Genomic DNA, 56736 nt, shown 5'->3' with positions numbered 1-56736 from the left:
TCAGGGAGTTACCAGTGCCCGTGTAGTCCATGTAGTGGGCCTCGTCACCGTCGACGAGACGGTAGTAAGCGGCGTTATCGATACCGCGGAAGTTCTGAGTCGGGCCCATGTGGTTGCCCTCGCTGGTGTGGTTGTAGACCACATCCAAAATCACCTCAATGCCCGCGTCATGATAGCTGCGCACCATCTGCTTGAACTCTGCGATGGCGCCTTCAGCGCTGGGGGAGGCAGCGTAGTCGCGGTGTGGAGCGAAAAAGCCCAGGGTGTTGTAACCCCAGTAGTTGCGTAGTCCCATATCGCGCAGACGATCGTCGTGGACGAACTGGTGCACCGGCATGAGCTCCACAGCAGTGACACCCAGATCCTTGAAGTACTCCACGATGGAGTGGTGACCCAGCCCGGCATAAGTGCCGCGCAAGTGTTCCGGGACATCCGGGTGCGTCATCGTCAGGCCCTTTACATGGGTTTCGTAGATGACAGTCTTGTGCATCTCAATATTCGGACGGCGGTCATGGTTCCAATCAAAGTATGGATTGATGACCACTGAACGCATTGCGTGCGGAGCGGAGTCTTCCTGGTTGCGCTTCTCCGGGTTATCCGGATCGTTGATGTCGTAGCTGAACAGCGAGGCATCGCCATCGAAAGCGCCATCGAAGGACTTGCCGTAGGGATCCATGAGAAGTTTCGATGGGTCACAGCGCAGCCCCTTGGCCGGATCCCACGGGCCGTCAACGCGGTAGCCATAGCGCTGACCGGGAACGATACCGGGGAGGTAGCAGTGCCAAATGTCTGCGTCGACCTCTTCCATCTTCACCCGGGTTTCCGCACCCTGGCTATCGAAAAGGCAGAGTTCGACGGATTCAGCTACCTCGGTGAATAGGGCAAAATTGGTGCCGTTGCCATCGAAGGTGGCGCCGAGTGGGTAGGGCTTTCCAGGCCAACCGACCAGAGGCTCACCGGGCGCACGCAATCCACTTTTATCTGACAGTCCGAAAGTCATGGGCACCATTCTAACGGCTAAAACCGCGGAGTATTGTTTCTACTCCTATCACTGCTTGTCGGTGCGCATCCTCCCGTGAAACCGCCTCTGATTCGGCCTTCCCCGTAGGCGACCCCAAGTTCTGTAGCACGTTCTGGCGTGCCTGAAGTTCTAAGGCAGAACCGAAGATAAAACGCAGCAGGAGCTTCGCTGCGTCTTCGGCGCTGGAGGGGGCGACATCGGACTGTAGAGCCTGTAGCTCAGCAGCGAGTTCTGAAGTGAGATCCCTTTCCAACGTGCCGCTGGCCACCGCTGCCAGTGTGATATCAGCCCCGTCGCGCAGGGAGGTGAGGGCGTCAAAAAGTAAAGAACAATACGTCGCCGCGCTTCCGGGGCAGGCAGGGACTTCCGCGAGGATTGATTCGGCGATACCTCCCAGAAGCGCTTGTTTATTGGGAAAATGCCAGTACAACGCACCCGGGGCGACATCGAGGGAACGAGCGAGTCGCCGCATCGTGAGATCGGCCAGGCCATACTGCTGCAGGATGTCGACGGCGGTACTCACGATTTTCTTGCGGTTTAGCTGCACGATGTACAAGGGTAGTGGACGCGATTGCCGTAGGGTGTGCCACATGAAGATTCGAAAGACATGCGTGGCTGCCTTGTGCGCGGTGAGCCTTCCCCTCGGTGTGACGGCCTGCGGATCCGACGGCGCAGAAGACGCAGAAGACAACGCGGGTAATAACGCGGACAACGCCGCGCCCCAGGACAATCAAGGCGAACAGGCCGGCGAAGGGGAAATCACGCAGGCTCCGGTGCAGGGGCCGGAGTACAAGACGGCCGCTAGCGAGGAAGATCAACAGCAGATCATTGACCTGCTGCACGGACTGTCCGACGGCGCGCGACCAATGGATGTGTACCTGAACTGGACCATCGACAACACCTGCCGCGCGGATATCGACCAGCAAGGGGGCGAAGAGGCTGCACGTCAGCAGGCTAAAGACTCCGCAGGTCAGGGCAACTTCGACGAACAGCCGGGTAGAACGCCGAATATCACCGACATCAAAGATGTCATGGCCGAGGGCGACAATGCGCACGCGATGGTCACCATCGTCGAGGGGGAGCGCAGTGACACCAATCGCATGTACTTCAAGCGCGAGGATGCGAAATGGAAGTTCTGCCACACCCTAGGAACGCAGGGGTCGCAGGGCTAGGACATTGAAGAAAGTAAAAAATGCACAACGGCACCAGCTGATTCCTCGGCCAATCGGGGAGGCAGCACTCGTCCTTTTCGTCACGCTGGTGGTGTTTATCCTGTTGGGATTGGTGTGGGGGCTCATCCACCCGACCACCCAACTGACCGTGGCAGCGGACGGTGGGGCGGATACCGTCCCGGGGACCGAGGATGCCTCGTTTAAAGCCCTGGCCTATTTTTTGGCCCTGACTGGACTTGGTGGCCTGGCAATTGGACTGTGGGCCTTTCGCACCCGCATGAGGAGCCTGCTGATGATGCTGTGGGTCGGCGTGGTCACGCTCTGGGGCTCGGTGACGTGCTGGACCGTTGGAACGTGGTTGGCAGAGAAACTGCATGCCGATCCATTGCCTACCGATCCGCACCCAGGGGATCTATTTCACCTGGTAGAGGCAACTAATCCCGGTTCGGGAATGCTCGTAGCCACGGCACTAGCGCTGGTGGTGTACTGGTTGGCTGCGACCTTCGTCGACCCAGAAGATTTCTAAACCTTTAGTGATCTGGGGCCGCGGGGGACTAACGTAGCAGGAATGCTAGACAAGATCTTAGAAAGCATCACCCGCGTAGACGGCCGGTGGGAAATGCCAGATACCATCACCACTGACGAGTGGGCCGCGGAGGTGCAGCGGCTGAAGAAGGAGCGGAACGCGCTGATTCTGGCTCACAACTATCAGCTGCCAGAGATCCAGGACATCGCCGACCACACGGGCGATTCCCTCGCACTATCCCGTATCGCCGCGGAAACAGACGCTGATGTGATCGTTTTCTGCGGAGTGCACTTTATGGCCGAGACTGCGAAGATCCTGTCACCGGAAAAGACGGTGCTTATTCCCGACGCCAATGCGGGGTGCTCCCTAGCCGACTCCCTTACAGCGGAGGAACTGCGTGAGTGGAAGGCCGAGCACCCAGAGGCTGTGGTCGTCAGCTACGTAAACACCACAGCTGATGTGAAGGCGTTGACGGATATCTGCTGCACCAGTTCCAATGCAGTAGACGTCGTGGCGAGCTTGCCAGAGGATCAGGAAGTGCTCTTCGGCCCAGATCAGTTCCTCGGCGCTCACGTACGCCGTAAGACCGGGAGGGACAATATTCACGTGTGGGCGGGCGAGTGCCATGTGCATGCGGGTATTTCTGGGAAGGACTTAAGCCAGCAGGCGCACGATAACCCGGAGGCCGACCTGTTTATCCACCCGGAGTGTGGTTGTGCCAATTCGGCGATTTACCTCGCAGGCGAGGGGATTGTGGAATCCGAGCGGGTGAAAATGCTATCCACTGGTGACATGATCTCGCAGGCGAAGTCCACCAGCCAGTCCACGGTTCTGGTTGCCACCGAGGTGGGCATGCTGCACCAATTGCGCCAGGCCGCCCCGGGCGTTGATTTCCGTGCCGTCAACGACCGCGCGTCCTGCACCTATATGAAGATGATCACCCCAGCCGCGCTACTGCGCTGCCTGGCTTTGGGGGAGGACGAAGTAACGGTGGACGAGCAGACCGCCGCCAAGGCCCGTCGCTCCGTGGAGCGGATGATCGCCATTGGTAACCCGGGAAGTGGGGAATAACGATGGAGACCACCCTTGAGCTGCCTTTCCCCGCCCAACTATCCGACCCCTCCCGCATTCGCGCAGCTTATCTCCGCATGGCAAAGGTCGCATTGGAAGAGGACTTTGGCGACGGTGCGGATGTCAGTACCCTAGCCACCGTCCCCGCCGATGCGACGGGCACGAAGGTGATGCGAGCACGCCAGTCTGGAGTGATCAGCGGACTCGAAGCCCTGACGATTGTCGCGGAGGTTGCCGCCGACCGGCATATCGACATCACCCCGCTAGTCGCCGATGGGGATCGGGTCGATGCCGACGCGGACATTGCACGAGTGGAGGGGACGATCCAGCACATCCTCATGCTGGAACGCACCCTTTTGAACATTCTGAGCCATGCTTCGGGCATTGCCACCCAAACACGCGCGTGGGTGGATGTCGTCGCAGCCACCGCTAGCAGCCCGGGCGGATGCTTGGTGCGTGACTCGCGGAAGACCCTGCCCGGAATGCGCATGCTGGAAAAGCGCGCGGTCGTTCACGGCGGCGGCTACCCGCACCGCTACAACCTGGGCGATCAGGTGATGGTAAAGGACAATCACGTGGAGCTCTCCAACGCCGCCGAAGCCTATGCGCGGGTAAGGGATTTTTTGGGTGATGACGCCACCACGTGGGTAGAGGTCGAAGTGGATACCCTGGAGCAACTTTCCGACCTGCTTGGTGCGGATCGTCCTCATCCGCCACAGGTGCTACTGGATAACTTCAGCGTGGAGGATACGAAGAAGGCTGTGGAGTTGCGCGATAATCGAGCCCCGGAGGTGCTTTTGGAATCCTCAGGCGGGTTAACTCTCGATGTAGTGGCTGACTATGCAGCCGCGGGCGTGGACTCCGTGGCGGTGGGTGGGCTGACCCACAGTGTGCGTGCCCTCGACATCGGGTTGGACTAACCCTCCCAGCGTTCCAACGCCGCTCGCCTGCGCTTGTCGAGTTCCCAGGCCACCTCTTCGTGGCCAAGCTCCCTGGCAGCCACAAGTGCCATGGTGTAGCCACCGATAGTGCGCTCGTCATCGGCGCTGAACTCGGACCATTCCGCCACCAGGCGGGCATTCGCCAAGGCCTCGTCGAAAAGCCCACAGTTCAAGGCAGCTTCGGCAAGGGCGTAGCGCAGGTTGAGGATCGTGGGGGACAGTGGGCACCCTTCTGCACCTTCCAAGGCAGAACTGGCAAGCTCCCAGGCCTCGCCCTCGCGTCCTTCGCCTAGCAGTGCCATTGCCGCCAAACCGGCATTGTGCAGGGCAATTACTCCGGCATCCAGCTTGCGCGCCAGGCGCACGCAGGCCTGCCAATGCTCAGCCACAGCAGCCAGCGAATCCGCGTCCTCGCCCTCCGCTGCCCGGAACATCTCGAAATGCGCCAGCATGTCATGAGCCTCGTACAGGGAAACCGTGCGCGCATCCGTGGTCGCGCCGTCTTCTTCCAACCTGTCGATCAGTGCCGTTACCCGCTCTAAAGCCTCCGTCCGCCGGCCGCGGAACCACGCTTCCTGCGCGAACCACAGCTGACGATCCGCCGCCGAAGGGGGCTTAGACCCGAACCTCCGTACAAGTTGAGCGAAGATGTTCGCAAAGTCGAAGCCTTCGGCGTCATCCTCAAAAGAACTAGGAAGATTCGTGGCCACCGCGAAGCCTGTCGTGGCCGCGGAAGTCAGGCGCGCGGCGATGGCAGGGGCAATGTCCCGGTGCGTCAGCGCGGGAGTTTCCGCGAGAGTGGGGGAATCCGGATCCGGGCGGAAGTCATCAAAACCCTGGGCCAATTGCGCCAGCATTTCCTGTGGTGAATGCAGTTCCGTCAGGGTGCCGGGGCGACCTTCCTGTGTTAGAGCCTGGTGAGTAAGCAGCGCCAAGGCCTCCAGAGCCAGCGCGTGGTCGTTGTTGCTGCGCGCCCACGTGCGCAGATCCTGCAAGGCGGCGATGGTCTCATCGGCGAAACCCAGGTGATCCGCCGCGCTGGCGCGCATGCTGTAAAACTCGCCCACCAGCTCTTGCGGCACCTCGTCCGGGGTGGCTAACCAGTACTGCCTGGCGAAGTCGCTGGCCAAGCGCCAGCTCGCCGCTGCAGACGCCCCCGAATGCGCGGCGCGACTGCTGTCCTGGAGCAGTGAAAGGAGTGTCTGGGCCATGGCGTAAACTTTAGCCCAGCATAAGAATGCTCCCAAGAATCACTCGGAAGGATGCGGCGTACACGATGACTAACGCTGAGCTGGACTTTAGCCGGATCGACCTGCGGGGACAGACCCCGACTACAGCTGAGCTGCGCCATCGTCTTCCCCGTGGTGGCACGGACGTGGATTCGGTGATTCCCACCGTCCAGCCGATCGTTACGCAGGTACGCGAGGGCGGGGCTCGCGCGGCTTTGGAGATCGGGCAGCGCTTTGACGGTGTAACCCCGGATTCAGTGCGGGTTCCGGCCGAGGTTATTGACGCCGCCGTGGGGACGTTGGATGACGACGTCATCGCAGCGCTGAAAGAAGCCATTAACCGGGTGCGTGCTTTCCACTCCGCCATCCGCCCAGACGATAAACAGGTGGAGGTCGCGCCGGGCGGCATCGTGACGGAGCGATTCATTCCCGTACAGCGCGTGGGCTTGTACGCGCCGGGCGGCAACGCGGTGTACCCGTCGAGCGTGATTATGAACGTTGTGCCTGCTCAGGAAGCTGGGGTGGAATCTCTCGTAGTGGCCTCCCCGCCGCAGGAGGGCGGCTGGCCGCACCCGACCGTGCTGGCGGCTTGTCAGCTGCTGGGCGTGGATGAGGTCTGGGCAGTTGGTGGCGCGCAGGCCGTGGCTTTGTTGGCTTATGGTTCGACAGCCGCAGGTGGTGAGGAGCTGGAGCCGGTGGATATGGTCACCGGTCCGGGCAATATTTTCGTTACCGCAGCCAAGCGACTGTGTCGTTCGGTGGTGGGCATTGACTCCGAGGCAGGCCCCACGGAGATTGCCGTTTTGGCCGATGACACTGCCAATGCGGTGGAGATTGCCTACGACTTGATTAGCCAAGCGGAGCACGACACGATGGCGGCCTCTGTACTCATTACCGACAGTGAAAAGTTGGCCGATGAAGTAGTGGCGGAAATGAATAAGCGCTACCACATCACGCAGAACTCCGCGCGTGTCGCCGAAGCCCTGGAAGGCCAGCAGTCCGGTGTGGTGCTGGTTGACGATATCGCTGCGGGCATCCGCGCTGCCAACGCATATGGGGCGGAGCACTTGGAGATTCACTGCGCGGATTCTCACGCAGTGGCCGCGCAAATCACCAATGCCGGCGCGATCTTCATTGGGCGTTTTAGCCCGGTTCCGCTGGGCGATTACGCTGCGGGCTCCAATCACGTACTGCCGACCTCCGGCACGGCACGTCACTCTTCGGGGCTGTCTACCCTGACGTTCCTGAAGTCCGTGCACGTCATCGACTACAACGAGGAAGGGCTGCGCGGCGTGGCGGATACTGTCATCACGCTGTCCAAGTCCGAGGGACTTCCAGCCCACGGCGAGGCCATCAGCGCTCGCACAGGCGGCACTGAGAGGTAGTGAGGAATCATGGCTGAGAACAACAACGCAGCAAATACCAATAAACAGAACATTTCGCTGGCTGACCTGCCGCTGCGCGAGGAGCTGCGCGGTAAGTCCGCCTATGGTGCACCGCAGCTGACTGTGGCGAACCAACTCAACACCAATGAAAATCCCTACCCACCGTCGCCGGAGATTGTCGAAGGCATCGCTCGGCGCGTGGCAGAGCTCGGCACCAAACTGAACCGCTATCCCGACCGGGACGCAGTGGGATTGCGTAAGGCCCTTGCGGCTTATGTGAGCCAACAGACGGGTGTGGGCGTCACTAAAGAACAGGTCTGGGCGGCCAACGGTTCCAACGAGGTGCTGCAGCAACTTCTGCAGGCATTCGGTGGGCCCGGGCGCAGCGCGATGGGGTTCGTGCCGAGCTACTCGATGCACCCGATCCTGGCTGCGGGCACACAGACCGAGTTCGTGACCGTTGAGCGAAAGGCCGAGAATCGCTTCGACATTGATGTTGACGAGGCCCTCACTGCCATCGCCGAACAGCAACCCAATGTGGTCTTTATTACGACGCCGAATAACCCCACTGGCAATAGCACTCCACTCACCGACATTGAGCGCATTGTGCAGGCTGCCCCTGGCATCGTCATCGTGGATGAGGCCTACGCGGAATTCTCCGATGAGCCGAGTGCAGTGGGACTAGTGGAGCAGTATCCGACGAAGTTGGTCGTCTCCCGCACGATGTCCAAGGCCTTCGACTTTGCGGGCGGGCGCCTGGGCTACTTCGTTGCTCACCCGGCGTTTATCGAAGCCGTGATGCTGGTGCGCCTGCCGTACCACCTGGCAACGTTGTCACAGGCGGCAGCGGAGGTGGCGCTCGAGCATTCCGACGCCACGCTGCAGACGGTGGCGAAGCTGCGTGCAGAACGCGACCGAGTGGTTGCTGGTTTGCGCGAACTGGGCTACGACGTCATCGATTCGCACTCGAACTTCGTATTCTTCGGCAACTTCGACAAGCTGGGGGACGCGCACACGGTGTGGCAGCGTTTCCTGGACCAAGAGGTGCTGATCCGCGACGTTGGCGTGCCCGGCTGGCTGCGCGCAACTGTCGGCCTGCCGGAAGAGAATGATGCTCTTCTTGCCGCGGCTGCGCAGATGATGGACGATTAGACGGACGCTTCAAGAACTTTCAAGAGAACAAGACCAGAGAGGCAGGTGCAAAGCTACTGTGGCAACGAATCCCGCTCCGCGCATCGGGAAGGCCCAGCGAGCCACCAAAGAATCCGATATTAAGGTCGAGTGGAACCTAGACGGAACCGGCAAGACCGATATTGATACCGGCGTGCCGTTTTTCGATCACATGCTGACCGCCCTCGGCGCACACGGCTGCTTTGATCTCACCGTGCATGCCCGTGGCGACGTGGAGATCGACGCACACCACACCGTGGAAGACACAGCCATTGTGATGGGCCAGGCGCTCGCACAGGCATTGGGAGATAAGGCAGGAATCCGCCGCTTCGGCGATGCTTTCATCCCGATGGACGAGACACTGGCACACGCGGCGGTGGACGTATCGGGACGTCCGTACTACGTGGGCGTGGGGGAGCCAGAGCAGATGCTCAGCGCGGTGATCGGCGGGCACTACGCCACCGTCATTAACCAGCACTTCTTTGAGACCCTGGCGCTGAACTCGCGTATTGCGCTGCATGTGCGCTGCCTCTATGGTCGCGATCCGCACCACATCACGGAGGCGGAGTTCAAGGCAGTGGCCCGTGCACTGCGGGCCGCCGTGGAGAACGACCCGCGCGTGGGCGGAGTCCCGTCGACTAAGGGAACGCTGTAGTGGCGCGCCCACAGGCGCTGACCATTGAAGAGCTAGAAAAGATCGATTCCGTGTGGCAGGCTCCCGGCCTGAAAGCCACACTGGTCTCGGTCTTCTGTGCGTTTGGCGGTTGGGCGCTGCTACTGCCGGTCATCCCCCTGGCCGTGATCGATGGGGGCGGAACGGACGGTATCGCCGGTCTATCCACCGGTGTATTTATGGCTGCGACGGTTCTGACGCAGGCTTTCACCCCGCGTCTGCTGCGTGCGGTTGGATATTCGCCCGTCATGCTTGTTGCCGGTTTGCTGTTGGGCTTCCCGGCGCTGGTGTACATCGCCGATATGTCCGCAGTGACGGTGCTGGCCATCGCGGCTGTGCGTGGTGTGGGCTTCGGCGCGGTAACCGTGACGGAAGCCGCGCTGATCGCGGAGCTCGTTCCACCAAGACTGGTGGGGCGTTCCTCCGGTGTGTTCGGCGCGACGGTGGGTGTGACCCAGCTAATCAGCTTCCCCCTGGGAATGTGGCTATATGGCAGCTTTGGCCTGGTGAGCGTGTGCTTGGCTGCGGCGGCCTACTCTGCCGTTGGAGCTTTGGCCGCTTTGCAACTGCCGAAGGTTGAGCGCGAAAACTCTCCCGGTGTGGCTGCGGATATTCCGGATAACGCGACCGCGCAGTCGGATTACACCCCGGCTGCGCCGCGTGCAGCGACGTGGAAGCTGGCAACTGTGCCGGGTCTATCCATCGGCGCAGCTGCTGTGGGCTTCGCCGGGTTTAGCACCTTCTTGGCGCCCGCCGCCGGGGAAATCGACGCGAGCGTGGCGGCCACGATTTCTGGCTTGGCGCTGAGCATCGTGGGCCTGATGCAGATCGGCTCGCGCCTTTTCAGCGGCTGGTATGCCGACCGTGTGGGCGAACCGGGCCGTTTGAATGCACTCGGCTTGGTGCTGTGCGTAGTGGGTTTGGGGTCGGCTGCCGTCATGCTGGCCGTGCATCCGAGCGGTGGGCTATTGCTGATGTGGTCGCTGGCATCGGCTGCTTTCTTCGGCGTGGGTTTTGGTATCAACCAGACTGAGGCGCTGCTGATGCTGTTCGACCGCCTGCCCCGGGCCGAGTCCGCCAAGGCCTCCGCGCTGTGGAACATGACTTTCGATGGCGGTACCGGTGTTGGTGCTGTCTTGCTGGGGTTCGTCGCGGGTGCACTGACGTATCAGGGTGCGTTTATTACTGCTGGCGCGGTCGCTCTGGCGGGTTTTGTCATCGCTGTTCTTGACCGAATCGTGGGGCGTCACCGCCTTACCGACCACGGCAATGTTCGCGAAACACTACGCCGTGTCCGAAAGCGAGAATTGCGCCCAGGTAAGTCCGGCTAAACTAGCTAGCTATGACTTCTTCTCTTTCTTCTCGACGCCCACATGTCGCCCTCTTGGACTATGGCAGCGGAAATGTACGCTCCGCCCAGCGAGCGGTAGAAAGGGCTGGCGCCGAGGTTGAGGTAACCCGCGATCCGGAGACAGTCCAGCGAGCCGACGGGCTTTTGGTGCCGGGGGTAGGGGCATTTAGTGCCTGTATGAAACAGCTGCACAGTGTCCACGGCGACCGCATGATTGGGCAGCGCCTGGCAGGCGGGCGCCCGGTGCTGGGAATCTGTGTCGGCATGCAGATCCTTTTCGAACAGGGAGACGAGTTCGCCGAAGGTACAGGCGAAGGATCCGCGGCTTATACCGAAGGCATGGGTGAGTGGCCCGGCACAGTGGAAAAATTGGATGCGGACGTACTACCGCACATCGGGTGGAACACCGTGGAGGTGGGCGACGGTACATCCGCGAGCGCACTGGGAGCGCCCGCTACTGAAGGATCGAAGATGTTCGCCGGGATCAAGGATTCCGAACGATTCTATTTTGTGCATTCCTATGGCGTGCAGGAGTGGGAGCTCATGACCGACGGGCGGACAGAACCGCCACTGGTGCATTGGGCACGTCATGGGCGCAGCCGCTTCGTTGCTGCGGTGGAAAACGGTCCGCTGTGGGCCACACAGTTCCACCCGGAGAAGTCAGGTGATGCGGGGCTGCACCTGCTGCGGAATTGGGTGGAAACACTCTAGATCTGAAAGTAGTACTTCTTTGACCGATTCGAGCTTCGCTGACCTCTCTACACGTTAGGATTCTTCCTATGGCTTCTACTGAAAACCCCCGTGCTCTAACCCTGCTACCCGCCGTTGACGTGGCCGACGGCCAAGCCGTCCGACTGGTACAGGGTGCCGCAGGCACAGAGACCAGCTATGGCGCGCCGATCGAGGCAGCTCTGGCCTGGCAGAACGCGGGTGCGGAGTGGATTCACCTGGTGGACCTTGACGCAGCCTTTGGCCGAGGCAGCAACTTTGAGCTGCTCAAGGAGGTCACCGGTCAGCTAGATGTGAACGTCGAGCTTTCCGGAGGCATTCGCGATGATGAATCGCTGGAGCGTGCTTTGTCCACCGGTTGCCGCCGAGTGAACATTGGCACCGCAGCGTTGGAAGATCCGGAGTGGTGCGAATCCGTCATCTCTCGTTATGGCGACAAGGTAGCTATTGGCCTGGATACCCGAGAGGTCGACGGTGAATGGCGCTTGCGTGGCCGCGGCTGGACCTCCGATGGAGGCGAGCTGTGGGAGGTACTGGAGCGCCTGGATTCCCAGGGAGTATCGCGCCTCGTCGTCACCGATGTCAGCCGCGACGGCATGCTGAACGGCCCAAACATCGACCTACTGCGCGAAGTGGCCGCGGCCACCGATGCTCCAGTTGTCGCCTCTGGCGGAATTTCGAGCCTGGACGACATCCGCGCTCTGGCGGCGGTCGTGGACGAGGGCGTGGACTCCGCCATCGTCGGCAAGGCACTATACGCAGGCAAGTTCACCCTGGAGCAGGCTCTGCAGGCAGCTCGAGAAGGCGGTAACTAATGACAGCCTTCCACGGAGTACACCCTGAGGAGTTGGACACGCGGTCGCTGCTGGCCATCGCTGAAGCCGCCGTGGACGAAGCCGAGACGACGTTCACCGCAGCAGTCGGTGCAGAGCCGGAGGTCATTAAGTCTCCTGGCGACTTCGCTACCGAAGCCGATCTGACCGTCGAACGGCAGTTGCGTACACTGCTGACCCAGTACACCGGTCTGCCCGTGCACGGCGAGGAATTCGGTACCGTACGCCCCGGTGAAGTCCCGGGGGAGAACGTCACCGAGCCCAACCCCAGCGACGCCATGGCCGATGGCCTGGATGGTCCTAGGCGTAAGTCCCTCGAAGCTGGCGACCAGGAGCTGCCGGAGACGTTTTGGGTGGTTGACCCTATCGACGGCACCGCTAACTACGCAGTGGGTAATCCCTTCGCCTGCATCCTGGTCTCCCTGGTACACCAGGGGCAGACCATGATTTCCGTGACCGAAATGCCACTGCTGGGCAAGCGCATCACCGCTCGTCGTGGACACGGACTGCTCGTCGATGGGCACCCGTCGCGAGCTATGCCGCCGTCCGACCCAGGTGTCACCCAGATCAGTTTCGGCTCCATCCTCTCGCAGCGTCGCGGAAACCTGCCGATTTCATACCGGCAGGACATGCTCAACGAAATTGGTAAGTCCTACCCGCGCATGCGCGTGACCGGTTCGGTCGGCATCGACCTAGCTTTCACCGCCGCCGGAGTGTTTGGTGGCACGGTGACGTTTAGCCCCAACCTGTGGGACAACGCGGCGGGCATCCTCGCCGTAGAGGAAAACGGTGGTATTGCCACTGACTTTGCAGGTAATCCTTGGCGCCCGGGCGTCTCTGGTCTGGTCGCTGGTGAGCCGGAGGTTCACGCCACCCTTCTGCAGCACATCCAAGCCGTGCCGATCGGTACCGCTGCCCGCAATGCCCAAGAGATCCGCGACCGAGGGGGCATCCGATGAGCGTCACCGTGCGCGTCATCCCTTGTCTAGATGTAGATAACGGCCGGGTAGTGAAGGGCGTGAACTTTGAGGGCCTACGCGATGCAGGAGATCCCGTCGAGCTGGCCAAGCGTTATGACTCGCTGGGTGCTGACGAACTGACATTCCTGGACGTCTCTGCCTCCAAGGATGGCCGCGGCACCATGCTGGATGTGGTGCGTCGCACCGCAGACCAGGTGTTTATTCCCCTGACCGTCGGCGGGGGAGTACGCAGCGAGGAAGACGTGGATGCATTGCTGCGCGCAGGTGCCGACAAGGTCTCCGTGAACTCTTCCGCCGTCGCTCGCCCCGAGTTGCTCAGGGAGCTCTCACAGCGCTTTGGTGCTCAGTGCATCGTCCTTTCCGTAGACGCGCGGCGCGTGCAGAACCCAGATGAGGTGGACAAATACCCCTCCGGATTTGAGGTCACCACCCACGGCGGTACCAAATCCGCTGGAATGGATGCTGTCGAATGGGCCCGCACAGGTGAAGAACTGGGAGTGGGGGAGATCCTGCTGAACTCCATGGACGGCGACGGCACGAAGGCCGGCTTCGACATCGAGATGCTGCAGGCCGTGCGTTCGGCTGTTTCCATCCCCGTCATCGCCTCCGGTGGCGCCGGCGCCCCGGAACACTTCCCACCCGCAGTGGAGGCCGGGGCCGATGCCGTACTAGCCGCCTCCATCTTTCACTTCCGCGAAGTGGAAATCAGCGAGGTCAAGCAGGCACTCGCCGATGCAGGATACGAGGTGCGGCTGTGAGCAGCACCGACCCGGCAACCTTTGAACTAGACCACGCCATTGCCGAGCGGGTGCGCTTCAACGCTGACGGTCTCGTGCCCGCCATAGTGCAGGATGCCACGAACGGTGATGTGCTGATGATGGCGTGGATGAATGACCACGCCCTGGCACACACCCTAGCCACCCACAAAGGCACCTATTGGTCCCGATCGCGCCAATCCTATTGGATCAAAGGCGAAACAAGCGGCCACACCCAGCGCGTCGAAGAAGTACGCCTGGACTGCGACGGCGATACGGTGCTGCTGAAAGTCGAGCAGACCGGCGCTGCATGCCATACCGGTGACCGCACTTGTTTCGACGCCGACCGCTTGGCCTAACATGTTTGGCATGGGTGACAACACTTCCAGCCGAGCCACCGGCGACCTGACGAGCCGTGAGACATTCCGCAGGCTCGCCGCTGACCACCGCGTGGTGCCCGTTGTACGCAAGGTGCTTGCCGATGGAGAAACTGCACTGTCGGCTTATCGTAAGCTCGCCGATGGACGCCCCGGCACTTTCCTGCTGGAGTCCGCCGCCCACGGGCAGTCGTGGGATCGATACTCCTTTATCGGCACTGGCGCCCGCTGCGCTTTGACCGCTAAGAGCTCCGTGGACGACGGTGCCGCCCGCTGGATCGGCCAGCCGCCTGTAGATATTCCAGAGGGAACCGACCCGCTCGACGCGATCCGTAATACCCTTGCCCACCTGCAGACCGCCCCGATGCCAGGCCTGCCGCCGTTAACGAGCGGCCTGGTGGGGTACATGGGTTATGACATGATCCGCTATATCGAGCGCATTCCCGATACCTGCACCGATGATCTGAATATTCCCGATATGGTGCAGCTCCTCGTCGAGGATATGGCCGTCGTGGATCACTACGAGGGCACCATTTGGCTGATTGCCAGTGTGATCAACTGGGATAATTCTGATGAGCGCGTGGACGAGGCATACGACGAGGCAGTGGATCGGCTCGACGCCATGGTGGAACGGCTGGCTAGGGGAGTAGCAGGGGGCGTCACTACCTATAACGACCCCACGCCCGACTACCGTCGGCAGCGCACCTACGACGACCACCGTCAGCGCATCGGCAAGGTGAAAGAGCATATCAAGGCCGGCGATGCGTTCCAGGTGGTGCTGTCGCAGCGCTTCGAGATGGACACTGACGTCGAGGCGATCGATATTTACCGCATGTTGCGCGTATCGAACCCTTCGCCGTACATGTTCTTGCTCAACGTTCCTACCGAGGATTTTGACGCCACAGCATTCCACATCATCGGTTCCTCCCCGGAATCGCTGGTGCAAGTCCGTGACGGAAATGTCACAACGTTCCCGATCGCCGGATCCAGGCCGCGCGGAGAGACAGTGGAGCAGGACTTTGCCTTTGAACGCGAGCTGGTAAACGACGAAAAGGAAAACTCGGAGCACCTCATGCTGGTGGATCTGGGACGTAACGACCTCGGAAAAGTCAGCGAACCCGGCACCGTGGAGGTGCACGACTTCCGTCACGTGGAGCGCTACTCGGCGGTAATGCACTTGGTCTCCGGGGTGTCCGGCAAGTTGGCTGCGGGGCAGACGGCAGTGGATGCGTTTAATGCGACCTTCCCAGCAGGGACGCTATCGGGTGCGCCGAAGCCCTCGGCGTTGAAGATTATTGATGAGCTGGAGGACACTCGCCGCGGAGTATACGGCGGAACTGTCGGCTATTTTGATTTCTCCGGAAACACGGACCAATCCATCGCGATCCGCACTGGGCTGTACAAGGATGGCACGGTGTATGTGCAGGCAGGCGGAGGAATCGTCGCGGATTCAGATCCGGAAGCCGAGGATTTGGAAACGCGCAATAAAGCCGCCGCGGTGCTGCGGGCCGTTGCCGCCGCAGAGACCATCGAGAGTGCGAGTGCAGAGGTAGGACAGTGAGCAAGGCGAGCAAAGTAGAGGACAGCAAAGTAGAGGACAACGGCATCACGCAGAAGGCCAAGCGTATCCGGCGAATTGCCCTGCTGTGTGTTGTATTGAGCGCCGCGGGGCTGTGGGGAGCGAGCCGACTGAAGTTCGTGACCGTGGCCATCGACGACGACAAGGCCGGCGCCTCCACCAAGGAGCTCGTGGGTTCCGTGTGGGATCCGGCACTAGTGCCTCTTGCGCTGGCGATGCTGGCTTCGCTGATCCTCTCGATTGCGGTGCAGCCTATGATCCGGCGAGTGCTGGGGGTGGTGATTGTTGCCCTGGCGGCGACGGCCAGCTTCCGGGCAGTGCAGCTGCTGACCAATGATGTGGATCTGGCTAGAGCTAAGAGCATCTTGACCAGTGGAGCGGCAACCCAGAAGCAATCGGATCCGGTACAGATCTCGGACTGGGCACAAGTAATCAGCGGCGAAGTACATTCGCTGGGAATCGTGCTCGTGCTTCTCGCGGCGGCGGTGGGAGTCGTCGGTGGTGGCATCCTCATCCTGCGCCCCGGTCAGGAGTCCAAGGGACACAGTCGATACGAGACCCCAGAGGTACGTCGCGCCGATGCGGAGGAAGACCTCGCGGAGAATCCAGATTCAGCTCGCGTGTTGTGGGATGCTCTCGACGCGGGGGTGGATCCGACCGAAGAATCCGATTTCTCCCGCACCAAGCGCGGGCGATAAGCTCATAAATGTGACACACATGACTGTTCTCGACCAGATCATCGCCGGGGTGCTAGAAGACCAGGCCGAGCGGGAAGCCAAGATCCCATACAAGGAGATCAAGGCCATGTCCCTGGACGCACCACCGGCGCTCGACGCCCATTCCGCGCTGGCCGCCCCGGGGGTCAGCCTCATTGCCGAGGTAAAGCGTGCCAGCCCTTCCAAAGGGCATCTCGCCGAGATCGCCGAGCCCGAAGTACTGGCCAAGGCCTACGAGGACAATGGGGCAACAGCCATCAGCTGTCTCACAGAGGAACGACGCTTTAAGGGCTCCCTGGCGGACTTCGATGCAGTTCGGCGCGCGGTGAATATCCCGCTGCTGCGCAAGGACTTCATGATGAACCCCTATCAAATCCACGAGGCTCGGGCACATGGCGCGGACATTATCCTCCTCATCGTCGCAGCCCTTGAACAGCAACGGTTGGAATCTCTACTGGATCGCAGCGAATCCTTGGGCATGACTGCCTTGGTAGAAGTACACACCGCCGAAGAGGCAGAGCGCGCCGTTGCAGCTGGAGCGAAGGTCATCGGCGTCAACGCGCGAAATCTGAAGACCCTGGAGGTGGATCCGGAGGTGTTCGGCAAGATCGCCCCAACGCTGCCGGACGACGTCGTGAAGATCGCAGAATCGGGCGTCAAGAATAAACACGACCTCAATGCATATGCAGCAGCGGGTGCAGACGCAGTGCTCGTCGGCGAAGGGCTCGTTACCGCTGGTAACCCCGCACAGGCGTGCCGGGATCTTGCAGCGGCAGGAAAACACCCCGCTTGCCCACAAAAAAATTCCTAGACGATAGCATGTAACACTGTGACTACCGAAAAGAACTCCAAGAATGCCGATGCACAGGGCAAGCCCCTGCCGACGGTAGGCGAGATCCTGGGTACCGCCACCCACCACGAGCCTGACGAGCGTGGGCATTGGGGAGAATTCGGTGGCCGATACATCCCCGAGGCCCTAATGGCTGTGATCGACGAGATCACCGATGCCTGGGCGAAGGCACGTTCCGACCAGGGATACCTCGATCAGCTCGACGAGCTACACCGCACCTACACGGGGCGGCCGTCCCCGCTGTACTACGCGGCACGCTTCTCTGAGGAAGTGGGCGCGGAGGTATGGCTGAAGCGCGAGGATCTTAACCACACCGGCTCCCATAAGATCAACAACGTGCTGGGGCAGGTGTTGCTGGCCAAGCGCATGGGTAAGACTCGCGTCATCGCTGAAACCGGTGCAGGCCAGCACGGTGTGGCCACGGCGACGGCCTGTGCGCTACTCGGCATTGATTGCCGTATCTACATGGGGGCTGTCGACGCCGAACGCCAGGCCCTCAACATTGCCCGCATGCGCCTGCTAGGTGCCCAGGTAGAAGTAGTGGAGATTGGCTCCCGCACGCTGAAGGACGCCATCAACGAAGCCATGCGCTTCTGGGTATCCAACGCCGATGACACGTATTACTGCTTCGGCACCGCCGCAGGCCCACACCCATTCCCGCAGATGGTGCGCGACCTGCAGCGAATCATTGGAGTGGAAGCGCGCCAGCAGTTGCTGGCCGAAACCGGCAAGCTACCCGATGCGGTGATTGCCTGCGTGGGTGGCGGTTCGAATGCTATCGGTCTGTTCCACCCGTTCATCGAGGACGAAGGCGTGGACATTGTCGGTGCCGAAGCCGCCGGAGATGGCATGGAAACTGGCCGCCACGCTGCGCCGATCACCCTGGGACTACAGGGCGTATTCCAGGGTGCGTACGCCGATCTTATGCAAGACGAAGACGGCCAGATCATCGAATCGCACTCCATCTCCGCGGGTCTGGACTACCCGGGCGTGGGGCCGGAGCACTCGCAGCTGCATGCTGAGGGTCGCGCCCGTTACCTACCTATTACCGACGCCGAGGCTATGGACGGCTTTAAACTGCTAACCCGCCTGGAAGGCATTATCCCGGCCATCGAGTCCGCGCACGCTGTGGCCGCCGCGGTGAAGGTCGCTAAGGAAAAGCCGGGTGCGACGCTTATCGTGAACATTTCCGGCCGTGGTGACAAGGACGTCACGACAGCTGCGAAATGGTTCGACATTCTGGATCAGACAAGCGAGAAGGATGGCTAAGGCATGACCTCCCGACTTTCCCAGGTGTTCCTCGACGCCCGCGCCGAGGGGCGGGCTGCGCTGGTGGCCTATTTCCCCGCCGGCTATCCCACGGTGGCTAAATCTAAGGAGCTTGTCACCGAGTTGGCTCGGCACGCCGACCTTATCGAGGTAGGCGTTCCTTTTACCGACCCGATGATGGACGGTCCCACTATCCAGGATGCAGCCAATGAGGCTCTGGCCAATGGTTTCCGAGTGAAGGACACGATGGATGTGGTTCGCACCGTCACCGAGGCCGGTGGCAAGGCCGTCATCATGTCCTATTGGAACCCGATCCTGCAGTACGGCCCCGAGAAATTCGCCGCGGACCTGGCCGCTGCCGGGGGATTGGGCTCCATCATTCCGGATCTTCTACCTGAGGAAGCCGACCGGTGGGCACAGGCCTGCGCCGCGAATGATCTGTCGCCCGTGTACCTCGTAGCTCCCTCCACCACGCCCGAGCGCATGGCCCTTACTGTTGACGCCGCCGATGGCTTCCTCTACGCCGCATCCCACATGGGAGTGACCGGTGCGCAGAATGAAGTTTCCCACTCTGCAGAGGAACTCGTGGCGCGCGTGCGCGAAGCAACGGACCTGCCGGTGGCAGTGGGGCTGGGGGTGAAGACCGGGGAACATGCCGCAAGCATTGCCGCCTACGCCGATGGCGTGATTGTCGGCTCCGCCCTGATCCAAGCCGCAGCTGTCGGCAACCTGGGTGAGCTAGCGGCTGAGCTGGCACAGGGAGTGCGCGCATGACGGCGGTCATTCCGTCGCCGCCCCAAGGGGTATGGGAGCTAGGCCCCATACCCATCCGCGCCTATGCGCTATGCATCCTCACCGGAGTGGTGGTGGCCTACTTCTGGACACGTCGCCGCTACGCAAAGCTGGGCGGGGATCCAGAAGTCACGGTCGACGCTTTGCTTGTCGCCGTGCCTGCGGGAATCATCGGCGCCCGCCTGTACCACGTCATCACCGATCACCAAAAGTATTTCGGGGAGGGGAAAGACCCGAGCCAGGTGTTTAACATCACCAACGGTGGGTTGGGGATCTGGGGTGGCATCGTCCTCGGTTCCCTGGCAGTGTGGCTGCTCTTTAAAACAAAGAAGCTGTCTTTGGGAACCTTTGCCGCGGCCGTCGCGCCCACGATTCCACTCGCACAGGCGATTGGCCGGCTTGGGAACTGGTTCAACCAAGAGCTTTACGGCGGGCCTAGTGATGCCCCCTGGGCGCTAGAGATCTACCGGCGCGTCGACGAGAATGGTTATTCCGCGCCCGTCACCGGACACTCGACCGGGGAAGTACTGGCTACCGTACAGCCGACGTTCCTCTACGAGCTGCTGTGGAACCTGCTCGTCGTAGTTCTGCTGCTAGTCGCAGAACGCTACTGGCGAGTAAGCGGGGGAAGGCTATTCACCCTTTACGTGATGGGGTACACGTTTGGGCGATTCTTTATCGAAAATATTCGCACCGATGCAGCCACCACCGTCTTCGGCGATATACGTATCAATGTTGTGGTTTCGGCAGTGGTGTTCCTGGCCGCCACGGCGCTCTTTGTGTGGTGGACGCTGAAAGAGCGCAGGGCTAAGGGCGTCACACCCAAGGAGTAGCGAGGACCACGGCGCGGGGCTATTCTCGAACTCGTGAATAGAAGAACCAAGATTGTTTGCACCCTGGGTCCTGCGGTTGCCTCGAAAGAGCAGATCCGCGGGCTCGTAGACGCCGGAATGAATGTTGCGCGCCTGAATTTCTCCCACGGCGAGCACGCTGACCACGAGCAAAACTACAACTGGGTTCGAGAGGCGACCGACGAGTCCGGCAAGGCGGTCGGCGTGCTCGCTGACCTGCAAGGCCCGAAGATTCGTCTGGGGCGCTTCGCAGAGGGCGCTACCGTCTGGGCGACCGGTGAAACTGTGCGCATCACCGTTGATGACGTACAGGGCACCCACGACCGCGTGTCCACCACCTACAAGGGACTCGCCCGCGACGCGCGCCCTGGCGACCGCCTGCTCGTCGACGACGGCAAGATCGCCTTGGTGTGTAAAGAAGTCGACGGCAACGATGTCGTGTGTGAGGTCACTGAAGGCGGCCCGGTTTCCAACAACAAGGGTGTCTCCCTGCCAGGCATGAATATCTCCGTGCCTGCACTAAGTGAAAAGGACACCGAGGATCTGCGCTTCGCCCTGCAGCTGGGCGTGGACTTTATCGCACTGTCATTCGTGCGCAGCCCCTCTGACGTGGAGCTTGTCCGCGACATCATGGACGAGGTGGGCCGTCGCGTACCGGTGATCGCCAAGCTGGAGAAGCCCGAGGCCGTCGATGCACTGGAGCCCGTCATCTTGGCCTTCGATGCCATCATGGTTGCCCGCGGTGACCTTGGCGTGGAGGTACCGCTGGAGGACGTGCCGCTGGTGCAAAAGCGTGCCATCCAGATCGCCCGCGAGAACGCGAAGCCGGTGATCGTGGCAACGCAGATGCTGGATTCCATGATCGAGAACTCCCGCCCGACGCGCGCGGAGGCCTCCGACGTGGCCAACGCCGTGCTCGACGGTGCGGATGCCGTGATGCTCTCCGGCGAGACCTCCGTCGGCAAGCACCCAATCACGACCGTCGAGACGATGGCGCGAATTGTTGCCGCAGCCGAAGTTGATGGGGAAGTGCCGCCGCTTACGCACCGTCCGCGCACCCGCCGCGGCGTGATCTCCTACGCAGCCAAGGACATCGGCGAGCGCCTCAACGCAAAGGCACTCGTTGCCTTCACCTCGTCCGGCGATACCGCTAAGCGTGTCGCGCGCCTGCGCTCCCACTTGCCTCTGCTGGTGTTCACCCCGTCGCAGGCCGTGCGCTCGCAGCTGGCGCTGACGTGGGGCGTAGAGACGTTCCTGATCGAGGACGTGAAGTCCACTGACGAGATGATGGACACCGTCGACCACCACCTGCTGGCTATGCCGCAGTACAAGTACGACGACATGATGGTCGTCGTCGCCGGCTCCCCACCCGGAATCTCCGGCAACACCAACATGATCCAGGTGCACCTACTGGGTCAGGAGCGGAAGAGGTAGCTCAAGGTCGCGGCCAACGCCGCGTCCGTGGAGGTGCCCAGCGCCTCGATACGTGGAGCGAAGCTCCCGTGGTGATTGCCCGGCACTGGCTCGCCGGAGTTCCACAGCTCCGGATCAGTCGTGCCGATCGTCCAAAAAAGATACGGCACATTGAAATGGCGGGGGATCTCCGAGAAATCTTCGGAGGCCGTCCACGGTTCGGCGTCAATAGAATCCTCGCCGAAAACCGCATCGAAAACCGGGCGCACCTGCTCGAATACGCTAGGGGTGTTATCCGTTAGCTCGCCGTGGGCGGAATAGACAAACTCTGGAGGAACCTCGCACCCCGACGCAGCACACTCGCCGCGCACAACACGCTCGATCGCGGCGTAGGTCTTATCGCGCACATCGGTGTCGTAGAAGCGGCAGTTCAGCACCAGCGTGGCATCTTCCGGGATGGTGTTGTTAGTGTGCCCCGCAGAAAGCGTGCCGACGGTAATGACCGCGAAGTCAGACGGCGCAACCTCGCGGCCGACGATGCCCTGCAGGCGCACGACAATCAGCGCAGCAAGGAACGTTGGGTCGATTGCATCCTGCGGGCTCGAACCGTGCGCGGACTTGCCATGCAGCGTGATGGTGATCGTGTCGCACGCCGCCAGCACCGGCCCCGGCGCGGACATAACCGTGCCCAAACGACCCGGCAGAATATGCTGTCCCAGGCACACGTCCGGCGCCGGGATCTTGTCGGCCAAGCCGTCGTTGATCATATTGCTGGCACCGGCGGTGACTTCCTCCGCAGGCTGGAACAGCGCAATAAAGGTGCCGTGCCACGCATCGCGGCGTTCGTCGAGGACCGCGCACAGTCCCATCAAGGCCGTGGCGTGCATGTCATGGCCACACGCATGCATCACTCCATCGTTCTTCGAGGCATAGGGCAAGCCGGTGGTCTCCTGCACCGGGAGCGCATCGAAATCGGCGCGCATTAGCACTGTTGGCTCGTCTGCCCCTGCGCTGCTTGGGTTACGGAATACTGCGGTGACGCCATGTCCGCCGATACCGGTGGTTACTTCGCAATCCATTTGCGCCAACCGGGCGATGATGTGCTTTGCCGTCTGTTCTTCCTGCAGAGACAACTCGGGATTTTCATGCATCCACTGGTAAAAGCTGTCCTGCCAGCTCAGATCCACGCCGTGGTCCGAGATGAACTCTGCAATATCTGCGTTGCGCATTTACGGGGAGGTCCTTTCTATCGGATAGCCGGGTTGTACTTCAGCATGTTGGGGCGGGTGGCGCAGTCTTCGCCGAGGCGGATTCCAGGCGCGAGCTTCCCCTCCTCCTGTGCAGTGAGCAGTGCATTGAGTACGCGTTCCCTGAGATCAGCGGGGGAAATCGTGTTGATGAAGATCTTCGTACCGCCTTCGAAACCAGCCATGGTGGACACACGCCACTTGATCACGATGCGCCAGGGCATGGGCACGTCCACGTCCAAGGGACGGTGAAGCCATTCTTCGTTGCAGGGAATGTGTGGCCCGGCGGCGACGTGGCAGGCGTGAACCAGATCCGAGACAGCATCGCGTTCGGCGTCGGTCATGAGCCACGGCTCGGTCGTCGCGGATTTGGAGAAGACTTCCAGCGTTGGCCAGCGGTGTCCGAAGCCCGCGAAGGCGATGGCATGGTCGTTCTCGGCGAAAACGAGGTTGTGGCGGGCAGCGTAGTCGACGGCCCATTCGTTGTACATGTTCGGGTTCGCGCGAACCTGGGCGATCTCGAGTTCGTTTTGCAGGCCGTGTTCGTCGATAGCGACGAGTTGCTTGTGCAAGTGTTCGAAGCTGGCTCCCGCCGGGGCGAGCCAGTTTTGGAAGGCGGCGACATAGCGCACATAGCGGTTGGCGCGGTACAGGCGGTCCATGCTGTCGACGGTGAAAGCGATGAAGTGGCGGTGGTTTTCCCAACCCAGTGTGCCGCTGGATGCCAGCTGGTCGGTGGATTCTGCACCGGGGACATAGTGGTCGCGGGCGATGATTACGTCGTGGCCACCGGCGAAAAGTGAGCCGCTTTCTTCGTAGAGGGTCTGTAGACGGCGGTCGGGGGAGAAGAGCTCATCGAGTTCTTCTTGGGTCTTCCCACCGGCGGCCCATTTGGTGCGCAGGATCTGTTCGACGTGATTCTGGCCGGCTTCCTCTGCCAGATAATCGGCCATGTGCTTGGCGGCTGTGGGGTTCATTCGGTAGCCGTAGTTCAACAGCCAGTAGTCGTACGTCAGTATCTCAAACAGGTTCGCGACACGGCGGAACAGTGGTTCGGTGTTCTCTAGCTCGCTGACGGGAAGGCCACGGAGGATGCGTGGCTTACCGTCCTCGTCCAGCACCAGGCGTGCTTTCTCCGGAGGAGTGTCCAGCTTACGGTTGAGCCCGAATGCAGTAGCAGAGTCGCGGTCGGCCACGGTGCGTACTTCGGGGCGGTGCTCTGCGATGGGGCGGTTACCCCGTCCGGGGACTGTCCACACCTCGGTGCCGGAAAATGGGTTGACCTGTTTGATCGTCCCGTCTGGCAGGGTCGTCAGGGGCGGTACGGGCGCGGGGTGCGAAGTATGGGAACCAATCACGGCACACAGTCTAGTCGTTTTGAGGTTCTGTCGATCACACCACTAACCCCACACCGTGCTTGCCGTTCACCGCTGCGTGCTGCCACACTAGGGGAATGCCAAAGATTACTTTTCGGCTGCTGGCTAACCAGGAGCAGCTGGCCACAATCGAGCAGGATTTCCGCTCCATGATTGCAGCCCTCGGCGAGGCGTTTGAAGGCACGCTGAATTGCCAGTCCGGGCTTCCCGCTGATCCCGAACTGGTCACTACTTGGGTGGAGCTTTTCGGGGAGAGCCCCGACGAAGGATCCGACCCGGCCACCGGCGCCGAACTTACCGTCGACGTCGCCCGTTACGACATCGGCTCTGTTTCTGGGCTAGCCATGCATTTCGCGGAGCTTCTCACTACCCGGGAAAAGGAACCCTCCGAGCCGATCCTGCGCCAGGTCCACGACGATCCCGGTTCGCCCCGAGTGCCTTGGCACGTCACTGTGGCTTCGGTATAACACCCCTTGCGTGCGTGGTGAACTCCTCTTCGTGGTGGTTCACCCATTTGATAGTCCAGCCGCCGTCCTGCGTACTCGCCCTCCACTGGCCATTGGTCTTTAGGTTGTGGTGGGTTCTACAAAGGCATTGCATGTTTCGCACATCCGTCGGTCCACCTTCCGCAGGCTCCGAGTGGTTGTACGGCACAATGTGGTCTTTGTCGCACATCGGCGCCGGGTGTTCGCACCCGGGGAATCGGCATGTCCCGTCCCGACCAACTAGAAATTCTTTCATCTCCCTGCTGGGCGTGTACTGTTCTACCGCCGGCGGCACCGTCACACTCTCCACTCGCGAGGCGAAGCTCTCATAGTAGTCAGCCTGCTCAGTGCTGATCGCGCCAACACCGGGGATGAACCCGGGCCCATGCTCCCACCGGAACACGTGCACGTGCACCACAGCATTGGACTCTTCGCCGCTGATCAGTCCTGCAATCACATCCATCCGTGCCTGTGCCAAGTCACAATCCAGTTTCCCGGCCAGCACTTTCGCCTTCTTGGTCACTGCTTCCCACATCCGCTGCGATTGATCCTTTGGCATGTTTAGTGTCCAGCGCGAAAACTCCGCTGCTCCGCCCAGCGTTGCCACCGAACTCCGCGTTGCGGAGCGTTCCTCCGCCGCTGCCTTCTCACCGGTCGCGAAGGGAGCGGGGAAGTCCCGCGCAATCACTTCGCACAGATATTCCCCAAGTTCTTTCGCAGTCGGCCCATCTTCCCGCGCGCTGATGCAATCCACTGCGTGCTTTTCCAGGTAGCGGTTGAGCTGTTCTAGCTCCATGATCGCCCGCCCTGTTTCGTCGGGTTCCGTCAGCGCTGCTGCGTAAGCGTTTCGTACACGCCACACCTGCTCTAGGTGCCGCACGCCAATTATCCCTGCCTTCAGCGCGGCAAGTCCCAATAAATTCATCACTGCGAGGATCTGCGCCGCGTGCGAGAACACTATCGCATCCGCCGTCCCCGCCTTCCGCAGTGCTTGTATCCGCGCCACGGTCGGGTCGTCGATCACGCTGTATGCATACGCCGCGTCGACCCTGTTGCACATCCGCCGCATCTCGTCGGCATCCATTTTTGCCCCCTTCTTGTCCGAGCGCCGCTTACCTTACACACGGCCCCGGACAACCCCTCGCCCTTCTTAGTGACGCCCCCTCATTTTCACCCCTAGAGCAGGCTCGATAGGAACTCTTGGGTGCGTTCGTGCTGCGGATTTCCAATGACTTCCGCGGCCGGGCCGTGCTCGACGATCACGCCGCCGTCCATGAAGGCAACTTCGTCAGCGACTTCGCGTGCGAATCCCATCTCGTGGGTGACCACCAGCATTGTCATGCCGTCGTCGGCCAGGTGGCGCATCACGTTCAGCACTTCGCCGACCAGCTCGGGGTCCAGCGCGGAGGTCGGCTCGTCGAAGAGCATCAGCTTCGGCCGCATTGCCAGTGCGCGGGCGATGGCCACGCGCTGCTGTTGTCCGCCGGAGAGCTGCACCGGGTAGGCGTCGGCTTTGTGGGCGAGCCCCACTTGGTCCAGCAGCTTGCGGGCGTGCTCGATTGCGTCGTCTTTGTTCTCGCCGCGCACCTGCACGGGCGCTTCGATGATGTTCTCGATAACGGTCCGGTGGGTGAAGAGGTTAAAGTGCTGGAACACCATTCCGATGTCCACGCGTTGTGCGGCCGCCTGCTTTGGTGTCAGCTCATAGAGGTTGCCGTTCTTTTCGCGGTAGCCGATCAGTTCGCCGTCTACTTCGATCCGTCCGGAGGTCACCTTCTCCAGGTGGTTGACGCAGCGCAGCAGGGTGGACTTGCCGGAGCCAGAGGGGCCGATCAGGCAGGTCACGCCGCCGCGGGGAACGTCGAGGTCGATGCCTTTAAGGACGTCGAGTCGACCGTAGCGCTTCCACACGTTCTTGATGGCGATCATCGGCGCGTTGTTGTCAGACATGGTGGCTCCTAGTCCTTCTTATCGTTCGGCGTGACGGTGACATTGCGCGGGGGCACGCCTTCGGCGTCCGCAAGGGCAGCGAGTTGGCGCTGCGTGAGCTGGCGCGACGATCCGCGAGAGAAGTAACGCTCTACGTAGAACTGCGCGATCATCAGCAAGCTAGTGATCACCAGGTACCAGGTGGCGGCAACCAGCAGCAGGGGTACGGGCTGGAACAGCGAGTTCGAGATGTCGGTGGCGCGGCCGTAGAGCTCGGCGGCGTAGGGCACGGCGATGACCAGTGAGGTGGTCTTCAGCAGCGAGATAAACTCGTTGCCCGTTGGCGGGATGATGATGCGCATGGCCTGCGGCATGACAGTGCGGCGCATGTTCTGGCTCCAGGTCATGCCCAGTGCCTTCGACGCTTCGGACTGTCCTTCGGGCACGGCCTGGATACCGGCGCGCACGATTTCGGCCATGTAGGCCGCCTCGTTCAGGCCGAGGCCCAGCACGGCCAGGATGAAGGCATTCTGCAATACCTGCTCGAGGTCGATCTCGGCAAAGCCCACGCTCACGGACTGGTACAGGGAGCTCAGCAGACCCCAGAACACCAGCTGTACATACACGGGCGTACCGCGGAAGATCCACAGGAAGAGCCACGCCACGCCCTGAAGCACCGGGTTCGGGGACATACGAAGTACCGCGACGATAGCGCCGATGACCACACCGATGATCATCGCCAGAATCGTCAGCGCAATGGTGTGCATCGCGGCTTTCACGATGCGCGTGTCCAGCAGGTATTGGAAGTAGGTATCCCAGTGGTAGGCCTCGTTCCGCGCCGCGGAGAAGATGAACCATACAACCAGCACCAGCAGAATTGCCGCTGCGATCCAGCGTCCGGGGTGGCGTAGTGGGATCGCTTTGTTTTCGGTCGGGCGCCTACGCTGCGTTTCGGGGGAGGCTTTCGGAGTACTCAATTGGTGCCTTCTTTCGTTTGGAGCGTGCGGGGCAGCTGGTACGGCTTGAGGTTGAACGTCACGGCGTCAAGCCCACCGTCTTCTAGCCCCCACTGCTTCAGGATCGCTTCGTAGGTGCCGTCGTTCATCATGGTTTGCATCGTCGCTGCCAGTGCTTTTCCTAGCGGGTTGTTCTTTTTGACGCCCATACCGAACGGGGCGGTGTCAAAAGGTTCGCCCACTCGCACTAGCTTGCCTTCAGAACGGGCGATGGCGAAGTCGATCACCGGCGAGTCAGAGCTGTACGCCTGCGCTTTTTTCAGGATGGTTGCGGTGGCGGCGGCGTCGGCCTTTTCATAGACGAGCTTTTCGATCGGGGGTTTGCCCTGGGCCTCGCATTCTTCGGATCGTCCCTGCACCTCGTCCGTGTCGGAGTAGGTGCCCTTTTGGACGGCGACCTTCAGGCCGCAGGCGTTGTCGGGGTTGATGGTGTTTTCGTTGCCCGGTTGGGTGGCCCAGGAGATGCCGGCGCTGTAGAAGTCGACGAAGTCGTAGTTTTTTTGTCGTTCTTCGGTGTCTGTGAAGGCGGTAGCTCCGACGTCGACGGATCCTGCGCTGATAGCGGGCAGGATCAAATTGAAGTCCATCTGCTGCACATCAACCTGGAGCCCCATCATGGCGCCGGCGGCGCGGATGAGGTCCATTTCGAAGCCAATGATGTTGCCGTCGGAGTCTTTAAACTCGTTGGGCGCGTAGGGCGGGTTGGTGCCGACGGTGATTTTCCCTTTTGCTTGAATTTCTGGGGGCACAAGGGCGGCTAGCTGGGGGTTCTTTGCTGGGAGGATTTCCTCCCATCCTTCCGGATTGCCGAGTTCTTCGTTGGTCACACACCCCGCCAGCGATGCTGAAAGAAGGATCGCAAGGGTGCCCTTGGCCACTGTACGGGCCAGGGAGCGCGGGTGGCTATGTTTCATACAGTGGATTATATCGGAGTATGTGAATATTCTTTAATGGCTTTCGACCGAAACGGGCTCTTGTTTTTCGCCGTCTAGGTCTGCGGAAATCCGGGGCGTGTTATCGCGCTTGTTTCCTGCACGGAAGTCCAAAGCCCAGGCGAGGACGAAGAGGATGGCACCACTGACAGCAAATAGGGGAGCGACCACGCTGTATCCGCCGAGCAGGACGGCCAATGTCAGCCAGTGCTTCCAAGTAAGGGAGCTGATGTCGACGCGGTTGCCGGTGTTCTTTCCACCGCGGCGACGCCACCACATGATGTAGCCGTACACAACAAGCGCACCAATGCCGAGTGCCAGCAACGCGAGTGCGATCTGGCTGACCAATCCGAACAGTGTGCCCATGTGTAGCTGAATAATCCAGCTGGTCAGCTGTGCTGCAATCGGCCACGACTTAAAGGGCAGGCGGTCAACGACGGCGCCGGTATCTCCGTCTACGGTGATGGCATCGTTGTACATCTTGTATGCCTGGCGTGGTTCGCTGACGGTCCATGCCTGGCCAACCTTGCTCGGAGGCTCCAACTGCAGCGTTCCGGTGAGGCCTTCATTGCGACCAACCTGCAAAACGGTGTCTGCGTTGTCTGTATTGATCGGTGCGGCATCTGCGTCGGTGTGGGCGCTTCCGCCGTGATCACCGTGACCTGCGTGACCTGCGTGGTCGCCATGACCGGAGTCGCCGTCCGCACTTGGCTCGCCACCGATGGTGGTATTGGGCTTGGGAGTCATCCAGTTCAGCTGTTCGCGGACAGTAGCGATGTTATCTCCTGCAAAGTGGGACCACGTGAGGCCAGAGACGCACAGGAAGATCAGGCCTGGGGCTGCGACGAGGCCGATGAGAGTGTGGCGCTTCATGGCTTCACGACGGGACTTCTTTTTGGGCTTGCGTTGGTTCTTCTGCTTGCGCATGATCCACCACATCGCCACGCCAGTGACGGCCATCGGACCCAGCCAGGTAGCTGCGGTTTCGGAGTAGATGCGCCCGGGCTCGTCCAGCCACAGGTTTCGGTGGCCTTCGGAAAGCCAGGAACGGAAAGGTAGGGCAGCGGCGCTTCCGTACTGCACGAGTTCGCCTGTGACATGGAGATCACCCGGGTCGACGAACACCGCGTGGGTGTAGCTTTCGGAGGGGAGTTCCGGGTCGGCAAAGAGCACACGAGTGGTCTTACCTTCCTTGTCGGAGATTTGTACCTTCGCGACGTCCAAGTCCGGATGGATGCGCTTGGCAGCCTCGATCTGCTTAGCTACGGGTTGTGCTGGACTGGTTGAGGTGGCTGTCAGTTCGGCGTCATAGACCCAGCTTTCGATGGTGGGCGCGAGCGCGTAGAAGAAGCCCGATAGCGTGGCTACGAGGATAAGAGGTGCGATAAAGAGTCCGGCGAGAGTGTGGACTCTGCGAATGATTCTGCGAGACATGACTCATTAGTCGAATGTCTACCGGGATCGGTTCCCAATAGGGGCCTGCATTGGGGGAATGCGGGGGTAAAGAAACAAAAACTCCCGCTGCCTTCTGCGAAGAGAGGCGCGGGAGTTTTCCGGCTAAAGCTAAAGCTAAAGCTTATTGCGGGTTCTGCTGACCGAAGTTGTTCTGGTCGAAGCCGTTCTGCTGTGGCTGACCGTAGTTGTTGTTCTGGTCGAAGTTGTTCTGCGGCTGCTGGCCGTAGCCCTGCTGGGACTGACCGTAGCCCTGCTGGGGCTGGCCGTAGCCCTGCTGGGGCTGGCCGAAGCCTGCCTGCTGGACTGCTGGAGAATTCTTCCTGTCGTTAAGCAGCGTCAGAACACCAAAGGCGATGATTGCAATGGAAGCGAGGAGGATCAAAATCAGACCGGCACCCACGCTCACCTGGGCGACGTCCTTGTCCACTTGGCCTGCCTTGGAACCGATATCGGTCCAATCCATTACTGAAATCAGCAGCAGAACGGCACCGATGGCGATCACTGGGATGCCGCGCCACCACATCTTGGTGAGCTTTTCTACAAACAGGTAGGCAGCGATTCCACCGATCAGGATCAGGGAAAGGAACATCGTGAGCATGCCATCGCCGTCAGTACCGGAGACTGTGATGGTTCCATAGAAAGGAACAGTGACTTTACCCCACGGCATGAAGCTGCCAATGAGGCTGATCAGAGCGGCACCGGCTGCGCAGACCATCCACAGCACGGACTTGTTGGAGAAGTCCAGGTACTGCTTGATGTCGAACTGGCCTGCCTGGCCGTTCTGTCCGTTGAATCCCTGCTGGTTCTGGAAGTTGTTCTGGTAGCCGTTCTGGCCGTTCTGCGGGGCGCCGTATGCGTTCTGTCCCTGCTGAGGCGCAGCCTGCTGGTTCCAGTCCTGCTGCGGTGCCTGGTTAGGCTGGCCGTACGGGTTCGGGTTCTGGTTCCAATTGCCCTGCGCCTGGGGCTGCTCGGGCTGCTGTGCGCCGTTGTTGGCGGTGTTGGCCGGGTCGTTGGAACCGAAGTTCTCGTCCGTCATGGTTCTCCTCGCGTCACGAATAAGGTGCTTAGCGGCCTTTCAGGCAAGGCTGCGAATTTTCTTTGCGATTCATATTAACGGACTCGTCGGGCTCCGGCTTGTTGCGGTCGGTTCTCGGTATGTCGGGGGGTGGTTCTTTTTGGGGTGTTGACACCGATACTTCAGATACTTGGCGTGGGGGGGGTACGAGCGTGGCAGGGATAAGCAAAACCCGCTGCCAAGGTTTTCCTCAACAGCGGGTGTCTACATGGTGCCCCAGGTGAGACTCGAACTCACACTGGACGGGTTTTGAATCCGTTGCCTCTGCCAATTGGGCTACTGGGGCGCGAAGTGCTTACCGGTGCATAATACGCCACGGTGCTCGAGCCAACCAAAACCGCCCTCCGTTAAAGTTGATCGCATGGCTAAACTCTTACTCCTCGACGGTCATTCGCTGGCTTTCCGCGCCTTCTATGCGCTGCCCGCCGCCAACTTCTCCACGGTCGGAGGCCAGCACACAAACGCGGTCTATGGCTTCCTGGGCATGTTCCTTACTCTTATGGACAAGGAAAAGCCCACCCATGTCGCCGCCGCTTTTGACCTGTCCGGGCCGACATTCCGCGAGGAATCCTTCCCGGAGTACAAGGCACAGCGTCCGAGTACGCCGCCGGAGTTCAAAGGTCAGATTGAGCTGATCCGCCGCACTCTTGAAGCGTTGGGCGTCACAACCCTCGATAAAGAGTCCTACGAGGCCGACGACATTATTGCCACCTTGGCTACCGAGGGCGCCAAGGAAGGCATGGAGGTACTGATCTGTACTGGCGACCGTGACTCTTTGCAGCTGGTCACCGAGGATGTGACGGTGCTGTACACGCTGAAGGGCGTCTCTAATCTGCATCGCTTTACTCCGCAGGCCGTGGAGGAAAAGTACGGCGTGACCCCCACCCAGTACCCAGACCTCGCGGCGCTGCGCGGCGATACCTCCGACAACATGCCCGGCGTACCGGGAGTCGGCCCAAAGACGGCGCAAAAGTGGATCGCGAAGTACGGCAGTCTGCAGGGCGTGATCGACAACATGGACGACATCGGCGGCAAGGTCGGCACTAGCCTGCGGGAGAACATCGACAATGTGGTGCTGGCGCGCGACATTACGGAAATGGTGCGGGATCTAAAGCTCGTCGATGGTATGGACGCCCTTAGCCCCCGAGACATCGATCCCAACGAAGCGCTGGGCATGTTCGAGGAGCTGCAGTTTGGCACGGGACTTCGCAATAGGACGTTCAAGATCATGGGCGTGGAGTTCGCCGATAGCGCTGCGGTGCCCGTGACAGTGGAGGAACCCAAGGCGGGGAAGCTGGGGGCGTGGCTTAAGAAGCGTGCCCGTGGCACGGTGGTCGATGTTGACGGCGAGCAATTGACTCTGCTGGATCAGGACAACATTGCAGTGCTCATCGACCTGGCGGACGTGGATCCGAAGGATGAGAAAGCCCTGTCGGAGTGGCTGGCCAATCCGGAGGCCACAAAGTGGCTGCACGATTCCAAGCAAGCCTTCCATACACTCCAAAATCAAGGCTTAAAGCTTGACGGAGTGGAGCATGACACATCACTTGCAGCTTATTTGCTGCGCCCCGACGTGCGCACTCTCGGTCTTGCGGACGTGGTGCAGCGACACGTGGGGCACGAATTATCTGACAATGCCACCGGCACCGACCGAGCCCAGGCCGTGGCGGAACTGGTGAAGGCCCTCACTCCAGAGATCGAAGAGGCCGGACAGTCCGAGTTGTATTTTGACTTGGAGGTTCCCCTGGCGCTGATCCTGGCGAAGATGGAGCACGCAGGTATTGCCGTGGATGACGCGGCGCTGCAAGAACTCTCCGAGGACTACGGCACACGCCTCAACGAGGAGGTAGCCGCGGCCCGCGAACTGGCGGGGGAGCCGGAGCTGAACCTTTCCTCCCCGAAGCAGCTGCAGAAGGTGCTTTTCGAGACCTTCGACCTGCCGAAAACCAAGAAGACCAAGACCGGGTATTCCACGGCCGCCGCGGAACTGGAAAAGCTTGCGGCACAGTCGAACCACCCATTCCTGGGGCACTTGATGGCTCACCGCGAATACCAAAAGATGAAGTCCACCATCGACGGGCTGATCGAGGCGGTGGGTGACGACGGGCGCATCCACACCACCTTCAATCAAAAGGGTGCGGCGACCGGTCGACTCTCGTCCTCCGACCCGAACCTGCAGAACATCCCCGTGCGCACAGACGCAGGCCGTAAGATCCGTGCCGCATTCCAAGTCGGGGAGGGCTACGAAACATTGCTGACCGCCGACTATTCCCAGATCGAAATGCGCGTCATGGCGCACCTATCCGAAGATGCGGGGCTCATCGAGGCCTATGCAAGCGGTGAGGATCTGCACAACTACGTCGGCTCGCGCGTGTTCGACGTGCCTGTCGATGAGGTCACTCCGGAACTACGCCGCCGTGTCAAGGCGTTGAGTTACGGCCTGGTCTACGGTCTATCCGCTTTCGGCCTTTCCCAGCAGCTGAAAATCAGCGCAGGGGAGGCGAAGAAGATCATGGATAACTACTTCGAGCGATTCGGCGGTGTAAAGCGCTACCTGGATCACGTGGTGGAGGTCGCCAAGCAGACCGGCTATACGGAAACCCTCTACGGGCGTCGTCGGTATCTGCCGGAGCTCAACTCATCGAACCGGGTGGCTCGTGAGAATGCCGAGCGTGCCGCCCTCAACGCACCGATCCAGGGTACGGCGGCGGACATTATCAAGCTGGCTATGTTGCGTGTGGATCGGGAGATTGCGCGGCAGCAGCTGAACTCCCGCGTGCTGCTGCAGGTCCACGACGAACTCGTTGTGGAAGTTGCCCCTGGCGAGCTGGAGCAGATGACCGAGCTCGTGGAGCGGGAAATGGATGCAGCCGCCCAGCTGCGCGTGCCTTTGGATGTCTCTGCCGGCACAGGAGATAACTGGGATCTAGCTGCGCACTAGTTGGCTTCAGCCTTTGCGCCGGCGACCTTCTCGGCTACCAGCATCGCCCCCACGATGGCTGCGCCGAGAACGAACAGCCCGAGGGCTGCGCCCAGGTTTTCGCCGGGTGCCTGCAGGTTGGCGTCGCCATCCTGCCACGGCCAGAGTGCGCGGAGGGAACCAATCATCAGCCCCGTCATCACAAACAGGGTGATGGTGCGGTGAGTGTGCAGTAGGTACTCCAGCAGACGCACAAAGCACGTGATGCCTGTCAGCGCACCGAGGAAGAACACGCCCAGGTACAGCAGGTTTCTATCGTCCACGGCAGCCATAGTCGCGGAGTACAATCCCACTGCCAGCAGGAAGAAAGAACCCGAAACGCCCGGTAGTACCAACGCACACACTGCGATCGCCGCGGCCACGAACACCCACAAAAGGTTCGGGTCGGACTGCGGCGCGCTGGTTAGGCCGGTCAGGAAGAATGTCGCCACTGCCGCCACAACCATTCCGAGGATCGCCATTGGCAGGCGTCGCCGCACATCCTCCTTATCGGTCATGCCAATCGGGACGGTCAGAGAGATCAGCACCATGCCGAAGAACAGCGCCCGCGCATGGACGGGCTTGTCGGTCACGAAGCTCTCCATTACTCCGGCCAGGGAGAGGACAACGGCGCCCATGCCTACCACCATCGGCAGTAGCAGCATCCAGTCCAGCGCTTTGTACTGGGCAAACGAGGCCTTACGATCCTTCGGCAGCTTCTTCGTCGCATCCAGGAAGAGGTTCGCCTGGTGCAGTACGCGCTCGTACACGCCGGTAACTAGTGCAATTGTTCCGCCCGATACGCCGGGCACCAGCTCGGCCATGCCGATCAAACCGCCACGGACCATGTTCACTAATATTTGTATTGCCTTCATCGCGCACCATCGTACTGGACGCCCTCAATAGCTCCCGCCTAACGCGCGGCCAAAACGCCATGTTTGCGCTGTTCACTGTGGTCGTGTAGCGTTATGCGCGTTGTGCGCCCTCTTTTTTAGACTTTGTGACGCCCCAGTGTGAGCGTCTTAGGGGTTCCCGCCAGGTAATTGACGCTGGTGGGGGCGTCAAAAAGAAGGGTTTGCAGAACTAGAGTAACTGTCCATCTTCTATTTCTATTCGTTCCGAAAGACATTCAACATATGCCCACCAACAACGTCCCTCAGGTAGCCATTAACGACATTGGCTCTGCTGAGGATTTCCTCGCTGCCGTCGACTCCACCATCAAGTACTTCAACGATGGTGACATTGTCGAGGGCACCGTCGTCAAGGTCGATCACGACGAGGTCCTGCTGGACATCGGATACAAGACGGAGGGTGTCATCCCTTCCCGCGAGCTGTCGATCAAGCACGACGTTGACCCGGGTGAGGTTGTTGAGGTCGGCGACGAGATCGACGCTCTGGTTCTCACCAAGGAAGACAAGGAAGGCCGCCTGATCCTGTCCAAGAAGCGTGCACAGTACGAGCGCGCTTGGGGCACGATCGAGGAGCTCAAGAAGAACGAGGAGCCGGTCACCGGTACCGTCATCGAGGTCGTCAAGGGCGGCCTGATCCTGGACATCGGCCTGCGCGGCTTCCTGCCCGCCTCCCTGGTGGAGATGCGTCGTGTTCGCGACCTGCAGCCCTACATCGGCCAGGAGATCGAGGCCAAGATCATCGAGCTGGACAAGCACCGCAACAACGTTGTGCTGTCCCGCCGCGCATGGCTCGAGCAGACCCAGTCCGAGGTTCGCTCCGAGTTCCTGCACCAGCTGCAGAAGGGACAGGTCCGCAAGGGCGTTGTCTCCTCCATCGTCAACTTCGGCGCCTTCGTCGATCTCGGCGGTGTCGACGGCCTGGTTCACGTCTCCCAGCTGTCCTGGAAGCACATTGACCACCCGTCCGAGGTTGTCGCAGTCGGCGACGAGGTCACCGTCGAGGTTCTGGATGTGGATCTGGACCGCGAGCGCGTGTCCCTGTCCCTGAAGGCAACCCAGGAAGACCCGTGGCGCGTATTTGCACGCACCCACGCTATCGGCCAGATCGTGCCGGGCAAGGTCACCAAGCTGGTTCCGTTCGGCGCATTCGTCCGCGTCGAGGAGGGCATCGAGGGCCTGGTTCACATCTCCGAGCTGGCCGAGCGCCACGTCGAGGTTCCGGATCAGGTTGTTGGCGTTGGCCAGGACGCAATGGTCAAGGTCATCGACATCGACCTGGAGCGTCGCCGCATCTCCCTGTCCCTGAAGCAGGCTGATGAGGATTACACCGAGGAGTTCGACCCGTCCAAGTACGGCATGGCTGACTCCTACGACGAGCAGGGCAACTACATCTTCCCGGAGGGCTTCGACCCGGAGACCAACGAGTGGCTCGAGGGCTACGACGAGCAGCGTCAGGCATGGGAGGCTCGCTACGCAGAGTCCGAGCGTCGCCACCGTCTGCACACCGCTCAGATCGAGCGTAACCGCGCCGCAGCTGCCGAGGCCGCTGCCAACGGCGAGGGTGGCTACTCCTCCGAGACTCAGACCGAGTCCGCACCGGCTTCCTCTGAGGCACCGGCTCAGGACGCCGGCACCCTGGCTTCCGATGAGCAGCTGGCTGCTCTGCGCGAGAAGCTGGCCGGCGGCGAGTAAACCACTCGACACCGCTAGCAGGGACCGCTATTTAACCAGCTAAGTCCGCGCGCTAGGAACGCTGAAAGGCATCCACTTCGCTGGGTGCCTTTTTGTTTTTCGTAGGTGCGCTTTTGGCTAAAGCATCTGAATGACAGTGGCGGCGCCGATCGTAACCACAAGCATGATGGCTGCGATAATAGCCGAGCCCATGAGGATTTTGACGGTTCGCGGAGTCACACTTGGCTGATTTTCACCATGCCGGATAGCTTTGCCCGCGATATCCATGCGCAGCTTGTGCGCCTGCACGGCAGCGCGATGGTCCTTCTTTGCTGGCGTGGCGGTAGACGACGAGGGAGAAGCCGCAGGGGCGCTCTGTCCTACGTCGTGCTGTTGGATAGACATGGGGGGCTCCTTTCAGCTTGGCGTCTGCCTTAAAGATATGGCTTCAGCTCTGGTGGGAGTTGGATACGGATCTCTGGTGAATCATTCGCAGGCGGCCTGGGTGCTGGTGCCTTTGGAGCCTTGGGTGCTGGCTTCGCAGGAGGCTTAGAAGGAGGCGGGGCAGTTTCTGTTACCGTCTCTGGCTCCGCAGCTGGGGCCGGCGGGGGAGCTGGCTTGGGAGTTTCAGACTTGGTGCTCGGTGCCGTCACCTCTTCAGGTAGCTCAGGTACTTTGCCCAGTGGTGGAACTTCGTCATTCACAGTCTGCTCTTTGGCATGACCCGGCGATTCGCATGCAGCTAGCGTGCCTGTAAGCGAAATCAAGAGCAGTGCGCTTGCAGTGTGAGTTTTCCTCATTAGCGTGAATACTCCTTGGCCTTTTTGTGCACAGCTTTTAAGAACACTGGGCTGGGGTTGAATTCTGAGACTGCTGTGGTCCACCCTTCTGGGCTGGTGAGGTCTCCCGCGCTACAAGTGATTTTCGCGGTGGTCAGGGCGGCGTCGTCGATGTTGTCCGGATTTGGCGCGTTGCCAGGTTCAGCGGCAGTGCCATATTGTTCCCAGCGCGAAGGCATGAGTTGCATTGGTCCCACCGGGATGTCCTTAGTGGAATCGCCGTCGATGTCTCCTCCGTCGGTATCGGGCACGGAGTTCTTGCCGCCGGCGGCAGGCGCAACGGCGCGTATAGGTTTGGAGGTCACGCCGTCTTCGTCGATGGTGGTGGAGTTTATTTGCCCATGTTGGGTCAGCACATCACCCAATGCAGCAAGTGTTTGCCAGCCGACGGCGCAGCCTTGTTCCTGTTCCACGTTGTAGGCGGCGTATGCGTATGCCTGAAGCGCGCGTTCGGGGATGTGGTAGGGCTCGGCACGCTCGGTAGCCCACTGCTTCATGGTATCCACTTGGGCGTGTTGCTCTGGCACAGGTGGTTCTAGGCGATCGGCGCAGCTGGCTAGGGTTGTTGAAGCAAGGAACCCGACGCCCAGCGCGGCCACCCCTCGGCCTACGAAGCTGCGTGACGGTGCCACGAATCAAAGTCCTCCGCAACAATTGCTGCTAGTTCCATGTAAGCCTGCTTGGTTTCCTTGCTGATGCGGTCAAGATCAACCGTTGCGCCTTCGGAGAGGTGGCGGTCGAATGGAATGACGTGCACTGCGCGGGTGCGGCTACGGAAGTGTGCAATCAACTGGTCCATATCAATCGTCGCATTTTCAGGGTGTGCCGCAGAGACAACCACTACAGAGTTTGCTGCGAGTTGTTCGTAGCCGTGCAGGTTAAGCCAGTCCAAAGTGGCGGAGGCTGATTGAGCGCCGTCAAGGGCAGGAGAGGTGACGAGCACCAAGGAATTGGCCAGCTCCAACACACCGGACATTGCGGAGTGCATCAGCCCTGTTCCGCAGTCAGTGAGCATCACGTTGTAGTGGTGCTGCAGAATGTCGACCGCGTGGCGGTAGTCCTCATCACTGAAGGATTCGGACACGGCGGGATCGCGCTCCGAGCCGATAACTTCCAAGCGAGACTTGGCCTGGGTAGTGAACTGGCGAATGGAGGCGTATTTTGATGTGTCTTCTGCGTTGAGGAGGTCGCGGATCGTTGCCGGACCGGGGGCAGCCACACGCTGTGCTAGGGTGCCGAGGTCCGGGTTGGCATCGATGGCGATGACGCGGTCGTGTCGGATGGAAGAGAAAACGCCACCCAATGCCACGGTGGTGGTGGTTTTGCCCACGCCACCCTTAAGGGACATCACCGCGATGCGGTAGTCGCCACGCAGTGGACGGCGAATTTTTTCCAGAAGCTGATCGTGTTCAAGATCTTGCTGGGAGTCACCAACGTTCCAGTGCCCACCGGTGACGTTGTAAAGCATTTTGCGCCATCCACTGCGCGGTGCCTTCTTGACGGCATTGACCAGGTTTGTCTGGTCCAGTGCCGGCGGTGGCTTTAAGTCATATTCGGACGGTACATGGTGCTTACCGTGATACGGGGCCTGCTGCGGTTGGGGCTGGGCCTGCTGTGGGTGGGCTTGCTGTGGCTGTGCCTGAGTTTGCTGCGGCTGGGCCTGCTGCGGCTGGGCCTGCTGAGGAGCTCCAGATGAAGCGGGAGAGCCGTGCGGGGCAGTGCCCTGCGGCGCTGTTCCCTGGGGAGGCTGAGGATGCTCTGCGGAATTACTTTCCACTTGGTTGGCTTGGTGACCTTCCTGAGGCTTGGATTCGTGAGCTTGCTGAGGCGCCGCAGGGACTTGCTGCTGACCTTCATTGGAAGAAGGGGAGGAAGTAGGAGACTCTGCAGCGGGCGGCTCTTGGGGCTGAGAAGGTTGTTGTGGTGGGGCGGCTGGTTGTGCTGGCGCACCATCACCAGTGAACTGGAGCCAAGAGGGCAGTCCTTCGTGGGATGGCTGGTTGGTTGACACTACGCACTCCTCGTGTACTTCACTCTTTGTTACCGACAACTTCTCTACGTATAACCCGTCCTATACTAATGTGTGTTGTGCAATTTGTGCTGTGTGTCCCCCACAGATGTGTTTGATTTGCTCTAGGCAGAATGGAAGAGAATCGCTAGATGAATTCCCCAAAGGTAGCTAACGCTGCACGAAGTGGAGGTTCGGGCTCGCTGGTCTCGGGGCGTAGCGTTTTCGGCAGGGCAGTGTGGGCTTCGCGGGTTGCACAGGCGCGGAGGTCTTCTTTAGTTGACACATCTAGGCCGATGGTTATTGCGGTGGCTTCCATTGACAACCGTATGCTGACTTCGCCTGTGACCGCTTTGGTTTCCATGATTGCCGAAGAGGTTTCTGAACTACCGATGGTAGTTCTGGACGCAGATGTGCAAGCTCAGCCAATGCGAGGACCGTTGGGGGCGTGGGCAGCGGGGGACGTTCTTGGGCTGGCGGCGACGGAACCGCTGGATCTGACCCGCAAGAAGATGGAGAACTTTGCGGATAGTTCCGGGGCAGTTCCGCTGTTGACGGCTTCGCAAGGTACTCAGGGGCAGATGGCTGCTGATGTACTAGACACTGTGGTTAGTCGTGCTCAGCACAGGTGGCCAATTGTTGTGGTGAACTTGCCTTATACATGTGCCGGGGAGACCATTGCCGCGGGCACAGCTATGGCGGATCATGTGCTGTTGGTGGCTGATAGACACCATGAACAGCATGGGTGGCTGTACCAGCCGGGTCACCACCTGACGGAGCTGGCACAGTCCAGGAAGGTGACTGTTGTCAAGGTGGGGGCAGCTGCGGTCGATTTGCCGCAAGATACGGTGGTTCTGCCAAGCGTAGATGCTCAGTCGACGAGCAGGTCGCGGATTGTTCCATCGACGAACCCGGAGGACGTGTCGATGTATCACCGTTTGCTGTCGAGGGTTTTCGGTAGTTGAGGACTCCTACACACTGTGAAGAGTCCTGGGTTTATTTCCTATCTCTGCTAGGGAAGGATTGAAGGGCCCGACCCCCGGAAAGTGGACACATCGGGGGCTAGCTATGCTGCTGTGGTCAGTATAGCCGAAGTCTCGGCTTCAAAGACATCAGGAGCTACGAGATTGCACCAGGAGTGCCGCCTGCGCGTGTTGTAGCGCATGCACCACCGGAAGACCTCTTGACGACAGCTAATTGGGTTGTCAAAGACTTTCCGATCACGCAGCACTTCCCGCTTTAAGGTGGCGTTAAAGGATTCTGCCAGGGCATTATCGGCACTCGTTCCAACTGCGCCCATGGACTGGCGCACACCTAACGACGAGCAGTAGTTCCTAAAGGCTTGTGAGGTGTACACGCTGCCGTGATCGGAATGGAAAATAGTCCCGTCAAGACTGCCGCGCACGCCGTGTGCGTGGGCTAGAGCATCGATAACTAGTGAGACCCGCATGTGGTCTGCGAGTGCATAACCTGCAAGTTTACGTGAATACGTGTCAATGACTGTGGCAAGGTACATGTTTTTGCCTCCCCTACACGGCAGGTAAGTAATGTCACCGACATACACACGATTTGGCTCGCCAGCTGTGAACTTGCGGCCTACTAGATCTGGCATGACACGGTGACCAGGCTTACGCCTGGTAGTAATGCATCGACGCCGTTTGCTAAAGCCTTTTAACCCCATGGATTTCATGATGCGTGCAACTTTCTTGTGATTGATCGGGATATACGTCGTGTCCTCCTTGAGGCTTGCGGCGATGCGTTTAGCACCATAAAGCCCGTGCTTATCATCGAAGATGGTCTTGATTCTTGCACCAATAACGGCATCAGAATACATCTTTAACCTGCGTTTTTTACGGGTGCTCACCCACTTGTAAAACGAGGAACGATTCAGCTTTAACACATCGCACATCCGCTTAACCGAGTACTCGGTTCGGTGGTCATCGACAAACTGGAAGCGGATCACCAGTGAGTCTCTTCGGCAAAATATTTCGCGGCCTTACGCAGGATGTCGCGTTCTTCGCGCAGCTTAGAGACTTCTTTTTCCAGCTGACGGATTCGCGCAGAATCATTCGCCGCTTGGGCTTGATCGTGCACGGCCTTCGTGCGGGCACGTTTGCCAGTGCCGTACTTTTTGACCCAAGAATGTAGCGAGGCACGGTTGATACCGAGCTCAGCTGATGCTGAGTTCAGCGAGAGATCCTCGTTGTTCTCATAGAGGGCTACGGCATCGCGTTTGAACTGTTCGGAGTACCTGGACATGGTGGTAGATTACCTTTCTTCCCAGCTCGACTGGGCTGGATATCAGGTGTCCACCACATGGGGGTCAGGTCCTGCCGCGCACGCCGTGTGCGTGGGCTAGAGCATCGATAACCAGTGAGACCCGCATATGGTCTGCGAGTGCATAACCTGCAAGTTTACGTGAATACGTGTCAATGACTGTGGCAAGGTACATGTTTTTGCCTCCCCTACACGGCAGGTAAGTAATGTCACCGACATACACACGATTTGGCTCGCCAGCTGTGAACTTGCGGCCTACTAGATCTGGCATGACACGGTGACCAGGCTTACGCCTGGTAGTAATGCATCGACGCCGTTTGCTAAAGCCTTTTAACCCCATGGATTTCATGATGCGTGCAACTTTCTTGTGATTGATCGGGATATACGTCGTGTCCTCCTTGAGGCTTGCGGCGATGCGTTTAGCACCATAAAGCCCGTGCTTATCATCGAAGATGGTCTTGATTCTTGCACCAATAACGGCATCAGAATACATCTTTAACCTGCGTTTTTTACGGGTGCTCACCCACTTGTAAAACGAGGAACGATTCAGCTTTAACACATCGCACATCCGCTTAACCGAGTACTCGGTTCGGTGGTCATCGACAAACTGGAAGCGGATCACCAGTGAGTCTCTTCGGCAAAATATTTCGCGGCCTTACGCAGGATGTCGCGTTCTTCGCGCAGCTTAGAGACTTCTTTTTCCAGCTGACGGATTCGCGCAGAATCATTCGCCGCTTGGGCTTGATCGTGCACGGCCTTCGTGCGGGCACGTTTGCCAGTGCCGTACTTTTTGACCCAAGAATGTAGCGAGGCACGGTTGATACCGAGCTCAGCTGATGCTGAGTTCAGCGAGAGATCCTCGTTGTTCTCATAGAGGGCTACGGCATCGCGTTTGAACTGTTCGGAGTACCTGGACATGGTGGTAGATTACCTTTCTTCCCAGCTCGACTGGGCTGGATATCAGGTGTCCACCACATGGGGGTCAGGTCCCCTGAGCCTGTCATCGATGCCATGCTTGCTGCCATCCACGAACAGACCGTATCCATTGCCGGCGCAGAATACGCCGAACTTGGCGTAGCAATGTCCGCCACAGATGCACTAACCAAACTCGAGCATCGTAAAGAAATCGAAGCGCAGGTACTCAAGCTGATTCAGGACATTCCGCAGACCGAGATTCTTTTATCCATGCCTGGTATCGGCCCGCGTAGCGCAGCGCAGATCCTCATGACTGTTGGCGATATGTCCGACTTCCCCGATGCAGCGCACCTAGCATCCTATGCAGGGCTATCACCGCGGACGAATCAGTCAGGAACGTCTATCATGTCGAATTCGCCTAACCGGGCTGGCAACAAAAAATTAAAGAACGCCCTATGGCAATCGTCTTTTGCATCGATCAGATTCCGCGAGCGTTCCCGGCAATTCTATGAACGAAAACGCAAAGAAGGCAAAAGACACAACGCCGCAGTCGGCGCACTCGCACGCCGGCGCCTCAACGTTCTCTTCGCCATGATGCGAAACGGCGAGCTCTACCGAGACATCTCCACAGTCCAGGAGGCCGCAGCAGCCTAGAACCAACAGACCCTCACCTCAAGCCGATTGCACAGCAAGCCCAATCGGCTCCTCACCGTGCCCGAAAACAACATCCACAAGGAAAAGCAGAAACCCTTCACACCCCCCAACAAACTCACCCACGGAATTGACAAACTATATAGGAACACCTCCCTGGGCGATGGTGCAGGCGCGGAGAGCGCCGCTGTTGCCGATGCCGCGCCCAACACCGCGACGGTAGTAGAGTACCCGCTGCCGGTGCAGGAGTTTGCGGTGACCCGCTACGATTTGCCCGCCGGCACCACGGTTTCCACGCAGCTTCCCGGACCGGCCATCGCCCTGGCTACTTCTGGTGTGGTCACGGTAAACGACCTGGAGCTAGCCCCGGGCGAGGCCGCCTGGTTGCCGGTAACCGGCGGCGACACTACCCGCCTTAGCGCGGCCGCGGGTAAAGATTCGCAGCTCTTTATCGCGGCGGCGCGCCCTGCGCGGCAAGTAGCGCTACCGCGCCGCTGGGGACGCCGCCGCGCGACAAGTAGCACTGTCGCGCTAACCGGCGCTATTTACGACATGGTGGGGCGGCGGAACGCAGCTGCGGCGGCTAGCAGCACTACGGTGAGTGCTACCATCCAGGCCACGAAAGCCCAGACTGCGGTGCCGGGCTGGCCGGTGGCAAGGATTTCGGCGCTTGGCGTGCCGTCGATGGCGGCGCCGGCGCGGGCGGCGAAGGTAAGCGGATTCCACCGGGCGATGGGTTGAACCACACCAGCGAATTGCTCCACGGGCACGAGGCCGCCGTTAAGTGCCATGGCCGCCATGATGATGGGGGCCGGGCCAATGGCGGCCTCCGGGGTGGCGCACATCGCGCCCACCATGGCCGATAGCGAGGCGGCCACCACCGCGCCGAAGATGATGACTAACAGCACCCAGCCAAACCCGGCCAGCGTGTGAATACGCAGGCCAGAAGCCACGGAAGCCAGCAGCACCGCGCAGCCGGAGATAAGGCTGCGTAAGGAATCGAAACACCAGCGGCCGAAGATCTCCGGGCTGGTGCCGTAGCGCGTGGTCGCGATGCGGGTGGTGATACCGCGTTGGCGTTCCTTAATTATCTGCGCGGCGGCGGAGGTGCCATTCATCAGTTCGCTGGAAAGGATGAGCGCGATGGTAAGCGGTAACGCGTCGAGCGTGGCAGAGCCTTGCGAGGCCGCCATGAGGTCGCCAAACAGCCACCGCATGACCAGGAACATCAAAACGGGACCAGCCACGGTATTGGTAATTACCGCGCTATCGCGGCGGGCGGCGTGCAGGTGCCTTCCAAAATGCGTGGCGACAGTGGACAGCCAGGTGGTGTCGTGCGACACGGTGGCGGTGGTGTGGTTAGTCATGTTTCCTCCCCTGGAAAGCGGTGATAAAGCCCCATACGCCAACGACGGTCATGGCGATGAGCCAGCACAGTGCTTCGACTCCGCGCGCCCCCAGGGCAGCGCCACCTAGTAGGTTGCGGGCGGTGTCCAAGATGGGAGATAGCGGTACGTGCCGGATGATGGGGCCAATGCCGCCGGGCAGCGCATCCGCAGGCACGAATGCGGTGGAGAACATCACCATGACCAGCACGAGGTTTTGGAAGAGCAAGGACGCCGAGGTGGGCTTGGGGGCCAACAGGCAGGAGCCATCGATAAACGCGGAGAGGATGATGGTGAGGGCGGCGAAAAGGGCGATGGTAAGGATAATACGACCCGGTCCGGCAGCGTAGCGGGCACCGAGCAGGATCGTGGTGAGGACGACGATGCTGCACGACCACGCGGCGCGGGTGAGATCTGCCAGCAGCCGGCCGACGACCGTGGCCCAGGCGGGCGTCCCGGTGGCGCGGATGCGGTCGTGGATGCCGTTTTCGGCGTCACGCGTAATCGCCAAGGAGGAGCCCCCGGCGGCGAACACAATCGCCTGAATAACGCCGGCGGGCAGGAGGAAGGCGGCGTAATCGATGCCGAGTTCCGTCGAAGCCTTGGCGAAGGTGGCGTAAAAGATGACCATGAACAGGCTGGGTATTGCCACGGCGGAAACCATTACGGCCTTGTTGCGGACGGTGCGCAGGACATTGCGGTGCCACGAGGCAGCGACTGCTCCGAGCGCGTTCACTGGGAGCCTCCACCGGTGTGGGGAGCCTGCTGCGCGATGTCGCCGGACCCGGCGATAGCGAAGTAGACATCGTCCAAGGAGGGCGGAACCAAGGAGACGTCCGCGACCGAGGTGTCGTCGCCATCCCACAAGGCCAGCGCCCGGACTAGGGTGCGGTGGCCATCGGGCGCATCGACGCGCAATACGGTGTCCTCTTGGCGGCAGTCGATGCGGTGTTCTTGCAAGGTGTGGGTGAGGCGTGCGGCATCGTCCGGGCTAGACATCGTGATGAGGCACACCGTGGTGCCATAGCGGTCCTTGAGCTCGGCGGGGGTGCCTTCGTCGAGCACCTTGCCTCCGGCGAGCACGGCGACGCGGTCTGCGAGCTGGTCAGCTTCTTCCAGGTATTGGGTAGTAAGCAGGATCGAGGTGCCGTCGGCCGCCAGCCCGCGGACGGTATCCCACACGGAGCTGCGCGCGGCGGGGTCGAGGCCCGTGGTCGGCTCGTCGAGGAACAGCAGCGCGGGCGGGACAGTGAGGGAGGCGGCGATATCTAACCGCCGGCGCATGCCGCCCGAGTATGCCGAAACCAGGCGGTCGGCGGCGCCAACCAGATCGAAGCGCTCAAGAAGTTCCGCGGCGCGGGCCTTCGCATCGCTAGCTTTAAGCCCTGCCAGGCGGCCAAAGAAGATGAGGTTTTCCTTGCCGGTAAGCTCCTCATCCACTGCGGCGTATTGCCCGGTCAGCGCGATGGAAGCGCGCACCTTGGAAGGATCCGTGGCTAAGTTGTGGCCATCGATGATGGCGGTTCCGCCCGTGGCGGGCAGCAGCGTGGAAAGGACATTGACCAAGGTTGTCTTGCCGGCACCATTGGCGCCTAGGACGGCGAGGATGCCCCCGCGCGGAATGGCGAGGGTCACACCGCGCAGGATTTCCGTTCGCTTCTTGACTTTTCCCAGGCTACATCGCAGATCTTGGACATCAAGCACCAGGTCGCGGCCTTTTGCGTGGGCGCTGGTTGAGGGGACTGCGGTGGCGCTGGGGTCACCGCTAGCGGTTGCCGTGGTGGGGTTTTCTTTCATGATTCATCCCTGGATATACGTCAACGGTCTATTAGACGGCGCACCGATTCTCCTACCGCAGAAGGAAAACCGATTATTGCCCGCGAACGATGGATTGTGGTCCACGGAGCAAGCGCCTGGGGTAGTGCCAACTAATCCTTAGAAAATGATGTATGTCTAGCGGCACCGGGTCGTGCACAGCGCCCCGCAGGAGAGGGCTGCACAGGTCGGCTGATCGGCGGCGACGCTGCAGGTTGCTGCAAAGTTGAGCATACCATAATTAGGCATGGCATGCTTGACAATTAAGTCGAAGGCCTGTAAGCCACCAAGTGTGAGCTAAGAATCTGGGTATTCCGACTAGTCAGGGTCAAACCGCGTGGCTGACCGTAATTCGTATTGTGGCTCGCGCCTCTCAAGCACAAAGGAGTATCCATGGATTCTCGAGAGCAAATCGAAGATAAGATTCTCTGCGGTCAGCCCTTCCGCCCTATTGAGGACCCGGATCTCTATTACGAGATGATGGAGGCGGCGGAGAAGTGTCACGATCTCAACCAGCTTCGTCCACTTCAAACAGCGGAGAAGCAGGCAGTGATGGCAGACCTGCTTGGTGAACTGGGGGAGCGCTTAATGGTTTTCCTGCCATTTCATGTCCAATATGGCTCGAAAATCAAGGTCGGAGATGGCGTGACCTTCAATCGAGGAACGACGGTACTTGATATGGCCCCGGTGACATTTGGCAATGAGGTCATGGTTGGTCCATGGTGTTCCTTCTTTGCTGGCAATCACGCCTTAGACCCCGTAGAGCGGCAATACATGGTGTGTACCGGGGGTGCGATCACCATACAAGACCATGTGTGGCTTGGTGGCAATTGCACGGTAACTGCGGGTGTCACGATTGGGCATGGTGCAGTAATTGGTGCTGGCAGTGTTGTGACAAGAGATATTCCGCCCATGGTACTCGCAGCCGGTAATCCGTGCCGAGTCATTCGTGATATTGGCCCGGAAGATAAGCTCATGGGGGAGTCTTGGGTTCCTGAGTGGCCTAGTTGGATTACGGATTGAGACGGCTGTGAAAGTTCTCGCGGTCGTCCTGGGTTCTGAGGGTGATATGCTGCCATTTGCGCACCTTGGTGTCGCACTTCGAGATCGTGGCCACCAGTTTGTTTTGGCTGGGTTTAGCGAATTCGGCGGGAGTTTTCGTGCAAACGGGGTGGACTACATCGAGTTACCCGGTGATTACCGGGCGTTAATGAAGCGCCTTTTGGGCGATAGTAAAGGCATGATGGACACTGTCTTAGGTATCCGTGAGATGATATCTGACGCCCACGTTTTCGATGTGTTAGAGCATGCCATGGATGGCGTTGACGTGGTCATGTACACCCAATTCAGTGAAGTTGCTCGGTTGTTAGGGGCTGCACGCGGAGTCCCCAGCGTTCGGGTGCAGGTTTTCCCTACCGAACCCTGCCTCCGTTACAGCCTCGTGGATCCGCGAAAACTGGACGGCTCTGTCGGAGCTCTGGTCACCCACTGGATGTCCAATACTCTGATGGCTTGGGCGATGCGCCCAGTGATAGCGGCATGGCGCCGTAGGTTGGGGCTGCGTCAGCGAGCGCTCTCCTCTCCACCAACCACGATCTACCAATTCAGTCCCGCGTTGAGTCCGCCGGCGCCGGAATGGAAAAACCACATTCACGTCACTGGCGAGTGGCTTGACCCGCACCACAGTGAACTCGCCCTAGACCCAGCAGTCGAGGAGTTTGTGGCTGCCGGCTCGGCCCCGGTTCTGGCAAGCTTTGGGAGTATGGTCTCAGATCGCGTTTATGACCTTCAACGATGGACTCGAGACGCGTGCATCGAGCATGGTCTGCGGGCGATAATCGTCGATCCCGATCATGAGCCTGGTGTGAGAGAAGGAATCCTCACCGTCGCCCGGGTCCCGTTCGCGACTGTGCTTCCGTGGTGCCGTGCAGGCATCTGCCACGGCTCACTGGGCACCACCGGGGCGATCCTGCGCGCCGGCAAGCCGTGCCTTGCGGTTGCATTCGGTGGTGACCAACACTTCCATGCCAACGCAGTTTGTCGAAACGGTGCCGGGCCGAACTATATTGACGCCCAGCGAGGCGAACTGAGTGCCCAGTCCCTGGCCGCCGGAATTGCCGATTTGGTAAGTGGAGCATACGACTCCGCAGCCCGCAGGATGCCCGAGTTGCTTGCCACAGACCCGGGTACCGTCGCAGCAGTAGAAATCGTGCTTAATCAGTCCGACCTAGCGAAAGGCGAAAAATGACAGAAATCAGCTGCGAGGGAGTCTTTCCGTTTGTGGCCGGACATCGCACTGGAACCCTCTTGTTTTGCTTCCATCACGCAGGAGGCAGCGCTTCCGTCTATCGTGGATGGGTGGGGGTCAACCCAAGCATTGACGTGGTGCCGGTGGAGCTTCCCGGAAAGGCAACCCGTCGCCGAGAGAAATGGGTAAGCGACTTTGACAAGCTCGCCGATATGTGCGCAACCGAGATAGTAGATCTGGCGGCGGGCGCGCCGATTGCGTTGTACGGCCACTCCATGGGGGCAGCGCTGGCCTACCAGGTTGCTGCCTGCCTGCAGCAGATGCATCGGCCCACTATACCGGAAGCCGTGGTGGTGGCCGCACGGCAGGCGCCCGGAGAAACCGTGCCTGGGGAATACCACTCGTCAATGGGGTTCGGTGCGCTGCGCAGGGAGTTTGAGAAGGTAGGTGGCACACCACCTGAGATCCTTGCCAATGATGATGTGATGAAGCTGCTGCTCGCTGACATTCGTCGCGATTATGTGTTACACGAGGGCTTTCACCATGCAACCACGGTGCTTCGCTCTCCTGTGCTGGCATTGGCGGGGGATAGCGACCCAGCTGTCAGCCCAGAGATGCTTTCCCGGTGGGAAAATTTTACCAGCGGTAGTTTTGAACTGAAGGTCCTGCCGGGTGGGCATTTCTTCCCGCTCGATACTGGAACCGAGTTCCTCGACCTGCTTGCCGGTTTTCTAGCGGGAATTACTGGGAACACTGCCTGGTTAGCGCGGAACAATGCGTGATTGTGACTGTTAAGTAAAGAGGCCCCGATGACCGAACAAAAACCACCCATTACATTTAGGCAAATATCTCAACCTGCCCACCGGCAGATCACGGTGTCGCTGCTATTGGCGGTGCTGGCGGCGGTTTTGTCGCTGGTGCCGGTAATCGTGCTGGTTGAGCTGGTGCGCACCGTAATGCTGTCCTTCCAGGGAGAGCCGATAGATGCGTCAAAGCTGTGGCTGCTAGTCGCGGCGCTCATGGTGGCCACCGTCCTACATGGACAGGCAACCGTGAAGAGTCTCCAGGTAAGCCACCAGGCCGACGGCCTTTTGGGCGAGCACTTACGCCAGCAGCAGATTACCAAGCTGGGTAGGCTCCCGCTGTCTTGGTTTACGCGGACACCTTCGGGGACTGTGAAAACCTACATCGAAGACGACGTCACCAAGATCCACCAGCTCATCGCCCACGCGCCGCACGATTATTCGGCCGGTGTACTCGTACCGCTATTGAGCCTGGGATACATGTTCGTGGTGGACTGGCGGATAGGCCTGCTGGGCCTGGTACCACTGCTGTTGGCAGTGGCCACCATGCCGTTTATGATGCGCGAGTTTCAAGAAAAGGCGGAGAAATTTAAGTCCAGCCAGAAGCAGCTAGACGCCGCCGTCGTAGAGTTGGTGCGCGGCATCCCGGTTATCAAGGTGTTTGTTCCGGAAGGCTACGACGAGAGCATTTTCCTTAGTCGTTCCCGGAGTTTTGGTGGGTTCTATCGCGAGTGGTTGCACGCCACCGTACACCCCACCGCTTTGATGAAGATCTTCACCTCCACCGGGTTTGGCCTGCTGGTGGTAGCCGCGGCCAGCCCGTGGCTCATCACGTCTGCGGGCGTACCAGTGGCCGATGTGCTGGCAGCGTTTTTGTTCATCAACAACATCGCCGCGCCTCTGCTTATGCTTTCGCGCACTAACATCATGTTTTCGGAGGCGAAGGCTGCCGCGGCGGATCTCACCGAGTTCTTCAACATCCCGGTATTGCCGCCCGCTGCTGGCGGCAGGGAGCCTGCAAACGCCGGAATTGAGTTGAAAGATTTAAGCTTCTCCTACGTGCCGGACACCCCGGTGCTTTCCGGCATTAACCAAAAACTTACCGCCGGCAGCATCACTGCGGTGGTGGGACCTTCCGGCTCGGGGAAGTCCACGTTAGCCGCGCTCATCCCCCGGCTATTAGACCCCACGGAGGGGTCGGTGCGCATTGGTGGCGTCCCTAGTACTGATCTCCGATCTGACCAGCTCTACCGTAGGGTAGGGTTCGTCTTCCAGGACCCTTACCTTATGCGGATGAGCGTGCGGGATAACATTCGCCTCGCTCACCCGGAGGCCACCGACGCAGACGTGGTTCGCGCCGCCCGCGCCGCCCAGATTCATGAGCGCATTACCCATCTGCCGCGCGGCTACGACTCGGTGGTGGGAGAGGACGCGCAGCTTTCCGGTGGCGAGCAGCAGCGGCTGGCTATTGCCCGGTCCATCTTGCTCGACGCGCCGATCCTCGTGTTGGATGAGGCCACCGCTTTTGCGGATCCGGACTCCGAGGCCGCGATCCAGCGGGCCATTACCGAGCTGGTGGCCGGGCGCACGCTAGTAGTTATCGCACACCGGCTCCACACGATCACCGGCGCTGACCGGATCCTCATGCTGGAAAACGGTGAGGTCACCGAAGCAGGCACTCACGAAGAGTTAGTGGCGGCAGGCAAGGGCTACGCCACGATGTGGGCACGCTACCAAACCGCGCAGGCGGGCATCCAAGGGGAGGAAAAATAATGATCCGCACGCTCTATTCACTGGGCAGTCCGGCTGATCGTCGCCGTCTGGTGCTGGTCCTTACGCTAATTGGGATTTCCGCGGTGGCGTTGGCCATTGGCCTTATCCTCATTGCACTGTTTTTGGACACGCTGTTTAGCGAAGATCCCGCGCAGGCCGCAGCATGGTTGCCCTGGATCATTATCTCCGTCCTCGTCTACGCCGCCGCAGACTGGCCCACTGAGGTTATTGCCCAGGACCTGGGGCATGATTACGTGCTGCGCATCCACCGGCTTATCGCCGATCGCACGGCACAGCTACCCCTGGGCTATTTTGAAGAAGATCGCGCCGGCCAGATCGGTGTTGTAGCCACCAGCGGTGCGCTGTTTGCCGCTAACGCGCCGGCAATGATGCTGCGGCCCATGCTGCACGGTGCTGCCTCGGCCGGTTTGGCTTGCGTGTTTCTCATCGCCGTGGACTGGCGGCTGGGGCTGGTTACCGTTGCAGTGGCTGCCGTGGTGTGGTTCGCCTATAACCGCCTAATGCGGCAGTACCGCGTGGCAGAGCGCCAGAAGGGCGAGCGCAACGAGCACGGCGCCGCGGAGGTGCTGGAGTTCGCCCAGGTGCAGCCGGTGCTGCGCATGGCTGGGCCGGATTCGCTGGGGGAGCGCGCCGTGCGCGCCTCGATTCGAGAGCAGCTTAGCGCCCAGCAGCACACCCAGAAGACAGGTGAGATGATCATGGGTCGTCTGGCTTTAATCATCATGGTCGGTACCGTGGTCATTGATGCCCTGGCCACCGTGCTACTTCTCAACCACTGGCTAGAAGCAGGCACCTACATTGGCGTCATTGTGTTGGTGTTCATCCTGGCTCGCGTTGCTATGTCGGGCATACCCTACGGCGAGGGCTTGGAATCCGCGCGCAATACCTTAGATGAGATCCAAAAGATCCTCGATGCGCGGGTGTTGCCGGAGCCTGCGGTTCCGGCGGCGCCACGCGACTATGGCATCGAGTTCGATGGGGTGGGCTTTGGCTACGAACCCAACACCCCAGTGGTCCGCGACGTGAGTTTCCGCGTGGCGCCCGGAACTACTACTGCGTTGGTGGGTCCCAGCGGCTGCGGCAAGAGCACCTTGCTAAAACTTGCGGCACGCTTCTATGACGTTGACCAGGGGACCATCCGTATCGGTGGTGTGGATATTCCCGATCTTGGCTCCCGGGCGGTGTTGGATTCGCTGGCTATGGTGTTCCAATACGTGTACCTCTTCGAGGACACACTGTATGAAAACATCCGCCTGGGCTGCCACAATGCAACGCGGGAGGAGGTGCTCCGCGCAGCGGAGTTGGCCGGTGTCACCGAGATTGCCCGGCAGCTGCCGCAGGGGTTTGACACCCTGATTAGCGAGGGCGGGCAGAATCTCTCCGGTGGTGAGCGTCAGCGTGTCTCCATCGCTCGTGCGCTACTGAAGGACGCGCGGATCGTGCTGCTTGATGAGGCGACTAGCTCTCTAGACGTGCAGAATGAGCACCTTGTGATGCGCGGTATGAAAACGCTTTCTGCCGAGCGCACCATCGTCGTCATTGCGCACCGGCTGCACACCATCCGCGACGCGGACCAGATTGTGATGATGAGTCCCTCCGGCACCGTGGAGTCTATCGGCAACCACGAGGAACTCATGGAGAGTTCCCCACGCTACCGCAGCTTCTGGGGTGAAAAGAGCGACGCCACCAGCTGGAAGCTGTAGGGACTAGCTGTCGCGGCCGCGTAGATACCGCACCGTGCGCGCCAGTGCGAGATCATCGCACGGTTCGCAGGCGGTAAGGCGGCCTTTTTCCACGCGCAGGAGAAGATCGCAGCACCGCGCCACCAGCTCCATGTCATGGGTTACTACCAAAACGGTCTTGCCCTGCCGGGCTAGGGCGTCTAGCAGGTGGGCCACCCGGTGCATGCGGCACAGGTCCAGCCCGCTGGTGGGTTCATCGAAGACGATTACCTCGCGCTCACTTAGGACTGCTGAGGCGATGGCCACGCGCTGGCGTTCGCCGCCCGAAAGCGACATCGGGTGCCGGGCCCGCTTGTCCGCGAGATCAAGTGCACCAAGCACCTCGGTAAGGCGCGCTTCGTTTTTCCCATCCGGTCCACTGGTGCCGATGATTACGTCGGACTCCACGCTCTCCCCGAAAAGCTGGTGGTTTACGTCCTGCATTACTAAATAGGACTGGCGCAGGCGCTGCCGGGGACCCGAGAGCGAGCGGTTATTGATGTCCACCACGCCGGTGGCCTTAGATTCCAGGCCAGTCAGAACGCGCACAAAGGTAGATTTTCCGGCCCCGTTGCGTCCTACCACGCCGATGACTTGTCCTTGCGGCAACTCCGTGTGGCTGATGCTCAGGGATGGCTCTGTAGCCTTGGGGTAGGTGAACTGTAGCTTTTTGAGCACCATCGTGCCACTTGAAGGGCGTGGCTCGCGGGTCACCTCGGGGACCTGCTGCGCTGAGCGCAAGCCCATGCGGTACAGTTCGGCCTTGTCTAGGGTGCGAAACTCCGAGCCGCTGAGATCATGAGCGATCTGCCCGTCCTGCATAACCAGCACTCGGTCCACGATGTCAACTAGGTAGGAAAGCCGATGCTCAGCGATCAGGACGGTGCGGCCCTGTGTCTTCCACTGCGCGACGATGCGGCGCAGCTCATCGACGGCGGCGAGGTCGAGATTTGATGATGGTTCGTCTAGTAGTAGTACCTGTGGGTGCATCGCGGCCACTGAAGCGCATGCTATTTTTTGTTTCTGGCCGCCGGAAAGTGTGAACAGGTGCCGGTCGAGGAGATGAACCATGCCGAAATCTGCGGAAAGTTCCCCAATACGCTGTCGAATCTCGTTGGGCGCCACGCCGAGGTTTTCGCAGCCAAAGGCGAGTTCGCTGGCTACTTCCAGCGTGAAAAATTGCGACTTGGGGTTTTGGAACACTGAGCCTACGCGTTCGGCGATGTCGTGTGGGTGGGCATGAGTGATGTCTTCGTCGTCCAGCAGCACCTCCCCCGAAATCTGGGCGTCGCAGAACGTGTGCGCCACGCCGTTTATCAGGCGTAGCAGGCTGGACTTACCGCAGCCTGATTCGCCACACACTAGAACTAGTTCGCCCTTCGCCACGGTGAGATTTACGTGGTGCAGCACCGGCTCCGCTGTGTTTTGACCATAGGATAGTGACACATCGTGCAGCTTTATCACGGCAGCATCACTATATTTACCAGTAGTAGGATCAGGGACACGACGAGCACGCTTATGACTATTGCGTCGCCTACGCGGAAGCCTATCTCGCACAGCGTGGTTCGTCGGCGAGGCGAGCCCAATCCGCGGGTCACTGCAGACATAGCCAGCTCGTTGCCGATGCTCACAACGGACGCCAACAGTGGCACAAAGCGGTATTCGAGCATAGCGATCGGGTTGCGCAGGCCCGAGATGCCACGCATCTGCATGGCGGTGCGGATATCGCGGTATTCCTCGAGAATCGTCGGGAAGAACCGGAACATGATGGACGTGGGGATGGTCAGGGCGTCGGGGCTCCGCATGCGCTGCATCGCGGCCATGAATTCGCTGGCCGAGACGGTGCGTAGTAGGTACCAGCAGCACGTGATGCCAGGGAGGATGAGCGAAAGCCCTGCGAACCACGTAGCGCACACGTCCACGATGATGTGGCGCTCGGGCAGGGCCTGTACCACCACCGCAGGAAAGCCGGCGAGCACCGCGAAGGTGAGTGCGTATCGCAGTGCAGCGGCCACCATGCCGGAGGCGAGGAAAAGTGCCCCGGGAACGGCAATGAGCATCCACCGGGCGGTGCTGCCCAGCGCCCCACTGGACCCGGCCGGTGAGATGAGCACCGAGGACACCACGAGGATGACCAGCACCGTGGTGCGTGGGTCCAGATGGAGTCCCGCTGTGTGCGTGCCTGATCCGGGCAAAGTGGGCGACATCAGGCGATTCCTGCTCGCTGGAAGTGCTTGGTGAAGATGCGCCGGCCGAGGATCCCGCCGAGGATCCCGCAGACGAAGGTTACTATCACAATGATGAGGAATAGCCAAGTCATCTGGCCAATAGAGGTGAGGCCATCCGCGAAACTAGCACCATATTTGGTCTGCATGCCGCTGCTCTCTATGTAGCGCCGAGTGGTGAAGAAAAGCGGAATATATGATGCGGTGGGTGACACTGCTACAAAGGCATAGGCGATCACACTGTGTATTGCGCTCGTATACTTGCCGGCGCGCAAAATTAACTCGGCAAACACGGCCATGACCAAGCTGAGCAGCAGTGGCCATATGCCTAAACCAAGCAGCAGGCTGGCGAGGCCGCTGAGAAGAAGGAATATGAAGACCATGCCGGGCTTGTGCACCTTGGCCAAGAACAGCATCATCGGGATGCCCAGGATGAGGGCCTGAACGCTGGTGATCATCACGTAGGTGATGGGGGTGATGCCGATGAAGGCGATGACCACGCCGGCTACCAAGTTGATGACGAAGAAGATGCCGATGTTCATCAGGTCGGTGATGTTCAGCCGTCCTGCTTTTGCATCTTTCGGGGTGGTGTGGGGAGTACTGGGCATGATGTTTCCTTTCAGATTAGGCTGCTTGTGCGTAGCACTGGGTTGGGGGCAAGTGGCTTGTCAGGTGAGCGAAACAGGTGTGGCATGAACTCTAAATTTCGCCTTCTTCTACGTCGCTGCCGACGATGTCGGCGATCAGGTCGGACAATTCTCGGACCGTTGGATGGTTGAATACGTCACGTATGGAGATCTCTACTGACATTTCTCGACGAATGGGCCCGACCCCCGGAAAGTGGACACATCGGGGGCTAGCTATGCTGCTGTGGTCAGTATAGCCGAAGTCTCGGCTTCAAAGACATCAGGAGCTACGAGATTGCACCAGGAGTGCCGCCTGCGCGTGTTGTAGCGCATGCACCACCGGAAGACCTCTTGACGACAGCTAATTGGGTTGTCAAAGACTTTCCGATCACGCAGCACTTCCCGCTTTAAGGTGGCGTTATAGGATTCTGCCAGGGCATTATCGGCACTCGTTCCAACTGCGCCCATGGACTGGCGCACACCTAACGACGAGCAGTAGTTCCTAAAGGCTTGTGAGGTGTACACGCTGCCGTGATCGGAATGGAAAATAGTCCCGTCAAGACTGAAGTGTCCCGGGTTTTGTTCCTAGGCTTGTGCCTTGATTTCCATTATTTCTCGACTGGGGTGGTGTTCCCAAAATTCGGTTTCGACTTCAGCCGGCGTGCGGTAGCCCAGGCTCTGGTGGAGCCT

At 60.2% G+C, this 56736-nt stretch carries 54 protein-coding genes, 1 tRNA gene and 2 pseudogenes (1 of these 57 only partly in view); 30 read left to right on the top strand and 27 right to left on the bottom strand.

Annotated features, from left to right (window positions below):
• Both glgX and ACUY2T_RS07210 read right to left on the bottom strand, forming a co-directional pair.
• Positions 1-1000, bottom strand: the 5' end (the start) of a protein-coding gene (gene glgX / locus ACUY2T_RS07215; RefSeq protein WP_448308087.1) for a glycogen debranching protein GlgX. The gene continues 1205 nt to the left of window position 1, outside the view; 1000 of the gene's 2205 nt are visible here — the first part of the coding sequence; it begins with the start codon at positions 998-1000; its stop codon lies off the left edge, out of view.
• Positions 1001-1010: 10 nt separating this feature from the next.
• The gene (locus ACUY2T_RS07210; protein WP_448308086.1) at positions 1011-1568 is read right to left on the bottom strand and encodes a TetR family transcriptional regulator; all 558 of its coding nucleotides are present in this window, start codon (positions 1566-1568) and stop codon (positions 1011-1013) included.
• Between the two features lie 43 nt (positions 1569-1611).
• Here ACUY2T_RS07210 and ACUY2T_RS07205 point away from each other — a divergent pair, with 43 nt between their 5' ends.
• The 4 genes from ACUY2T_RS07205 to nadC all read left to right on the top strand — a co-directional run bounded on the left by ACUY2T_RS07205 (position 1612) and on the right by nadC (position 4710).
• Complete coding sequence (locus ACUY2T_RS07205; protein WP_448308085.1) at positions 1612-2193, top strand: hypothetical protein; 582 nt, start codon at positions 1612-1614, stop codon at positions 2191-2193.
• A gap of 4 nt (positions 2194-2197) precedes the next feature.
• Positions 2198-2719 carry a hypothetical protein gene (locus ACUY2T_RS07200; RefSeq protein WP_448308084.1) on the top strand — a complete coding sequence of 174 codons (522 nt, stop codon included), beginning with the start codon at positions 2198-2200 and terminating at the stop codon, positions 2717-2719.
• A 93-nt stretch (positions 2720-2812) separates the two neighbouring features.
• A complete protein-coding gene (gene nadA / locus ACUY2T_RS07195; RefSeq protein ID WP_448308130.1) occupies positions 2813-3790 on the top strand; it encodes a quinolinate synthase NadA in 978 nt (325 codons plus the stop codon).
• 2 nt (positions 3791-3792) lie between these two features.
• Entirely contained in the window at positions 3793-4710 is a 918-nt protein-coding gene (nadC, locus tag ACUY2T_RS07190) for a carboxylating nicotinate-nucleotide diphosphorylase (RefSeq protein WP_448308083.1), read from the top strand.
• Here nadC and ACUY2T_RS07185 read toward each other — a convergent pair.
• Positions 4707-5942: a hypothetical protein gene (locus ACUY2T_RS07185; RefSeq protein ID WP_448308082.1), complete on the bottom strand. Its 1236-nt coding sequence runs from the start codon at positions 5940-5942 to the stop codon at positions 4707-4709. The genes nadC and ACUY2T_RS07185 overlap by 4 nt on opposite strands.
• Positions 5943-6007: 65 nt before the next feature.
• On the opposite strand from ACUY2T_RS07185, the gene hisD reads away from it, so the two are divergent.
• The 16 genes from hisD to pyk all read left to right on the top strand — a co-directional run bounded on the left by hisD (position 6008) and on the right by pyk (position 21704).
• On the top strand, positions 6008-7345 hold the full coding sequence (gene hisD, locus ACUY2T_RS07180; RefSeq protein ID WP_293791293.1) for a histidinol dehydrogenase: 1338 nt from the start codon (positions 6008-6010) through the stop codon (positions 7343-7345).
• Positions 7346-7354: 9 nt separating this feature from the next.
• Positions 7355-8497, top strand: coding sequence for a histidinol-phosphate transaminase (locus tag ACUY2T_RS07175; RefSeq protein WP_448308081.1), 1143 nt, complete (start codon positions 7355-7357; stop codon positions 8495-8497).
• A 58-nt stretch (positions 8498-8555) separates the two neighbouring features.
• Positions 8556-9170: an imidazoleglycerol-phosphate dehydratase HisB gene (gene hisB / locus ACUY2T_RS07170; RefSeq protein ID WP_293791291.1), complete on the top strand. Its 615-nt coding sequence runs from the start codon at positions 8556-8558 to the stop codon at positions 9168-9170.
• Entirely contained in the window at positions 9170-10519 is a 1350-nt protein-coding gene (locus ACUY2T_RS07165) for an MFS transporter (RefSeq protein ID WP_448308080.1), read from the top strand. Before hisB ends, ACUY2T_RS07165 begins: the two co-directional genes overlap by 1 nt.
• Positions 10520-10530: 11 nt before the next feature.
• Positions 10531-11250: an imidazole glycerol phosphate synthase subunit HisH gene (gene hisH / locus ACUY2T_RS07160; protein ID WP_448308079.1), complete on the top strand. Its 720-nt coding sequence runs from the start codon at positions 10531-10533 to the stop codon at positions 11248-11250.
• A gap of 68 nt (positions 11251-11318) precedes the next feature.
• Positions 11319-12083, top strand: coding sequence for a bifunctional 1-(5-phosphoribosyl)-5-((5-phosphoribosylamino)methylideneamino)imidazole-4-carboxamide isomerase/phosphoribosylanthranilate isomerase PriA (gene priA, locus ACUY2T_RS07155; RefSeq protein WP_448308078.1), 765 nt, complete (start codon positions 11319-11321; stop codon positions 12081-12083).
• On the top strand, positions 12083-13060 hold the full coding sequence (locus ACUY2T_RS07150) for an inositol monophosphatase family protein (RefSeq protein ID WP_434816956.1): 978 nt from the start codon (positions 12083-12085) through the stop codon (positions 13058-13060). Before priA ends, ACUY2T_RS07150 begins: the two co-directional genes overlap by 1 nt.
• On the top strand, positions 13057-13839 hold the full coding sequence (gene hisF / locus ACUY2T_RS07145; RefSeq protein WP_448308077.1) for an imidazole glycerol phosphate synthase subunit HisF: 783 nt from the start codon (positions 13057-13059) through the stop codon (positions 13837-13839). The genes ACUY2T_RS07150 and hisF overlap by 4 nt, the downstream gene beginning before the upstream one ends.
• Positions 13836-14195: a phosphoribosyl-AMP cyclohydrolase gene (gene hisI, locus ACUY2T_RS07140; RefSeq protein WP_293791284.1), complete on the top strand. Its 360-nt coding sequence runs from the start codon at positions 13836-13838 to the stop codon at positions 14193-14195. The genes hisF and hisI overlap by 4 nt, the downstream gene beginning before the upstream one ends.
• A 1-nt stretch (position 14196) precedes the next feature.
• Positions 14197-15774 (top strand): anthranilate synthase component I, encoded by a 1578-nt coding sequence (locus ACUY2T_RS07135; protein ID WP_448308129.1) that lies wholly within the window; start codon positions 14197-14199, stop codon positions 15772-15774.
• The gene (locus tag ACUY2T_RS07130; RefSeq protein ID WP_448308076.1) at positions 15771-16490 is read left to right on the top strand and encodes a TIGR02234 family membrane protein; all 720 of its coding nucleotides are present in this window, start codon (positions 15771-15773) and stop codon (positions 16488-16490) included. Before ACUY2T_RS07135 ends, ACUY2T_RS07130 begins: the two co-directional genes overlap by 4 nt.
• A gap of 19 nt (positions 16491-16509) precedes the next feature.
• Positions 16510-17319, top strand: a complete 810-nt coding sequence (gene trpC, locus ACUY2T_RS07125; RefSeq protein WP_448308075.1) for an indole-3-glycerol phosphate synthase TrpC — start codon at positions 16510-16512, stop codon at positions 17317-17319.
• Between the two features lie 18 nt (positions 17320-17337).
• Positions 17338-18627: a tryptophan synthase subunit beta gene (trpB, locus tag ACUY2T_RS07120; protein ID WP_448308074.1), complete on the top strand. Its 1290-nt coding sequence runs from the start codon at positions 17338-17340 to the stop codon at positions 18625-18627.
• 3 nt (positions 18628-18630) lie between these two features.
• Complete coding sequence (trpA, locus tag ACUY2T_RS07115; RefSeq protein ID WP_448308073.1) at positions 18631-19401, top strand: tryptophan synthase subunit alpha; 771 nt, start codon at positions 18631-18633, stop codon at positions 19399-19401.
• On the top strand, positions 19398-20252 hold the full coding sequence (gene lgt, locus ACUY2T_RS07110) for a prolipoprotein diacylglyceryl transferase (protein ID WP_293791279.1): 855 nt from the start codon (positions 19398-19400) through the stop codon (positions 20250-20252). Before trpA ends, lgt begins: the two co-directional genes overlap by 4 nt.
• Positions 20253-20285: 33 nt before the next feature.
• Positions 20286-21704 (top strand): pyruvate kinase, encoded by a 1419-nt coding sequence (gene pyk, locus ACUY2T_RS07105; RefSeq protein ID WP_293791278.1) that lies wholly within the window; start codon positions 20286-20288, stop codon positions 21702-21704.
• Here pyk and ACUY2T_RS07100 read toward each other — a convergent pair.
• Both ACUY2T_RS07100 and ACUY2T_RS07095 read right to left on the bottom strand, forming a co-directional pair.
• Positions 21686-22912, bottom strand: coding sequence for an amidohydrolase (locus ACUY2T_RS07100; protein WP_448308072.1), 1227 nt, complete (start codon positions 22910-22912; stop codon positions 21686-21688). The genes pyk and ACUY2T_RS07100 overlap by 19 nt on opposite strands.
• Positions 22913-22929: 17 nt before the next feature.
• A complete protein-coding gene (locus ACUY2T_RS07095) occupies positions 22930-24288 on the bottom strand; it encodes a DUF4921 family protein (RefSeq protein ID WP_448308071.1) in 1359 nt (452 codons plus the stop codon).
• 95 nt (positions 24289-24383) lie between these two features.
• On the opposite strand from ACUY2T_RS07095, the gene ACUY2T_RS07090 reads away from it, so the two are divergent.
• On the top strand, positions 24384-24773 hold the full coding sequence (locus tag ACUY2T_RS07090; RefSeq protein WP_448308070.1) for a hypothetical protein: 390 nt from the start codon (positions 24384-24386) through the stop codon (positions 24771-24773).
• Here ACUY2T_RS07090 and ACUY2T_RS07085 read toward each other — a convergent pair.
• The 7 genes from ACUY2T_RS07085 to ACUY2T_RS07055 all read right to left on the bottom strand — a co-directional run bounded on the left by ACUY2T_RS07085 (position 24754) and on the right by ACUY2T_RS07055 (position 31484).
• On the bottom strand, positions 24754-25875 hold the full coding sequence (locus ACUY2T_RS07085) for an HNH endonuclease signature motif containing protein (protein ID WP_448308069.1): 1122 nt from the start codon (positions 25873-25875) through the stop codon (positions 24754-24756). The two genes, ACUY2T_RS07090 and ACUY2T_RS07085, sit on opposite strands and share 20 nt — an antisense overlap.
• 92 nt (positions 25876-25967) lie before the next feature.
• On the bottom strand, positions 25968-26741 hold the full coding sequence (locus ACUY2T_RS07080) for an amino acid ABC transporter ATP-binding protein (RefSeq protein WP_448308068.1): 774 nt from the start codon (positions 26739-26741) through the stop codon (positions 25968-25970).
• Positions 26742-26749: 8 nt separating this feature from the next.
• The gene (locus tag ACUY2T_RS07075; RefSeq protein WP_448308067.1) at positions 26750-27697 is read right to left on the bottom strand and encodes an amino acid ABC transporter permease; all 948 of its coding nucleotides are present in this window, start codon (positions 27695-27697) and stop codon (positions 26750-26752) included.
• Entirely contained in the window at positions 27694-28650 is a 957-nt protein-coding gene (locus tag ACUY2T_RS07070; protein WP_448308066.1) for an ABC transporter substrate-binding protein, read from the bottom strand. Before ACUY2T_RS07070 ends, ACUY2T_RS07075 begins: the two co-directional genes overlap by 4 nt.
• A gap of 33 nt (positions 28651-28683) precedes the next feature.
• The gene (locus tag ACUY2T_RS07065; RefSeq protein WP_448308065.1) at positions 28684-30102 is read right to left on the bottom strand and encodes a PepSY domain-containing protein; all 1419 of its coding nucleotides are present in this window, start codon (positions 30100-30102) and stop codon (positions 28684-28686) included.
• 142 nt (positions 30103-30244) lie between these two features.
• A complete protein-coding gene (locus ACUY2T_RS07060; protein WP_448308064.1) occupies positions 30245-31159 on the bottom strand; it encodes an ECF transporter S component in 915 nt (304 codons plus the stop codon).
• A 248-nt stretch (positions 31160-31407) separates the two neighbouring features.
• Positions 31408-31484 (bottom strand) — tRNA-Leu (locus ACUY2T_RS07055).
• 75 nt (positions 31485-31559) lie between these two features.
• Between ACUY2T_RS07055 and polA the strand changes: the two genes are divergently transcribed.
• On the top strand, positions 31560-34139 hold the full coding sequence (gene polA, locus ACUY2T_RS07050; RefSeq protein ID WP_448308063.1) for a DNA polymerase I: 2580 nt from the start codon (positions 31560-31562) through the stop codon (positions 34137-34139).
• On the opposite strand, the gene ACUY2T_RS07045 is transcribed toward polA, so the two are convergent.
• On the bottom strand, positions 34136-35032 hold the full coding sequence (locus ACUY2T_RS07045; protein ID WP_448308062.1) for a DUF368 domain-containing protein: 897 nt from the start codon (positions 35030-35032) through the stop codon (positions 34136-34138). The genes polA and ACUY2T_RS07045 overlap by 4 nt on opposite strands.
• A 261-nt stretch (positions 35033-35293) precedes the next feature.
• Here ACUY2T_RS07045 and rpsA point away from each other — a divergent pair, with 261 nt between their 5' ends.
• Entirely contained in the window at positions 35294-36760 is a 1467-nt protein-coding gene (gene rpsA, locus ACUY2T_RS07040) for a 30S ribosomal protein S1 (protein WP_034969922.1), read from the top strand.
• A 117-nt stretch (positions 36761-36877) separates the two neighbouring features.
• On the opposite strand, the gene ACUY2T_RS07035 is transcribed toward rpsA, so the two are convergent.
• From ACUY2T_RS07035 to ACUY2T_RS07025, 3 genes are all read right to left on the bottom strand, one after another.
• Positions 36878-37144, bottom strand: a complete 267-nt coding sequence (locus tag ACUY2T_RS07035; RefSeq protein WP_448308061.1) for a hypothetical protein — start codon at positions 37142-37144, stop codon at positions 36878-36880.
• 394 nt (positions 37145-37538) lie between these two features.
• Positions 37539-38210 (bottom strand): hypothetical protein, encoded by a 672-nt coding sequence (locus ACUY2T_RS07030; protein ID WP_448308060.1) that lies wholly within the window; start codon positions 38208-38210, stop codon positions 37539-37541.
• A complete protein-coding gene (locus ACUY2T_RS07025; protein ID WP_448308059.1) occupies positions 38186-39589 on the bottom strand; it encodes a nucleotide-binding protein in 1404 nt (467 codons plus the stop codon). Before ACUY2T_RS07025 ends, ACUY2T_RS07030 begins: the two co-directional genes overlap by 25 nt.
• Before the next feature lie 149 nt (positions 39590-39738).
• Here ACUY2T_RS07025 and ACUY2T_RS07020 point away from each other — a divergent pair, with 149 nt between their 5' ends.
• Complete coding sequence (locus ACUY2T_RS07020; RefSeq protein WP_448308058.1) at positions 39739-40551, top strand: hypothetical protein; 813 nt, start codon at positions 39739-39741, stop codon at positions 40549-40551.
• Positions 40552-40652: 101 nt separating this feature from the next.
• Here ACUY2T_RS07020 and ACUY2T_RS07015 read toward each other — a convergent pair.
• From ACUY2T_RS07015 to ACUY2T_RS07005, 3 genes are all read right to left on the bottom strand, one after another.
• Positions 40653-41845 (bottom strand): IS3 family transposase gene (locus ACUY2T_RS07015; protein ID WP_269955045.1). Its coding sequence is split into 2 segments (ribosomal slippage): positions 40653-41566 and positions 41566-41845, totalling 1194 coding nucleotides; the frame shifts between segments, so codons are not numbered across the junction.
• Between the two features lie 64 nt (positions 41846-41909).
• Complete coding sequence (locus ACUY2T_RS07010; protein ID WP_448308057.1) at positions 41910-42485, bottom strand: IS3 family transposase; 576 nt, start codon at positions 42483-42485, stop codon at positions 41910-41912.
• A complete protein-coding gene (locus tag ACUY2T_RS07005) occupies positions 42482-42781 on the bottom strand; it encodes an IS3 family transposase (RefSeq protein WP_023028776.1) in 300 nt (99 codons plus the stop codon). Before ACUY2T_RS07005 ends, ACUY2T_RS07010 begins: the two co-directional genes overlap by 4 nt.
• 66 nt (positions 42782-42847) lie before the next feature.
• Here ACUY2T_RS07005 and ACUY2T_RS07000 point away from each other — a divergent pair.
• Positions 42848-43432: pseudogene (locus ACUY2T_RS07000) on the top strand (transposase); the annotation flags it as partial.
• A 542-nt stretch (positions 43433-43974) separates the two neighbouring features.
• Here ACUY2T_RS07000 and ACUY2T_RS06995 read toward each other — a convergent pair.
• The 3 genes from ACUY2T_RS06995 to ACUY2T_RS06985 are packed head-to-tail and all read right to left on the bottom strand — an operon-like array spanning position 43975 to position 46611.
• Positions 43975-44796, bottom strand: a complete 822-nt coding sequence (locus ACUY2T_RS06995; RefSeq protein ID WP_187401710.1) for an ABC transporter permease — start codon at positions 44794-44796, stop codon at positions 43975-43977.
• Complete coding sequence (locus ACUY2T_RS06990; protein WP_014303357.1) at positions 44789-45550, bottom strand: ABC transporter permease; 762 nt, start codon at positions 45548-45550, stop codon at positions 44789-44791. Before ACUY2T_RS06990 ends, ACUY2T_RS06995 begins: the two co-directional genes overlap by 8 nt.
• Positions 45547-46611 carry an ATP-binding cassette domain-containing protein gene (locus tag ACUY2T_RS06985; RefSeq protein ID WP_014303358.1) on the bottom strand — a complete coding sequence of 355 codons (1065 nt, stop codon included), beginning with the start codon at positions 46609-46611 and terminating at the stop codon, positions 45547-45549. Before ACUY2T_RS06985 ends, ACUY2T_RS06990 begins: the two co-directional genes overlap by 4 nt.
• 411 nt (positions 46612-47022) lie before the next feature.
• On the opposite strand from ACUY2T_RS06985, the gene ACUY2T_RS06980 reads away from it, so the two are divergent.
• From ACUY2T_RS06980 to ACUY2T_RS06960, 5 genes are all read left to right on the top strand, one after another.
• Positions 47023-47652 carry a sugar O-acetyltransferase gene (locus ACUY2T_RS06980; RefSeq protein WP_014303359.1) on the top strand — a complete coding sequence of 210 codons (630 nt, stop codon included), beginning with the start codon at positions 47023-47025 and terminating at the stop codon, positions 47650-47652.
• Positions 47653-47839: 187 nt separating this feature from the next.
• Positions 47840-48877: a glycosyltransferase gene (locus ACUY2T_RS06975; protein ID WP_257157328.1), complete on the top strand. Its 1038-nt coding sequence runs from the start codon at positions 47840-47842 to the stop codon at positions 48875-48877.
• Complete coding sequence (locus ACUY2T_RS06970; protein ID WP_023018093.1) at positions 48874-49659, top strand: thioesterase II family protein; 786 nt, start codon at positions 48874-48876, stop codon at positions 49657-49659. Before ACUY2T_RS06975 ends, ACUY2T_RS06970 begins: the two co-directional genes overlap by 4 nt.
• Before the next feature lie 27 nt (positions 49660-49686).
• On the top strand, positions 49687-51453 hold the full coding sequence (locus ACUY2T_RS06965) for an ABC transporter ATP-binding protein (RefSeq protein WP_034970331.1): 1767 nt from the start codon (positions 49687-49689) through the stop codon (positions 51451-51453).
• On the top strand, positions 51453-53177 hold the full coding sequence (locus tag ACUY2T_RS06960) for an ABC transporter ATP-binding protein (RefSeq protein WP_448308056.1): 1725 nt from the start codon (positions 51453-51455) through the stop codon (positions 53175-53177). The genes ACUY2T_RS06965 and ACUY2T_RS06960 overlap by 1 nt, the downstream gene beginning before the upstream one ends.
• A 3-nt stretch (positions 53178-53180) precedes the next feature.
• Here ACUY2T_RS06960 and ACUY2T_RS06955 read toward each other — a convergent pair whose 3' ends face one another.
• The 5 genes and pseudogenes from ACUY2T_RS06955 to ACUY2T_RS06935 form a co-directional block, all read right to left on the bottom strand.
• Positions 53181-54659, bottom strand: a complete 1479-nt coding sequence (locus ACUY2T_RS06955; RefSeq protein ID WP_014303364.1) for an ABC transporter ATP-binding protein — start codon at positions 54657-54659, stop codon at positions 53181-53183.
• Positions 54656-55402 carry an energy-coupling factor transporter transmembrane component T gene (locus ACUY2T_RS06950; protein WP_014303365.1) on the bottom strand — a complete coding sequence of 249 codons (747 nt, stop codon included), beginning with the start codon at positions 55400-55402 and terminating at the stop codon, positions 54656-54658. Before ACUY2T_RS06950 ends, ACUY2T_RS06955 begins: the two co-directional genes overlap by 4 nt.
• The gene (locus ACUY2T_RS06945; RefSeq protein WP_034970325.1) at positions 55402-56028 is read right to left on the bottom strand and encodes an MptD family putative ECF transporter S component; all 627 of its coding nucleotides are present in this window, start codon (positions 56026-56028) and stop codon (positions 55402-55404) included. Before ACUY2T_RS06945 ends, ACUY2T_RS06950 begins: the two co-directional genes overlap by 1 nt.
• A gap of 91 nt (positions 56029-56119) precedes the next feature.
• Positions 56120-56230, bottom strand: coding sequence for a hypothetical protein (locus tag ACUY2T_RS06940; RefSeq protein WP_155270010.1), 111 nt, complete (start codon positions 56228-56230; stop codon positions 56120-56122).
• A 50-nt stretch (positions 56231-56280) separates the two neighbouring features.
• Positions 56281-56610, bottom strand: a pseudogene (locus ACUY2T_RS06935) (transposase); the annotation flags it as partial.
• Between the last annotated feature and the right edge of the window lie 126 nt (positions 56611-56736).

This window comes from Corynebacterium sp. 22-2729 (assembly GCF_053479475.1).
This window is presented reverse-complemented; position numbering and strand designations above follow the sequence as displayed.

What these genes read in the sequence shown, in the direction of transcription:
- ACUY2T_RS06995 (WP_187401710.1), bottom strand. Translation starts at nt 44,796, where the DNA reads ATGACTAACCACACCACCGCCACCGTGTCGCACGACACCACCTGGCTG.
- ACUY2T_RS06940 (WP_155270010.1), bottom strand. Translation starts at nt 56,230, where the DNA reads ATGTCAGTAGAGATCTCCATACGTGACGTATTCAACCATCCAACGGTC.
- trpA (WP_448308073.1), top strand. Translation starts at nt 18,631, where the DNA reads ATGACCTCCCGACTTTCCCAGGTGTTCCTCGACGCCCGCGCCGAGGGG.
- ACUY2T_RS06985 (WP_014303358.1), bottom strand. Translation starts at nt 46,611, where the DNA reads ATGAAAGAAAACCCCACCACGGCAACCGCTAGCGGTGACCCCAGCGCC.
- hisD (WP_293791293.1), top strand. Translation starts at nt 6,008, where the DNA reads ATGACTAACGCTGAGCTGGACTTTAGCCGGATCGACCTGCGGGGACAG.
- priA (WP_448308078.1), top strand. Translation starts at nt 11,319, where the DNA reads ATGGCTTCTACTGAAAACCCCCGTGCTCTAACCCTGCTACCCGCCGTT.
- ACUY2T_RS07090 (WP_448308070.1), top strand. Translation starts at nt 24,384, where the DNA reads ATGCCAAAGATTACTTTTCGGCTGCTGGCTAACCAGGAGCAGCTGGCC.
- hisH (WP_448308079.1), top strand. Translation starts at nt 10,531, where the DNA reads ATGACTTCTTCTCTTTCTTCTCGACGCCCACATGTCGCCCTCTTGGAC.
- ACUY2T_RS07045 (WP_448308062.1), bottom strand. Translation starts at nt 35,032, where the DNA reads ATGAAGGCAATACAAATATTAGTGAACATGGTCCGTGGCGGTTTGATC.
- ACUY2T_RS07080 (WP_448308068.1), bottom strand. Translation starts at nt 26,741, where the DNA reads ATGTCTGACAACAACGCGCCGATGATCGCCATCAAGAACGTGTGGAAG.
- trpC (WP_448308075.1), top strand. Translation starts at nt 16,510, where the DNA reads ATGACTGTTCTCGACCAGATCATCGCCGGGGTGCTAGAAGACCAGGCC.
- nadC (WP_448308083.1), top strand. Translation starts at nt 3,793, where the DNA reads ATGGAGACCACCCTTGAGCTGCCTTTCCCCGCCCAACTATCCGACCCC.
- ACUY2T_RS07185 (WP_448308082.1), bottom strand. Translation starts at nt 5,942, where the DNA reads ATGGCCCAGACACTCCTTTCACTGCTCCAGGACAGCAGTCGCGCCGCG.
- ACUY2T_RS07065 (WP_448308065.1), bottom strand. Translation starts at nt 30,102, where the DNA reads ATGTCTCGCAGAATCATTCGCAGAGTCCACACTCTCGCCGGACTCTTT.
- ACUY2T_RS07005 (WP_023028776.1), bottom strand. Translation starts at nt 42,781, where the DNA reads ATGTCCAGGTACTCCGAACAGTTCAAACGCGATGCCGTAGCCCTCTAT.
- ACUY2T_RS07100 (WP_448308072.1), bottom strand. Translation starts at nt 22,912, where the DNA reads ATGCGCAACGCAGATATTGCAGAGTTCATCTCGGACCACGGCGTGGAT.
- ACUY2T_RS07135 (WP_448308129.1), top strand. Translation starts at nt 14,197, where the DNA reads ATGTTTGGCATGGGTGACAACACTTCCAGCCGAGCCACCGGCGACCTG.
- rpsA (WP_034969922.1), top strand. Translation starts at nt 35,294, where the DNA reads ATGCCCACCAACAACGTCCCTCAGGTAGCCATTAACGACATTGGCTCT.
- hisF (WP_448308077.1), top strand. Translation starts at nt 13,057, where the DNA reads ATGAGCGTCACCGTGCGCGTCATCCCTTGTCTAGATGTAGATAACGGC.
- lgt (WP_293791279.1), top strand. Translation starts at nt 19,398, where the DNA reads ATGACGGCGGTCATTCCGTCGCCGCCCCAAGGGGTATGGGAGCTAGGC.
- ACUY2T_RS07085 (WP_448308069.1), bottom strand. Translation starts at nt 25,875, where the DNA reads ATGGATGCCGACGAGATGCGGCGGATGTGCAACAGGGTCGACGCGGCG.
- ACUY2T_RS06950 (WP_014303365.1), bottom strand. Translation starts at nt 55,402, where the DNA reads ATGTCGCCCACTTTGCCCGGATCAGGCACGCACACAGCGGGACTCCAT.
- ACUY2T_RS07060 (WP_448308064.1), bottom strand. Translation starts at nt 31,159, where the DNA reads ATGACGGACGAGAACTTCGGTTCCAACGACCCGGCCAACACCGCCAAC.
- ACUY2T_RS07205 (WP_448308085.1), top strand. Translation starts at nt 1,612, where the DNA reads ATGAAGATTCGAAAGACATGCGTGGCTGCCTTGTGCGCGGTGAGCCTT.
- nadA (WP_448308130.1), top strand. Translation starts at nt 2,813, where the DNA reads ATGCCAGATACCATCACCACTGACGAGTGGGCCGCGGAGGTGCAGCGG.
- ACUY2T_RS07175 (WP_448308081.1), top strand. Translation starts at nt 7,355, where the DNA reads ATGGCTGAGAACAACAACGCAGCAAATACCAATAAACAGAACATTTCG.
- ACUY2T_RS06945 (WP_034970325.1), bottom strand. Translation starts at nt 56,028, where the DNA reads ATGCCCAGTACTCCCCACACCACCCCGAAAGATGCAAAAGCAGGACGG.
- ACUY2T_RS07035 (WP_448308061.1), bottom strand. Translation starts at nt 37,144, where the DNA reads ATGTCTATCCAACAGCACGACGTAGGACAGAGCGCCCCTGCGGCTTCT.
- ACUY2T_RS06970 (WP_023018093.1), top strand. Translation starts at nt 48,874, where the DNA reads ATGACAGAAATCAGCTGCGAGGGAGTCTTTCCGTTTGTGGCCGGACAT.
- polA (WP_448308063.1), top strand. Translation starts at nt 31,560, where the DNA reads ATGGCTAAACTCTTACTCCTCGACGGTCATTCGCTGGCTTTCCGCGCC.
- ACUY2T_RS06965 (WP_034970331.1), top strand. Translation starts at nt 49,687, where the DNA reads ATGACCGAACAAAAACCACCCATTACATTTAGGCAAATATCTCAACCT.
- ACUY2T_RS07020 (WP_448308058.1), top strand. Translation starts at nt 39,739, where the DNA reads ATGAATTCCCCAAAGGTAGCTAACGCTGCACGAAGTGGAGGTTCGGGC.
- ACUY2T_RS07150 (WP_434816956.1), top strand. Translation starts at nt 12,083, where the DNA reads ATGACAGCCTTCCACGGAGTACACCCTGAGGAGTTGGACACGCGGTCG.
- ACUY2T_RS06960 (WP_448308056.1), top strand. Translation starts at nt 51,453, where the DNA reads ATGATCCGCACGCTCTATTCACTGGGCAGTCCGGCTGATCGTCGCCGT.
- ACUY2T_RS07070 (WP_448308066.1), bottom strand. Translation starts at nt 28,650, where the DNA reads ATGAAACATAGCCACCCGCGCTCCCTGGCCCGTACAGTGGCCAAGGGC.
- ACUY2T_RS06980 (WP_014303359.1), top strand. Translation starts at nt 47,023, where the DNA reads ATGGATTCTCGAGAGCAAATCGAAGATAAGATTCTCTGCGGTCAGCCC.
- ACUY2T_RS06975 (WP_257157328.1), top strand. Translation starts at nt 47,840, where the DNA reads ATGAAGCGCCTTTTGGGCGATAGTAAAGGCATGATGGACACTGTCTTA.